This window comes from Paenarthrobacter sp. NPDC089714 (assembly GCF_044748905.1).
Taxonomy (GTDB): domain Bacteria; phylum Actinomycetota; class Actinomycetes; order Actinomycetales; family Micrococcaceae; genus Arthrobacter.
The window spans coordinates 114,664-170,637 of the sequence record NZ_JBIVGX010000008.1 but is presented as its reverse complement, the minus strand read 5'-3'; the positions used below and the strand labels follow the sequence as shown (position 1 = coordinate 170,637).

56 protein-coding genes (1 of these 56 only partly in view) are annotated in these 55,974 nt (G+C 64.1%); 24 read left to right on the top strand and 32 right to left on the bottom strand.

What is annotated here, in order from left to right; translation table 11 throughout:
• Positions 1-6: 6 nt before the first annotated feature.
• The 4 genes from ACIPY3_RS15200 to ACIPY3_RS15185 all read right to left on the bottom strand — a co-directional run bounded on the left by ACIPY3_RS15200 (position 7) and on the right by ACIPY3_RS15185 (position 9,496).
• Complete coding sequence (locus tag ACIPY3_RS15200) at positions 7-849, bottom strand: sulfurtransferase (RefSeq protein ID WP_400335343.1); 843 nt, start codon at positions 847-849, stop codon at positions 7-9.
• A 200-nt stretch (positions 850-1,049) separates the two neighbouring features.
• Entirely contained in the window at positions 1,050-1,475 is a 426-nt protein-coding gene (locus ACIPY3_RS15195; protein ID WP_400335341.1) for a hypothetical protein, read from the bottom strand.
• Between the two features lie 96 nt (positions 1,476-1,571).
• On the bottom strand, positions 1,572-7,664 hold the full coding sequence (locus ACIPY3_RS15190; protein ID WP_400335339.1) for a hypothetical protein: 6,093 nt from the start codon (positions 7,662-7,664) through the stop codon (positions 1,572-1,574).
• A gap of 227 nt (positions 7,665-7,891) precedes the next feature.
• Positions 7,892-9,496: a sigma-70 family RNA polymerase sigma factor gene (locus ACIPY3_RS15185; RefSeq protein ID WP_400335337.1), complete on the bottom strand. Its 1,605-nt coding sequence runs from the start codon at positions 9,494-9,496 to the stop codon at positions 7,892-7,894.
• A 294-nt stretch (positions 9,497-9,790) separates the two neighbouring features.
• Here ACIPY3_RS15185 and ACIPY3_RS15180 point away from each other — a divergent pair, with 294 nt between their 5' ends.
• Positions 9,791-10,273 (top strand): hypothetical protein, encoded by a 483-nt coding sequence (locus tag ACIPY3_RS15180; protein WP_400335335.1) that lies wholly within the window; start codon positions 9,791-9,793, stop codon positions 10,271-10,273.
• Here the strand turns inward: ACIPY3_RS15180 and ACIPY3_RS15175 are convergent.
• Genes ACIPY3_RS15175 through ACIPY3_RS15160 form a run of 4 tightly spaced genes read right to left on the bottom strand, consistent with a single transcriptional unit; the run spans position 10,270 to position 14,643 of the window.
• Positions 10,270-10,623, bottom strand: coding sequence for a GNAT family N-acetyltransferase (locus tag ACIPY3_RS15175; protein WP_400269970.1), 354 nt, complete (start codon positions 10,621-10,623; stop codon positions 10,270-10,272). The genes ACIPY3_RS15180 and ACIPY3_RS15175 overlap by 4 nt on opposite strands.
• Positions 10,620-11,960 (bottom strand): acyltransferase, encoded by a 1,341-nt coding sequence (locus ACIPY3_RS15170; RefSeq protein WP_400335333.1) that lies wholly within the window; start codon positions 11,958-11,960, stop codon positions 10,620-10,622. Before ACIPY3_RS15170 ends, ACIPY3_RS15175 begins: the two co-directional genes overlap by 4 nt.
• Before the next feature lie 59 nt (positions 11,961-12,019).
• The gene (locus ACIPY3_RS15165) at positions 12,020-13,228 is read right to left on the bottom strand and encodes a M20 family metallopeptidase (RefSeq protein WP_400335332.1); all 1,209 of its coding nucleotides are present in this window, start codon (positions 13,226-13,228) and stop codon (positions 12,020-12,022) included.
• On the bottom strand, positions 13,225-14,643 hold the full coding sequence (locus ACIPY3_RS15160) for an MFS transporter (RefSeq protein WP_400335330.1): 1,419 nt from the start codon (positions 14,641-14,643) through the stop codon (positions 13,225-13,227). The genes ACIPY3_RS15165 and ACIPY3_RS15160 overlap by 4 nt, the downstream gene beginning before the upstream one ends.
• Positions 14,644-14,745: 102 nt before the next feature.
• Between ACIPY3_RS15160 and ACIPY3_RS15155 the strand changes: the two genes are divergently transcribed.
• Positions 14,746-15,762 (top strand): Lrp/AsnC family transcriptional regulator, encoded by a 1,017-nt coding sequence (locus ACIPY3_RS15155; protein WP_400335328.1) that lies wholly within the window; start codon positions 14,746-14,748, stop codon positions 15,760-15,762.
• Positions 15,763-15,909: 147 nt separating this feature from the next.
• Positions 15,910-16,329 (top strand): VOC family protein, encoded by a 420-nt coding sequence (locus ACIPY3_RS15150; protein WP_400335326.1) that lies wholly within the window; start codon positions 15,910-15,912, stop codon positions 16,327-16,329.
• 11 nt (positions 16,330-16,340) lie between these two features.
• Here ACIPY3_RS15150 and ACIPY3_RS15145 read toward each other — a convergent pair whose 3' ends face one another.
• From ACIPY3_RS15145 to ACIPY3_RS15125, 5 genes are all read right to left on the bottom strand, one after another.
• On the bottom strand, positions 16,341-16,727 hold the full coding sequence (locus ACIPY3_RS15145) for a DUF1304 domain-containing protein (protein WP_400335324.1): 387 nt from the start codon (positions 16,725-16,727) through the stop codon (positions 16,341-16,343).
• Positions 16,728-16,765: 38 nt separating this feature from the next.
• The gene (locus ACIPY3_RS15140; RefSeq protein WP_400335322.1) at positions 16,766-17,641 is read right to left on the bottom strand and encodes a class II fructose-bisphosphate aldolase; all 876 of its coding nucleotides are present in this window, start codon (positions 17,639-17,641) and stop codon (positions 16,766-16,768) included.
• On the bottom strand, positions 17,641-19,107 hold the full coding sequence (locus ACIPY3_RS15135; protein WP_400335320.1) for a GntP family transporter: 1,467 nt from the start codon (positions 19,105-19,107) through the stop codon (positions 17,641-17,643). The genes ACIPY3_RS15140 and ACIPY3_RS15135 overlap by 1 nt, the downstream gene beginning before the upstream one ends.
• A gap of 134 nt (positions 19,108-19,241) precedes the next feature.
• Positions 19,242-20,144: an NAD(P)-dependent oxidoreductase gene (locus ACIPY3_RS15130; protein WP_400335318.1), complete on the bottom strand. Its 903-nt coding sequence runs from the start codon at positions 20,142-20,144 to the stop codon at positions 19,242-19,244.
• 26 nt (positions 20,145-20,170) lie between these two features.
• Positions 20,171-21,670, bottom strand: a complete 1,500-nt coding sequence (locus ACIPY3_RS15125; RefSeq protein WP_400335315.1) for a four-carbon acid sugar kinase family protein — start codon at positions 21,668-21,670, stop codon at positions 20,171-20,173.
• A gap of 131 nt (positions 21,671-21,801) precedes the next feature.
• On the opposite strand from ACIPY3_RS15125, the gene ACIPY3_RS15120 reads away from it, so the two are divergent.
• Complete coding sequence (locus tag ACIPY3_RS15120; RefSeq protein ID WP_400335312.1) at positions 21,802-22,593, top strand: alpha/beta fold hydrolase; 792 nt, start codon at positions 21,802-21,804, stop codon at positions 22,591-22,593.
• A gap of 74 nt (positions 22,594-22,667) precedes the next feature.
• Entirely contained in the window at positions 22,668-23,369 is a 702-nt protein-coding gene (locus ACIPY3_RS15115) for a FadR/GntR family transcriptional regulator (RefSeq protein WP_400335310.1), read from the top strand.
• A 72-nt stretch (positions 23,370-23,441) separates the two neighbouring features.
• Here ACIPY3_RS15115 and ACIPY3_RS15110 read toward each other — a convergent pair whose 3' ends face one another.
• Positions 23,442-24,419 carry an AraC family transcriptional regulator gene (locus ACIPY3_RS15110; protein WP_400335307.1) on the bottom strand — a complete coding sequence of 326 codons (978 nt, stop codon included), beginning with the start codon at positions 24,417-24,419 and terminating at the stop codon, positions 23,442-23,444.
• 159 nt (positions 24,420-24,578) lie between these two features.
• Between ACIPY3_RS15110 and ACIPY3_RS15105 the strand changes: the two genes are divergently transcribed.
• The 7 genes from ACIPY3_RS15105 to ACIPY3_RS15075 all read left to right on the top strand — a co-directional run bounded on the left by ACIPY3_RS15105 (position 24,579) and on the right by ACIPY3_RS15075 (position 32,830).
• Positions 24,579-24,734: a hypothetical protein gene (locus tag ACIPY3_RS15105; RefSeq protein ID WP_400335305.1), complete on the top strand. Its 156-nt coding sequence runs from the start codon at positions 24,579-24,581 to the stop codon at positions 24,732-24,734.
• A gap of 144 nt (positions 24,735-24,878) precedes the next feature.
• On the top strand, positions 24,879-25,667 hold the full coding sequence (locus ACIPY3_RS15100) for an SDR family oxidoreductase (protein WP_400335302.1): 789 nt from the start codon (positions 24,879-24,881) through the stop codon (positions 25,665-25,667).
• Between the two features lie 51 nt (positions 25,668-25,718).
• Positions 25,719-26,954 carry a styrene monooxygenase/indole monooxygenase family protein gene (locus ACIPY3_RS15095; protein ID WP_400335300.1) on the top strand — a complete coding sequence of 412 codons (1,236 nt, stop codon included), beginning with the start codon at positions 25,719-25,721 and terminating at the stop codon, positions 26,952-26,954.
• 29 nt (positions 26,955-26,983) lie between these two features.
• Positions 26,984-28,699: a flavin reductase gene (locus ACIPY3_RS15090; RefSeq protein ID WP_400335297.1), complete on the top strand. Its 1,716-nt coding sequence runs from the start codon at positions 26,984-26,986 to the stop codon at positions 28,697-28,699.
• A gap of 13 nt (positions 28,700-28,712) precedes the next feature.
• A complete protein-coding gene (locus ACIPY3_RS15085; RefSeq protein ID WP_400335295.1) occupies positions 28,713-30,308 on the top strand; it encodes a phytoene desaturase family protein in 1,596 nt (531 codons plus the stop codon).
• A 9-nt stretch (positions 30,309-30,317) separates the two neighbouring features.
• Entirely contained in the window at positions 30,318-31,139 is an 822-nt protein-coding gene (locus tag ACIPY3_RS15080) for a cyclase family protein (RefSeq protein WP_400335293.1), read from the top strand.
• A complete protein-coding gene (locus ACIPY3_RS15075) occupies positions 31,136-32,830 on the top strand; it encodes a thiamine pyrophosphate-binding protein (RefSeq protein WP_400335290.1) in 1,695 nt (564 codons plus the stop codon). Before ACIPY3_RS15080 ends, ACIPY3_RS15075 begins: the two co-directional genes overlap by 4 nt.
• A 79-nt stretch (positions 32,831-32,909) precedes the next feature.
• Here ACIPY3_RS15075 and ACIPY3_RS15070 read toward each other — a convergent pair whose 3' ends face one another.
• Entirely contained in the window at positions 32,910-33,341 is a 432-nt protein-coding gene (locus tag ACIPY3_RS15070) for a universal stress protein (RefSeq protein WP_400335288.1), read from the bottom strand.
• A 190-nt stretch (positions 33,342-33,531) separates the two neighbouring features.
• Here ACIPY3_RS15070 and ACIPY3_RS15065 point away from each other — a divergent pair, with 190 nt between their 5' ends.
• Positions 33,532-33,741, top strand: a complete 210-nt coding sequence (locus tag ACIPY3_RS15065) for a dodecin (RefSeq protein ID WP_400335286.1) — start codon at positions 33,532-33,534, stop codon at positions 33,739-33,741.
• A gap of 21 nt (positions 33,742-33,762) precedes the next feature.
• Here ACIPY3_RS15065 and ACIPY3_RS15060 read toward each other — a convergent pair whose 3' ends face one another.
• A complete protein-coding gene (locus ACIPY3_RS15060; RefSeq protein ID WP_400335284.1) occupies positions 33,763-34,650 on the bottom strand; it encodes a helix-turn-helix transcriptional regulator in 888 nt (295 codons plus the stop codon).
• Positions 34,651-34,836: 186 nt separating this feature from the next.
• Between ACIPY3_RS15060 and ACIPY3_RS15055 the strand changes: the two genes are divergently transcribed.
• The 5 genes from ACIPY3_RS15055 to ACIPY3_RS15035 are packed head-to-tail and all read left to right on the top strand — an operon-like array spanning position 34,837 to position 39,615.
• On the top strand, positions 34,837-35,658 hold the full coding sequence (locus tag ACIPY3_RS15055; protein WP_400335283.1) for an aldo/keto reductase: 822 nt from the start codon (positions 34,837-34,839) through the stop codon (positions 35,656-35,658).
• A 19-nt stretch (positions 35,659-35,677) separates the two neighbouring features.
• Entirely contained in the window at positions 35,678-36,649 is a 972-nt protein-coding gene (locus tag ACIPY3_RS15050; RefSeq protein WP_400269946.1) for an aldo/keto reductase, read from the top strand.
• Positions 36,646-37,698 (top strand): NAD-dependent epimerase/dehydratase family protein, encoded by a 1,053-nt coding sequence (locus ACIPY3_RS15045; RefSeq protein WP_400335281.1) that lies wholly within the window; start codon positions 36,646-36,648, stop codon positions 37,696-37,698. Before ACIPY3_RS15050 ends, ACIPY3_RS15045 begins: the two co-directional genes overlap by 4 nt.
• 45 nt (positions 37,699-37,743) lie before the next feature.
• Positions 37,744-38,574, top strand: a complete 831-nt coding sequence (locus ACIPY3_RS15040; protein ID WP_400335279.1) for an aldo/keto reductase — start codon at positions 37,744-37,746, stop codon at positions 38,572-38,574.
• A gap of 9 nt (positions 38,575-38,583) precedes the next feature.
• A complete protein-coding gene (locus ACIPY3_RS15035) occupies positions 38,584-39,615 on the top strand; it encodes a lactonase family protein (protein WP_400335277.1) in 1,032 nt (343 codons plus the stop codon).
• A 68-nt stretch (positions 39,616-39,683) separates the two neighbouring features.
• Here the strand turns inward: ACIPY3_RS15035 and ACIPY3_RS15030 are convergent, their stop codons facing one another.
• The 13 genes from ACIPY3_RS15030 to ACIPY3_RS14970 form a co-directional block, all read right to left on the bottom strand.
• Complete coding sequence (locus ACIPY3_RS15030) at positions 39,684-39,914, bottom strand: hypothetical protein (protein ID WP_400335275.1); 231 nt, start codon at positions 39,912-39,914, stop codon at positions 39,684-39,686.
• The gene (locus tag ACIPY3_RS15025; protein WP_397325095.1) at positions 39,911-40,108 is read right to left on the bottom strand and encodes a hypothetical protein; all 198 of its coding nucleotides are present in this window, start codon (positions 40,106-40,108) and stop codon (positions 39,911-39,913) included. The genes ACIPY3_RS15030 and ACIPY3_RS15025 overlap by 4 nt, the downstream gene beginning before the upstream one ends.
• Positions 40,109-40,313: 205 nt before the next feature.
• Positions 40,314-41,333: a hypothetical protein gene (locus ACIPY3_RS15020; RefSeq protein WP_400335273.1), complete on the bottom strand. Its 1,020-nt coding sequence runs from the start codon at positions 41,331-41,333 to the stop codon at positions 40,314-40,316.
• A 2-nt stretch (positions 41,334-41,335) separates the two neighbouring features.
• Complete coding sequence (locus ACIPY3_RS15015) at positions 41,336-41,845, bottom strand: RNA polymerase sigma factor (RefSeq protein WP_400335271.1); 510 nt, start codon at positions 41,843-41,845, stop codon at positions 41,336-41,338.
• Between the two features lie 180 nt (positions 41,846-42,025).
• The gene (locus ACIPY3_RS15010) at positions 42,026-43,069 is read right to left on the bottom strand and encodes a HoxN/HupN/NixA family nickel/cobalt transporter (RefSeq protein WP_400335269.1); all 1,044 of its coding nucleotides are present in this window, start codon (positions 43,067-43,069) and stop codon (positions 42,026-42,028) included.
• Positions 43,069-43,770, bottom strand: coding sequence for an urease accessory protein UreD (locus ACIPY3_RS15005; RefSeq protein ID WP_400335267.1), 702 nt, complete (start codon positions 43,768-43,770; stop codon positions 43,069-43,071). The genes ACIPY3_RS15010 and ACIPY3_RS15005 overlap by 1 nt, the downstream gene beginning before the upstream one ends.
• 239 nt (positions 43,771-44,009) lie before the next feature.
• Positions 44,010-44,627, bottom strand: coding sequence for an urease accessory protein UreG (gene ureG, locus ACIPY3_RS15000; RefSeq protein ID WP_400335265.1), 618 nt, complete (start codon positions 44,625-44,627; stop codon positions 44,010-44,012).
• 13 nt (positions 44,628-44,640) lie between these two features.
• On the bottom strand, positions 44,641-45,321 hold the full coding sequence (locus tag ACIPY3_RS14995; protein WP_400335263.1) for an urease accessory protein UreF: 681 nt from the start codon (positions 45,319-45,321) through the stop codon (positions 44,641-44,643).
• On the bottom strand, positions 45,302-45,778 hold the full coding sequence (gene ureE, locus ACIPY3_RS14990; protein ID WP_400335261.1) for an urease accessory protein UreE: 477 nt from the start codon (positions 45,776-45,778) through the stop codon (positions 45,302-45,304). Before ureE ends, ACIPY3_RS14995 begins: the two co-directional genes overlap by 20 nt.
• Before the next feature lie 7 nt (positions 45,779-45,785).
• Entirely contained in the window at positions 45,786-47,516 is a 1,731-nt protein-coding gene (ureC, locus tag ACIPY3_RS14985) for an urease subunit alpha (protein WP_400335258.1), read from the bottom strand.
• On the bottom strand, positions 47,513-47,866 hold the full coding sequence (locus ACIPY3_RS14980) for an urease subunit beta (protein WP_400335256.1): 354 nt from the start codon (positions 47,864-47,866) through the stop codon (positions 47,513-47,515). Before ACIPY3_RS14980 ends, ureC begins: the two co-directional genes overlap by 4 nt.
• Before the next feature lie 8 nt (positions 47,867-47,874).
• Positions 47,875-48,177 carry an urease subunit gamma gene (locus ACIPY3_RS14975; protein WP_284977070.1) on the bottom strand — a complete coding sequence of 101 codons (303 nt, stop codon included), beginning with the start codon at positions 48,175-48,177 and terminating at the stop codon, positions 47,875-47,877.
• Between the two features lie 179 nt (positions 48,178-48,356).
• Entirely contained in the window at positions 48,357-48,986 is a 630-nt protein-coding gene (locus ACIPY3_RS14970; protein WP_400335254.1) for a DedA family protein, read from the bottom strand.
• A 155-nt stretch (positions 48,987-49,141) separates the two neighbouring features.
• Here ACIPY3_RS14970 and ACIPY3_RS14965 point away from each other — a divergent pair, with 155 nt between their 5' ends.
• The 4 genes from ACIPY3_RS14965 to ACIPY3_RS14950 all read left to right on the top strand — a co-directional run bounded on the left by ACIPY3_RS14965 (position 49,142) and on the right by ACIPY3_RS14950 (position 52,512).
• On the top strand, positions 49,142-50,341 hold the full coding sequence (locus tag ACIPY3_RS14965) for a pyridoxal phosphate-dependent aminotransferase (RefSeq protein WP_400335252.1): 1,200 nt from the start codon (positions 49,142-49,144) through the stop codon (positions 50,339-50,341).
• Complete coding sequence (locus ACIPY3_RS14960; RefSeq protein WP_400335250.1) at positions 50,338-51,297, top strand: 2-hydroxyacid dehydrogenase; 960 nt, start codon at positions 50,338-50,340, stop codon at positions 51,295-51,297. Before ACIPY3_RS14965 ends, ACIPY3_RS14960 begins: the two co-directional genes overlap by 4 nt.
• A 131-nt stretch (positions 51,298-51,428) precedes the next feature.
• Complete coding sequence (locus tag ACIPY3_RS14955) at positions 51,429-52,283, top strand: hypothetical protein (RefSeq protein ID WP_400335248.1); 855 nt, start codon at positions 51,429-51,431, stop codon at positions 52,281-52,283.
• A gap of 7 nt (positions 52,284-52,290) precedes the next feature.
• Positions 52,291-52,512, top strand: coding sequence for a hypothetical protein (locus ACIPY3_RS14950; RefSeq protein ID WP_400335246.1), 222 nt, complete (start codon positions 52,291-52,293; stop codon positions 52,510-52,512).
• Here ACIPY3_RS14950 and ACIPY3_RS14945 read toward each other — a convergent pair.
• On the bottom strand, positions 52,509-53,612 hold the full coding sequence (locus tag ACIPY3_RS14945; protein WP_400335244.1) for a D-TA family PLP-dependent enzyme: 1,104 nt from the start codon (positions 53,610-53,612) through the stop codon (positions 52,509-52,511). The two genes, ACIPY3_RS14950 and ACIPY3_RS14945, sit on opposite strands and share 4 nt — an antisense overlap.
• A 16-nt stretch (positions 53,613-53,628) precedes the next feature.
• Positions 53,629-54,627, bottom strand: coding sequence for a LacI family DNA-binding transcriptional regulator (locus tag ACIPY3_RS14940; protein WP_400335242.1), 999 nt, complete (start codon positions 54,625-54,627; stop codon positions 53,629-53,631).
• 158 nt (positions 54,628-54,785) lie between these two features.
• On the opposite strand from ACIPY3_RS14940, the gene ACIPY3_RS14935 reads away from it, so the two are divergent.
• Both ACIPY3_RS14935 and ACIPY3_RS14930 read left to right on the top strand, forming a co-directional pair.
• The gene (locus ACIPY3_RS14935; RefSeq protein ID WP_400335240.1) at positions 54,786-55,070 is read left to right on the top strand and encodes a hypothetical protein; all 285 of its coding nucleotides are present in this window, start codon (positions 54,786-54,788) and stop codon (positions 55,068-55,070) included.
• A 94-nt stretch (positions 55,071-55,164) separates the two neighbouring features.
• The gene (locus ACIPY3_RS14930) at positions 55,165-55,536 is read left to right on the top strand and encodes a hypothetical protein (RefSeq protein WP_400335238.1); all 372 of its coding nucleotides are present in this window, start codon (positions 55,165-55,167) and stop codon (positions 55,534-55,536) included.
• A gap of 7 nt (positions 55,537-55,543) precedes the next feature.
• Here ACIPY3_RS14930 and ACIPY3_RS14925 read toward each other — a convergent pair whose 3' ends face one another.
• On the bottom strand, positions 55,544-55,974 hold the final stretch of the coding sequence (locus ACIPY3_RS14925) for an alpha-N-arabinofuranosidase (protein ID WP_400335235.1). The gene runs 1,093 nt beyond the window's last position; 431 of the gene's 1,524 nt are visible here — the last part of the coding sequence; its start codon lies off the right edge, out of view; the stop codon is at positions 55,544-55,546.

Sequence of the window (55,974 nt, the reverse complement as noted above, 5' to 3'; positions counted from 1 at the left end):
GCTGCTTCAGGCCACCCTTCCGGCCGGCCCGAGTTCGACAGGCAGGTCCGGGGACCGGCTGTACTGGGACCACCCGCCCACAAACAGGCGCCCCTCACCCAGCCCTAGATGCTCCAGCATGAGGAGGTTGTGGCACGCCGTCACCCCGGAGCCGCAGTAACTGATGAACCGATCGGCGGTGTGGATTCCCGCCGCCCGGACGTTACGGCGAAGCTCGTCGTCCGCCAATAGCCTTCCGGTGGCATCAAGGTTCTCCCGGCAGGGAAGGTTGCCGGCCCCCGGGATGTGTCCCGGGCGGGGATCGACCGGGTCCTGCAGCCCCTCGAATCGATCCCGGTTCCGGGCATCAGCCACCGAAGAGTCGCCACGCAGCACGTCCTCGATGGTGGCCAAACGCTCGTTCGGCCACGGGCGGACGCTGAAGTCCGCGACCTCCCTTGCTGCAGGCGCCGACTCCAGCGGTCCGCGATAGGAGGCCATCCCGCCGTCGAGAATTGCTGCCTGGCGACCGGTAGCCCGAAGCATCCAGACCAACCGTGCGGCAATGACCCCACCGGCATCGTCATAGGCCACCACAACGTCTGAGTCGCCAATCCCCAGGGAGGACATGCCCGCCGAAAAGACTTCCGGATCAGGGAGCGGATTCCGCCCGACCGCGTCGCCTGAATCACCGGAAAGCCAGGCGTCAAGGTCCACGAAGACGGCACCCGGCAGGTGGCCTTGATCGTAGGCCCGGCGCCCGGAACTGCCATCGAGGTACCAGCGGGTATCTGCAAGGACGAGATCCGGCCGATGGTCTTCGCACCAATCAAGGGAGACAAAGGGTGGGATCACAGAAGGGTTCTTCATGCAGAGAGAGTACCGAGTCGTCTCACATTAAGAGATTGCTATCTCATTATTCGAGATGAAGAGCCTACCGCATTGGGCCAGCTCTTCCGACAGCAGCCCAATGGCAAAAGAAACGGCCGGCCGGGTTATGGTGAACCCGATCGGCCGCTTCCGTTAGTGCGCTCCGACCCGACGGCTTGAGTCGGCGCTGTTAGCCGCTGCTAGAGAACGGTTGCTCCCAGCACGCACTTGACCTCGGTCCCCTTCTGGGGAACCTCGGCGTTGATGGCCCACTCAAGGGCTTTGCCCGCCTGTGCGTCCTTGAACGACTGCTCGCCTCGGGCAAGCACCGACGACGACTTCGGATCCACCCAGCTCACGGAGATCTTCACGGTTCCCTTGGTGCCCTCGGGTGGAGTCACGGTCCCCTTGGCCGCTACCTTGCCGGCGGCGGTATCGCAGGAGGCCATGGTGGTGGCCTCGATGATGCCCGTGCCCGGGTTTGCCGGCTTGGCCTCACCAGTAGTGGGTGCCTGGGTTGTAGTGGACGACGGCGGTTGGCCGGCTTGGTTGCTGGGCGAGGAACAACCAGCGAGCGCGGCTGCTGAGACCAGCACGCCCACCATGCACACGACTGACTTCTTCATGGAGTAACTACCTGATTCCTTTTTTGCTGATTCGTGGAAGCCATGGAAAGTGCGCGGCAACCGAAATGGGGAGACCGGTTGCCGCGCACTCCTTCCCTATGCCTCGGAACGCTTACGGCGTCCAATGAGGAACAGGAACAGTCCCGCACCAACTACCAGGAGGCTGATGGGCAACACGGTGAGAACAACACCCGTGGAGGCCAGCGACTCACCTGGCTGGTTCGGAACAACCGGCGGGAAAGTCACAACAGCACTTGCAGGTGGCGTAGTAACTTGCGGTCCCGTCGGAGGCAGGCCGGTGGCAGTCGCATTGTTCACGACCTTGCCGGCATTGATATCGGCCTGGGTTACCGCGTACGTTGCCGTCGCAGTCACCGTCTGGCCAGGCTGCAGCTCACCAGGAGTGCCCGGCCAGTTATAGCGCAGTGCGGACAAGCCTGGCAGGACATCGTGGATGGCCACACCCGTCAACATGACGTTGCCAGTGTTCTTCGCCGTGAAGGTGTAGGTGACGATGTCACCCACCTTCGCGGGATCCCCTACTGCGGAAGCATCCGCGGTCTTGGAGAACTCCAGTGCTGCATCAGGCGACAGCGGGGTGTCCGTGCCGGCCGGAGGCGGGGTGACCGCCGGGCCGGTGGGAGGAGTGCCCGTGGTGGTCGCCAGGTTGGCGACGTGACCGGCGTCGATATCCGCCTGGGTGACGTGGTACGTCGCCTGGGCAGTGACCGTCTCTCCGGGGAGCAACTCACCCGGGGTGCCGGGCCAGGTGTAGCTCAGAGCCGACAGGCCGGCCATCGGGTCGTCGATGGACACCTTGGTCAGCTTCACGTTGCCGGTGTTCTTGGCTGTGAACTGGTAGACGATCTCATCGCCCACGTGCGACGGGCCGGCGACGAGCGAGACCAAGGCCTGCTTGCTGAACTCCATCGCAGGAGCCGGGACCAACGGGGTGTCCGTACCTACCGGCGGCGTGCCAACCGACGGGCCAGACGGAGGAGTACCCGTGGTGGTCGCCAGGTTGGCGACGTGACCTGCATCGATATCGGCCTGGGTGATCGCGTACGTTGCCGTAGCGGTCACCGTCTCGCCCGGCTGCAGTTCACCCGGAGTTCCGGGCCAGCTGTAGACCAAGGCCGACAATCCAGCCAAGGGATCGTTGATCGACACGTTTGTCAGCTTTACGTTGCCGGTGTTTTTCGCCGACAGCGTGTAGGTGATCAGGTCTCCGACCTCGGAGGTCCCTCCTGCAGCCGGCGCGGAAGCCGACTTGGTCAACTCCATCGCCGGTGCCGGGGTCAACGGGGTGTCCGTTGTGGCCGGAGGCGGCGTCAGGGCAGTGCCCGTCGGCGGAGTGCCGGTGGCGGTTGCCACGTTGGCCACGTGACCGGCGTCGATATCCGCCTGCTTGATCGCGTACGTTGCCGTAGCAGTCACCGTCTGACCCGGGTGCAGCTCACCGGGGGTGCCCGGCCAGTTGTAGCTCAGTGCGGACAGGCCCGCCAGGGGGTCGTTGATGGCAACATTCTTCAACGTCACGTTTCCGGTGTTCCCTGCCGTGAACGTGTAGGTGATGACATCGCCGATCTTGGTCGGGTCATGAACTGCGGACGAGTCAGCAGTCTTGGTGAACACCATCCCGGGCGCCGGAACCAATGGGGTGTCCGTCGTTCCCGGAGGAGGCGTCAGGGGCGTCCCTGTGGGCGGAACACCAGTGGTCGTGGCGCTGTTGGCGACATGACCGGCGTCGATATCCGCCTGGGTGAGGGCGTACTTCGCAGTGGCCGTCACGGTCTGGCCGGGCAGCAACTCACCGGGAGTACCCGGCCAGGTGTAGCTCAGTGCAGACAGGCCAGCCAGCGGGTCGTCGATCACAACACCCGTGAGCTTCACGTTTCCGCTGTTCTTCGCCGTGAAGTTGTAGGTGATCACGTCACCTACAACGGCCGGGCTCTGAACAGCCGAAGCGTCAGCCGACTTGGTGAACTGCAGTGCCGGAGACGGGGTCAACGGGGTGTCCGTCTTACCCGGCGGTGGAGTGACGGCAGGGCCGGACGGCGGGGTACCCGTAGAGGTTGCCTCGTTGACCACATGACCCGCATCGATGTCGGCCTGGGTGATCGCGTACGTTGCCGTAGCAGTTACCGTTTCGCCCGGCAGCAACTCACCGGAGGTTCCCGGCCAGGTGTAGCTCAGCGCGGACAGACCCGCGAGCGGATCGTTGATGGTGACACCGCTCAGCTTCACGTTCCCCGTGTTCTTGGCCGTGAAGGTGTAGGTGATCAGGTCGCCCACAACAGCCGGGTCCTGGATCGCGGAAGCGTCAGCGGACTTGGTGAACTCCATGGCCGGAGCCGGGGTCAACGGAGTATCCGTGGTTCCCGGAGCAGGCGTGACCGGGGTGCCGGTCGGAGGAACACCAGTGGTGGTGGCGCTGTTGGCAACGTGACCCGCATCGATATCCGCCTGGGTGATCGCGTAGCTTGCCGTCGCAGTCACCGTCTGGCCGGGAAGCAGGATCCCCTGCACGCCGGGCCACGAGTAGACCAGCGGAGACAGGCCCGCCAACGGATCATTGATGGCCACGTCCGTGAGGGTGACATTGCCCGTGTTCTTCGCCGTGAACGTGTAGTTGATGCGATCGCCTACAACACTCGGGGTCTGGACACCGGACGAGTCCGCCGTCTTCGTGAACTCCATTGCGGGGCCGGGTGTCAACGGGGTATCCGTTCCTGACCGCGGCGGGGAGATCGCCGGGCCGGTGGGCGGATTACCGGTGCTGGTCGCCCAGTTCACAACATGGCCGGCATCGATGTCAGCCTGCGTGATCGCGTAGCTTGCCTTCGCAGTCACGGACTGGCCAGGCTGCAACTCACCGGGAGTGCCGGGCCAGGTGTAGCTCAGCGGAGACAAGCCAGCCAGCGGATCGTTAATCACCACGCCAGTCAGTTTCACGTTGCCCGTGTTCTTCGCCTCGAACGAGTACGTGATGACATCCCCAACCTGGGACGGGTTCTGGACACCGGAAGCATCCGCCGTCTTGGTCAAGGTCATGTCCGGACCAGGAGTCAACGGAGTGTCCGTGCTTGCCGGCGGCGGGGTTACCGCGGGGCCGGTGGGCGGATTGCCGGTGCTGGTTGCCGTGTTCGCCACGTGGCCTGCGTCGATATCGGCCTGCGTCATACCGTACGTTGCCGTTGCAGTCACAGACTGGCCCGGCTGCAGCTCGCCCGGCGTACCGGGCCAGGAGTACACGAGCGCGGAAAGGCCGGCCAGGGGGTCGTTGATGGTGACGCCCGTGAGCTTCACGTTGCCGGTGTTCTTCGCCTCGAACGTGTAGGTGATCTTGTCACCAACGACAGTGGGGCTCTGGATTGCTGCGGAATCAGCCGACTTGGTGAACTCCATCGCCGGAGCCGGAGTCAGCGGGGTATCCGTGCCGGCGGGCGGAGGAGTAACGGACGGTCCGTTGGGCGGAGTGCCCGTGGTGGTCGCCGAGTTCACAACATGGCCGGCATCGATATCAGCCTGCGTTATGGAGTACGTTGCAGTGGCGGTCACGGACTGGCCGGGCAGCAGCTCACCGGCGGCACCGGGCCAGCTGTATGTCAAGGCAGACAGGCCAGCCAAAGGATCGTTGATCGCAACGCCCGTCAGCTTCACGTTGCCCGTGTTCTTCGCCTCGAAGGAGTACGTGATGACGTCACCAACGCGCGAAGGCTTCTGTACAGCGGAAGCGTCCGCCGACTTGGTCAGTGCCATGTTTGCCGAAGGAGTGACCGGGGTGTCCGTTCCAGCCGGAGGCGGAGTTACGGCGGGACCAGTGGGCGGGTTGCCCGTGGTGGTCGCCGAGTTCACAACATGGCCGGCATCGATATCAGCCTGCGTGATCGCATACGTTGCTTTGGCAGTCACTGACTGGCCGGGCAGCAGCTCACCGGCGGCACCGGGCCAGCTGTACGTCAAGGCAGACAGGCCAGCCAAAGGATCGTTGATCGCAACGCCCGTCAGCTTCACGTTGCCCGTGTTCTTGGCCTCGAACGTATAGGTAATCACGTCCCCAACCTTGGACGGGTTCTGGATCGCCGAAGCGTCAGCCGACTTTGTCAGGCTCATCTCCGGTCCCGGGGTCAGCGGAGTATCCGTGGTTCCGGGCGGAGGAGTGACCGGAGGACCGGTGGGAGGGTTGCCCGAGGTGGTGGCCGAGTTGGCTACGTGTCCGGCATCGACGTCCGCCTGGGTGACGGCATAGGTTGCCATGGCCGTCACAGTCTCGCCTGGAAGCAGAGTGCCCGGTGTTCCCGGCCACGTGTAGCTCAGGTTGGACAGGCCGGCCAGGGGGTCGTTGATGACGACGCCGGTCAGTGCGGTGTTTCCGGTGTTCTTCGCCGTGAACGTGTACGTGATCACGTCGCCCACGTGCGCCGGCGACTGTACATCCGATGCATCAGCGGACTTGGAGAACTCCATCTTCGGAGCAGGTTGCGCAGTGTTGGTCAGCACGCAATTGATGTCTGCGCCCTCCACCGGAGTCAACGCCAAGGAGCCGGAGAAGGCAGCACCAGTCGGCAGCCCTTGCTGGAGGCCATTCGCGTCAGTGCAGGAGATGGTTTGGGCGTAGCCAGCCAGACTCGAACCAGACTCAGTGAGGTAGTAGGTGCTCCCGGCAGTAGCAGCGTACTTGCCAGTGGTGCCGGTGCCTGAGGCAACCGTCGAGCCCGTACCCGCCGTAGTGGAGTTGGCCGTAGTGTTGACCACTGCACCGGTTGCCGAACCCGAACGGATCTCCATGGTGAACTGATCGGAATCAGTCAGGCGGGGAGCATCCAGGGCCTTGTTCAGCGTGATGCGCGGAGCCTTGACCACCAAGGTGGCGTCGGCCGGCGGATTCAGGTTGGTCTGGATGTTGGCAGCACCGTTGACGTAAGTGCCCTCGGTATCCGAGGTGACATCCACGGTGATGGTGCACGATTCCTGGCCGGCGGCCAAGTCGCCGCCGGTAACAGAGACGACCCCGCTGCCTGCCGTCGCCGTGGTGGCCATGGGGGCGCCGGCCGACTGAACGCACGTGCCGCCAATGTTGGGGGCACCTGCAACAACCAGCCCCGCGGGAAGAGTGTCCGTGATGGACCAGTCATCCTTGGCGTTGAGCTCGCTGGTGTTGGTCACGGTCAACGTCAGGGTGGACGTTCCACCGGTACTGATCAGGGACGGCGAGAAGGCCTTGTCCAGCTGCGGAGTAACGTCCACGAGCCGCACGTTGTCGAAGGCACCATCGTTGCCATTGGTGGCTCCCTTGTTGTTCCACATTTCCAGGCCCAGGGATGAACCCGTGGCCTGGAAGGCCTGGTTGGTGGTCATCGAGTTGATGTTGACCGTCTTGGTGACCGTGCCGAAAACGCCGCCAATGTCACTCGTGACTTGTTGCTTGTAGGCCCGCACATTCGGGTCCGACGATGTCTGGCAGCCGTTAAGGGGATCCCCGATAGGAGTCACGGTCCCATTGGCATCAATTTTTGCGAACTGGTAGGACGGATCCGCAGACGGGTCCGCGCAGTTGATGTAAGCGGTGTCCACACCAAACGTGTAGTAGTGGCCTGCGTTTGTCGCCACTGGAGTGACCGTCTTGAACATGACGCCGAACTTGGGGCCAGCCGGGATGAGCGCACAGAAACCTGTGGTTGTGGGGGTCGAAGGGCACTCCGTGAAGGAACTCGTCACATGCTCGGTGTCCGGCGATCCGGGAGTGAACTGCTGCCCCATGCCTTTGGCGAGCATGCGCAACTGCTGGTAACTGCGGCGCGTTCCGTTCTCGGCACAGCGGTCCTCCGTTCCGGAACCAGCAGTACCCGATACTGCCCACGGAGGCGTATCGGTGTTGCCGTAGCTCAGGATGACGCCATTGCAGCGTGCGCCATCAATCCAGGTGGGTGAGCCCGTGTACGTCTGCCCGGCGGCACCCACGTACGTCGTGGAGCCGGGCGCGGAGTAGGACTGGGCTCCGAGCGGCGTATTGTCGATGCCGTTCTCGAAGTCTTCATTGAAGACCACGGTGCCGGGCTGGGTGACGCCTGGCGTCCCCGGAACTGTGGCGGTGGCCGGTGGCGCCAACGCGCCACCTACCCCTAACGAAATGATCGCCGTAGCGAGGATGCCCGCTAACAGCTTTCGTGGACGTGTATGTGTCATGGATTCTCTTGGTTTCTCTAGGTCGCGCAAGGGCCGGGGCCACCTAAGACCCTGGCTCTGGCTCGGCTGTTCGCCATTGATCCAGTACGCGCAACCAATGATTCGTGTCGTCGAAAGCCGGACAACCTCCAACGCGGCCGACATGGGGCGACCTAGTGCTCCTGTGGAGGCAACCCGAGAAACGTGACGCGAGAATTCAGAAAAAGTTCAAAAAGTTTGGGAACGTCCTAGTGGAAGGTGTCGGTGAACGTCTTGGTCACGATGTTCTGCCCGCCGAAACGGTAGTCCAGCGTCCCCAGGGACGCTGACTGGGGAAGGGAAACTCCCACCACGAAGCGAAGACTCGAAGGATCCAGCTGGCTGGAAGTGCACCGGATCTCGCGTGCGCCGGAAGCCACACAATCCCAGCCGGCGGGCACGGTGGTCCTGCCGGAGATAAACGTCGCGTCATCCGGGAGTGTGAAGACTGCCTCACCCGATGTCGGCGTGCCGGCGCCGGACAGGGAGAAGTCCACCGTGAGGTCGCGCTCAACGGCGTTTGAGCCGGGAACGGAGGCAAATGTTGCCTCAACCGTTTGGAAGACCGTGCCCGGGGTTGCGGGAGGCGAGGCCACCGGCGTCGACGTCACCACTGCGGAGTCGATGACGCTTGCCTTCCGCTGGAGCACGGGAAGGTCGGGAACGACGACGGCGGGTTCCCGCGGCGTGGCGACCGGCGGGACCGCCGGAGGTGCTTCCAACGCAGGCGGAGCCGGCGCGGGGGCAGCAGTGCTGGGCGCTGCAGGAAGGGTGGGTGCATCCGGAACCGCAGGCTGCACCGGAGGAGCACTGCGGGCCGCGGCCACCGTCGAGTCGGAGACCGGTTGAAGGAGCCAGGCAGCGACTCCCGCCACGGCCACTGCTGCGACGGCTGCCGCAACCACCACCTTGGACAGAGCACCGGAGCCCTTGCCCCCGCCCGAGGTGGGCAGGGCCGCCGTCGAACCGCCGGCAACGGAACCCACGGATCCTGAGGCCAATGCCGCCGCCGCGCCAGGGGTGAACGCGATGCCTGCGACCAGGGGGAAAAGGAGGGCGCGCATCCGGCCTTCCACGTCACTAAGTTCCACCAGGAGGGCTGTGCACTGTGGGCAGGACTCCAAGTGGGAACTGACCTTTTCCTGCGAGGAGCGCTTCAACGCGTTGCGCGCATATTTCCCCAACTGGCTGGCATATTCGTCGCAGGCTTCATCCACTGTCTGGCTGATGTGGTGCTGCAGGTAGGCCTGGCGCAGGCCTTCCCTGGCACGGATGGCAAGGGACGAGACGCCGTTGGGGCTCAGGCCCACAAAGGGTGCGGCTGCCGCGGGCTTCAACCCTTCGATGTCCAGATGCCAGAGGACCGCCTGCCAGCGTTCGGGCAGCGATTTGAAGGCCTTGGCCATGGTGCTCGACTCGAACTCGATCAGCACGGTGTCCGCGTCATGGACCGCCGAATCGAGGATGCTGTCGTCGGTGGCCATGGGCGTCCGCCTGGCCTTTTTGTTCCGTTCGTAGGCAGTGCGCCGCACGACGGTCAGGAGGTAGGACCGGAAGAACTCCTTGGGCCCTTTTCCGTCCTTCAATGACTGGAAGATCGACGCGAAAGATTCAGCAACCACGTCATCGGCGTCGCTGGGGTTGTCGGTTTGCTGCCGGGCAACGTAGTGGGCAATCGCGAGGTGCCGGTTGTAGAGGGTGTCGAACGCTTCCGTCGCTCCCTGGCGCACCAGATCCAGGAGCTGGGGGTCGCTGTCCACACCCGCAGTCAGGGACGACCCCCCACGTGTTCCCATCTCTAATGCTTGGTCCATAAGCAGTAGTGTGACATCAGATTGTCCGCTGACTTGAATCGAAGGTTACTTACGACTATAAGGGGGGTCAAAATTTCTCCCGGAACGGCAACACGAAGCTCACCCCGACGCCACTAAGTCTTCATGAGGCCCCTCATCACTGCATCAAGATCCGTCCGCCATGGCGCGTACCGCGGCCCCTCTGTGGCCAAAGTTGCCGGATCCGCGCGGAAACCCGGGCAATCGGGGGTCCGTCTGGGCTCTCCGCCAGGGAGCCGTACCGGGACGATTTCACGGAAGCTCCGGGTGCGCCACGTGAAGCTCGTTTACGGCGCGGACAAAACCACAGCCGTTCCTGGAGACACTGTCATCTTCACGGCGTGGATCAGCAACGGCTCCAAAAGTCATCTTCGTAACATTTGTCTTATTCCGCGATCGTTCACCAACGAGGCCATGGAACCGCTGACTTACGCGTCCAGCCCGGCCCGCGAGGACCTGGCAATTCCGTCGTTGGCACCGGGCGAAGGGGTTATGCGGAGTTTCTCCTACCGGGTCACCGCGGTGGACCATTCCCATGGGGGCAGCCTGGTCAGCGCCATGCAGGTCCGGGCCTCGTGCTTGGGCCGGCTGGTCACGGACGAACACGATGCGATCGTTTCCCTGACCGGCGCCCGGACTCCCTGGCCGGTGCGGTCCACCCGTCCGGGCCTGGGGCATTGGAGTTCCACGCCGGTCACGTCCGTCAAGCCCCGGCGCCGGCCGCGTCGGCTGGCCAACGCCGGGATGCTGAAGCGCTAGTCGTTGTCCGGTTCACCCACAGGCTTCTCGGCGGGCCAGTCGACGTCCTGCTCATAGCCCTCATGCTTTTGCAGATAGGAAGCGATGTAAGGGCAATGGGGAATGATGCGCTTGCCGGAGGCCACCACGTCGTCCAGGGCGAAGTGGGCCAGGACCTTCGCCAGCCCTTGGCCCTTGAACTGCGGCTTGGTCTCGGTGTGGGTGAAATCGATGTGACCCGGCCTGTCGATGAACTGGGAGATGACGGCCAGCTCCCCATCGACGTGGAGTTCGTAGCGGTGGAATTTGTCGTTGCGGACTGTGGTAACGCCAGCGCGGAACGAGTCGGCCAAGGAGTCGGTGTCGGTCATGATTCGAGATTGGCACGTAAACCTCGCGCTGGCAACGTGGGCTCCCCCAGCAGCTTCCGGGGCGGCAGCACCGGCGTCGGAACCCTCCCCAAGAGCAGGACGGCGAGCGCGAAGCACGCCGCTCCCCCACCCAGCAGCGCCAGCGTCAGGCCATTAAGGGCGGCATCCAACACCGGCAGGAAAACCACGACGCCGGCAGTCACCACCGCGGTCCGGGAGGGACCACGGGCGTGGCTGGCCGCCGTCGGACGGTTTTCCAGCCGGCCGAAGACAAGGATGACGGGTACCAGCAAGGCGACCACGGCGAAGAAGACCGGGATCCGGCCCCACCACCATTCCGCCAATTCCGGCGACGGTTTGGGAAAGTCAGTGAGCAGGAGCAGCGCCGACATACCCACCAAGAGCGGCAAATGCCACAGGTAGACCGTCATGGCCCGCCGTCCCGCAACGGCGATCAGCGCCTGTATCCAGCTGACTGAGCCCAGCCAACGGATGCCGTTGTGGAGCAGTTGCAAGGTAGCCGCTTGGGAGATACCGAGAAGCAGCAGGCAAAAGTTGGGCGGGTTGATGTTCTCCACCATGTTGCCGGGATAGATGGCCACGCCGGTCACCACGCCGAGCACCAGGTTGCTTGAGGCTATGGCACCGAGCAGCCACGGGCGGCTGCGGTCCTGGAAGAAGCCGTCGGCCATGAGGAAACCCAATTGCTGGACCGCGCACCAGACGAAGACCATGTTGACGAAAGCCAGCACCGGGACGGCTCCGCGCAGCGAATCCGCCGTAATGATGAGGGCCGCCAGGATGCCGAAGGTCAGCCGGGGTGCGCGGTGGTGGAAACGGGCCATCAGGGGAATGCTCACCTGGGCTGTGAGGTAAGCGGCCAGGAACCATAGCGGCATCGCTGCACCCGTTGCCATCAATTGGATCACCTGCGGATGGACGCCCAGCAAAAGGGCTGTCCACAATCCCGCCCACATGACCGCAAGCAAGGCCATGGCGGGGCGCACCAGCCGCAGGAGGCGCACTTGGGCGAACTGGAAACCCGTTCCGCCCCGGGCCTGCAGGCGGCGCCAGGATTGCAGTCCCGTCACCCCGCCCATCACGAAGAACAGCGGAACGATCATGAGCACCCACACCACGGGCGTGAACCAGCCTTGGTCCATCAAGGTGTTGGCTGTGGTCACCGTTCCGTCCCTGTGGAGGACCGGGCTAACCATCATGCAGTGGGCGGCCACCACCAGGAGCAGGCAGGTGAAACGGACAAGGTCGATCGCTGGGTCCCGCCGCACGGCCATGGCCTGTCCGGCGGGAGTTTCCAGATGCCGTGGATCCTCCATGGCCCTCCCAACCTCGTGCTGCCTCCATTCTCCGCCCGGCACGCACAGGGGGCCAGCGATCAACCCGCCGTGCGCCGGACCAGTCGTTCCCTTTCCACCGGATCCACAGCGGCCGCGCAGGCCGCGGCAGCCAGCCCGAAGGACGCGTCGAGGACAGCCAGGTCTGCGCTGGCGGAGGCCCCGAAGGCCGCGAATCCGGCAGTGTGGTGGGCGGCGCCGCGCACCTCGTAGCCGACCATGGGGTGGATGCTCGGCACGGCCCGGGAAACGTTGCCCATGTCCGTGGAGGCCACGGGGGCTGTGTCGACGGAGACCCTCCTTCCCCTGTCTTCCATGGCTGAGCGGTAGGCGGCGGAAAGGAACGCGTCCTGGTTGAGCTCCGCGTAGTCATTGCCGTGCTGGGTAACCTGGAGCGTGCAGCCGCTTGCCAAAGCACCGGCTTCCAGGCATCGCCTGGTCTTGTCCTGGATGATCCTGAGTTGATCGATGCTGGGTGCCCGCATTTCGATGCTGGCGCGGGCACGGTCCGGGATCACATTCACTGCGCTCCCCCCTTCGGTAACAATCAGCGACACGATTGAACCCGGGGGCAGTTGCTGCCTGGCGTACGCGACAGCCGTTTGGGCGATCATCAATGCATCGAGGGCGTTGACGCCATCCCACGGGGAGGCGGCGGCGTGGGCGGGCAAACCTTCGAACAGCACGTCCCACATGCCCATCGCCAGCGAGGTCCCGCCCACGACGTCGCTGGCCGCAGCGTGCGCCATCATGGCCAGCGATACGTCATCGAAGAAGCCTTCCTCAAGGAGGTCCACCTTTCCGCCGGTGGTTTCTTCGGCGGGAGTTCCCAGGACTTTGACCGTCATGCCTGCCCGGTCCGCGACGGCCGCCAAGGCCAATGCTGCGCCCACGGCACTGGCGGCGTTCACGTTGTGTCCGCAGGCGTGCCCGATCGCGGGAAGGGCGTCGTACTCGACGCATAGTGCCACCACCACGTCCCCGGTTCCGTAGCGGGCGCTGAAGGCCGTCGGCTGTCCCGGCTGAACGGCGTCGAAGGTGAATCCGGCCTTCCGCAGCACCTTCCGCACGCGCTTCGCCGCACGGACCTCCTGCCCGCCCAGTTCCGGATCGGCGTGGATGGCGTGGCTGAGGTCAAGGAGGTCCGCCTTCCAGCGTTCCACCGCTTCGCCCAGTTCCGCTCGCACGTCACATTGGGTTGCTTGCACGACGGCGGTACCCGGCTCGTTGCTGCCAACGACGGTACTCACGCGGTCACCTCCTCGACGGCACGCCTGGGGTACCGCGCACTGGCCACTGCTGCGATCAGGGCAGCGGCAGCAAGCGCTCCCCAGATGCAGAACAGCCCTGTTTGGGAGATATGCCCGGACTCCACGAAGGCCGACGAGATCAGCTTCACTACCGCCGCCCCCACGGCGATTCCCACGGACAACCCCAGCTCGTTGAGCCCGGCCGCCGTCGAGGTTTCCTCCAGTGGAACGCCTTCCACGGAAAGGGCCCGCGTGCCCGCCTGGTACATTCCCAGGCTCACGTTGAATAGTGCGAAGCCCACGCAGTATCCGGCGAAGGAAGTGTGCGCGAAGGCCATGACCAGGAAACCACCGGCCAACAGGAGGCCGGCCGCCACGAGGGTGGCGCGCTCCCCGAACTTTCGCATGGCCTTGGCCGTCAACAGTGAGGACACGAGGGACAGCACCGAGGCCAGCGCCAGGACAATGGCGATCATGAGCGGGCTCAGTGCAAAGCCGTAGCCGGACTTTTCGGGAGATGAATGCAGGAAGATTCCGTTGGTGCCGAAATAGCTGATGGAAGCGAATCCGAAGAAGAAGGTGGCGAGCGAAATGGTCCGGATGCGCGGGTTGGCCAGCATCCTCAGGTCCATGAACCGCCGGCCCGATCCGGCCCTGAAGTCGCGCCGGGCCCAGTAACCCAGAAGCAGCAGGCCCGCGAGGCCGGCGCCAACAGTGCGGATATCCAGCCAGCCCCATTCCGGTGCCATCGAGAGCGCCACAACAAAGCCGATAAGGCCCAGCGAGCAAGCCAGCAACGGCGCAAGGGCGATTCCCTCACGAGTCGGGACCCCGGCGTCGGGCAGGACGAACGAACTGACCAGTGCGAGCAACGCGAACGGGACGGCGACCCAGAACCCAAGGGTCGGATCGGCGACTCCGACGATTCCCGCGAGCAGCCCACCCGCTCCCACCATGATCATCAGCATGCCGATCATGACGCTGACCCCCGTGCGGGTGTGGCTTGGACTGCTGACCCGGAGAATGCCCATCATGAGCGGGATGAAACCCACCACGCAGGTCAGCATCACAACGCCAAGGGTCACGGTCCAGAGCGACGGCCACAGCGCCATCATCAGCACCCCGGCCGTCACGATCGCGGTAGACCAACGCAATACCAGCCTGTATCCGTAGCTGTCGCCGAGCCGGGAAATGATCGGCGTGAGGACTGCGAAACTCACGTTGGAGATCAGGAAGATGCCGTTGATGGTGGGATCGTCGATCTCGAATACCGGTCCCAGCGCGGGAAGGATCGGATTCAGGTATCCCTGGGTGACGCCGCTGAGAGATTCGATCAGCGCCATGGCCAGGATCATCCCGGCGATGGTCCTGCGCGCTGTGGTCTCTGTAGCCGGAGGAGCTGTGTTGCTTGCCATGTAGGTCCTAGTGTCGTGAGGTGGTGATGCGAGTCACAACACTAGGTTCAGCGACTACACTTGCCATGAAATTGTTTGGATTGCTTGTTTTCTGGAGTATCAATGCACGAATCAGCCATGATCGGCGAGCTGGATCTCGAAATCGTGAATGCCCTCCAGATCAACCCCAGGGCCGAATGGAGCAGGATCGCGGACGCTTTGGGACTCTCCGCGCCAACCGTGGCACGCCGATGGAGTGCCCTCGCGGAACAGGGCCAGGCATGGATCACCCCTGCGCCCGGTCCCCGTTATCTGAACGCAGGCTGGTCCGCGTTCATTCACCTTTCCTCTGCACCCGGCGACAGCCAGGCCCTCATCGAACGGGTCTGCGCTGAGCCGGCGTTCGGCACTGTCTCCCTGGTCACGGGTTCGCACGACCTCTTTGTGGACTGCTTCGCCTCAAGCCACGAGGAACTCATGGACATCGTCACGGGGTCCTTCCCCGAACTGCCCGGGCTGACGCATCGCGAAGTTGTTTTCGTCACCAAGCTGTACAGGCAGGCCTCGGAGTGGCGAAGCGGAACCTTGGAACCGGCACGAGCCAGGCTGGTCTCCGCAGTGCCGCCGGCCGAGCAGCCAGGGTATTCGCCGGACCACCTGGACGCCGCGTTGCTCGTGGAACTGGCCAAGGACGGACGGGCGAGCTGGGCGGAACTGGGCGCGGCCTGCGGCGTTTCGCCTCAAACGGCGCGGCGCCGGGTGGAGCGTTTCCTGGCAACCGGCTACATCACGCTGCGCTGTGACGCATCAACGGCAGCGCAGCAGGGACTGCGCGAGGTCACCCTGGTGCTCAACGTTCCAGCGCAGTACGTCGACGACGTCGGCCGCTACTTCGCCGGGCTGGGCAACTGCCGACTCAGCGCACAGGTCCTGGGCTCGCAGAACCTGCTGGTCACCCTCTGGGTGCGGGACTACCTGGAAGCCCAGGCCTACGAACGCGAGTTGGCTCAACGCGCACCCGGAAGCCTGGTCATCTCGCGTCAGGCAGTAGTGCGGACCTACAAGCGGCTCGGGCACCTGCTGGACGCGTCCGGCCGAAGCACCAGCGTGGTACCGCTGCCACTGTGGACGGCACACTGATTCACAGGAAGTGCGCGGCTGAAAGCGGCGAATAAAACGATAGCCTGATGCCAGTGGGCCTGGTGGCGACGACCGGCCTCCGCCTACTGGAAGAACCTCGGTGGGTCGCTCTGGACGGTTTGGCGAATCACCGGCAGGATCAGTGCCATGACTACCTCCATTTTCGTGAACCTGCCTGTCAGCGACCTCGATGCGTCCAAGGCGTTCTACACCGCCCTTGGGTACACCATCAACCCGAACTTCACCGACGAGACCGCGGCCTGCGTGGTCTTCAGCGACACGATCTACGCCATGTTGCTCACGCACGCGAAGTTCAGCGAGTTCACCAAACAGCCCATCGCCGATACGAAGAATTCGACGGCGGCCATCGTCGCCCTTTCGGCGGACAGCCGCGAAGCCGTGGACGAACTGGCCAACAAGGCACTCGAAGCGGGCGGCTCGGAAACCTACGACGCCCAGGACCTCGGCTTCATGTACAGCCGCGCGTTCCGCGACCTCGACGGCCACCACTGGGAAGTCCTGTGGATGGACGAAGCTGCAGCGCAGGCCGGTCCCCCGGAGCACTAAGAAACAACGCTTTAGAGGAGGGCCAGGACTCCCAGTACGACGGCGATCAGCGGCGTGATGCCCTGCGTGGTGGCGGCGCGGAGGTACTTCCGCCCGCTGGCCGCGAGGACCAGGGCCGCGAGCAGCATGGATCCGCACGAGCTGAAAACGAGGGTCCAGCCCACCTGCGGCGCACCGGCCCACACTGCGACGATACCCACCAACGCACCGATGGCCAGGAACAGGTTGTAGAAACCCTGGTTGTAGGCCAGTGACCTGGTGGTTTCGGCGTCGGCTTGCGAGGTGAGGCTGAACCGCTTCCAGGTGGCGGGCTTGGTCCAGGTGATGGACTCCATGGTGAAGATGTACACGTGCAGCAGGGCCGCAATCAGGGCAAAAATCAGGGAGGCCAGAGTCATGTGATGATCCTAGCCTCCCTGATTTGTGCCAACCGGACTTAGGCGCTGAGTAGCTCCAGCGTGGCTTCCGCGAATCCCGCTGCCGAAGAGTTCCATCGAGTCAGCAAGCCCTGCAGGTTCTCGCCGTCCGCGCGGTGGGCCGTGGTTTCGGACTCCAGCGTGGCGAGGATGCCCGTGCGGAGTTCCGTGTTGAAGTTCACCTTGCCCACACGCAGGGAAGGAGCCTTGGCCAGCTCATCGGCGGGGATCCCGGAAGCACCGTGAAGCACCAGCGGGACGTCCGTCCGGGACGCTACGTCCTGCAACACATCCCAGCGGATGTTGGGCTCGCCCTTGTACTTCCCATGCACGTTCCCCACCGCGACGGCGAGCAGTTGCGCGCCGGTACGTGCAACGAAGTCCGCCACCTGCGAAGGGTCAGTCAACCCCGCGACTGACGTGCCGGCGTCGTGCGTTTCCACCGAGGCGCCGAACGCTTTGTCCTCGTCGCCCGCGAGGCCGCCGAGTTCCGCTTCAAGCACGACGTCGGTGCGACCGGAAGTGTCCAGCATGGCACGGACTTCGCGAACCAAGGCGATGTTGTCCTCGTAGGCCAGCGACGAACCGTCGGCAAGTACGGCGTCAGCACCGGCGGCCACGGAATCCCGGATCACGGCAAGGTCCGAGGCATGGTCCAACTGGACCGAGACGGGGACGCTGGCTGAATCCGCCAAGCCGCGCAGGGCCGCGATGAGCCGCAGACCGTTCTGGGTGGACGCGGTCTTCGGAGCCACCAGCAGGATGACGCCAAGCCGGGCCTCCTCCGCCGCAGAGACGACGGCCAGCGCAGTGGTGAAGTCGTAGCAGGTGAAGGCAGGAACAGCCGAGCCGGAGGAAAGGGCAGAGCCGACCAGCTTGTCCAGGGAGGCACGCATCAGTGGGCCAGGCCTCCCACCAGGATCCATGCAACGTAGGTCAGGACGAAGCCGGCCAGGCCAAGGATGGTGGTCAGGACGGTCCAGGTCTTGAGGCCGTCGGAGACTGTGAGGCCGTAATAGCGGATCACGGTCCAGAAGCCGGCGTCGGTCACGTGGGACAGGCCAAGGGCACCGAAGCCAATGGCGATCACGATCACGGCGATCTGGGCGGGCGAGTAGCCACCCTCCATGACGGCTGAGGTGAGCAGGCCCGTCGTCGTCACGATGGCTACGGTGGCCGAACCCTGGGCGGCGCGGAGGGCGAGGGAGATGATGAAGCCGAGCACGATCACCGGGAGTCCGAGGCTGTCCAGGGTGTGGGACAGCGCAGCGCCGATGCCGGAGGTGCGGAGGACTTCACCGAACACGCCACCGGCTGCGACCACCATGAGGATGGAGGCGATGGGAGGCAGCGCGCCTTCAAAGATTTCGCCGGTTTCCTTGAGGGACCAATGGCGGCGGACAGCCAGCAGGAAGAAGGAAAGAGCCACGGCTACGAGCAGTGCGAAGAACGGGTTGCCGATGAACGAGGCGACGCCGTACCAGTAGTTGTCCTTGGCGATGGTCAGCGTACCGACGGTGCCGAGGAGGATCTGGACGATTGGAGCGGCGATCAGGAACATGATCAGGCCGGGACGCGGCGGAGCGATGGCACGGGCGCCGGGGCCGTCGTGGCCTACGTGGACCAGGGAGTCGGAACCGAACTCGTCAACCTGCTGCTTGACGCCGGGAAGGAGCTCGTAGTCCTTGCGGTTCATGATGCTGGCAACCCCGTAGGACAGGAAGCCCAGCGGGACGCAGATGATGAGCGAGATCAGGGTGATGAGTCCAATGTCGGCACCGAAAACGCCGGCGCCTGCAACGATGCCCGGGTGCGGCGGAACGGCCACATGGATGGACAGCATGATGCCGGCCATGGGCAGGCCGAACTTGATGGGGTGGACGTTGGCGATCTTCGCGAACGCATACACGATCGGGACCAGGACGATGACGCCGACTTCGAAGAAGACGGGAATCGCGACGAGGAAGCCGACGGCGGTGAGGGCAATGGCGACGCGCTTGGCCCCGAGCTTCTCGGTGAAGTGCGTAGCCAGCGACTGGACGCCGCCCGAAACCTCGATCATGCGGCCGAGGATAGCGCCGAGGGCAATGAGCAGGGCGACCTTGCCCATGGTGCTGCCCACGCCGTTGGTCACCACGGTGAAGATGTCCTTGAGCGGGATCTGAGCGGCAACGCCAACCAGGATGCTCACGGCAAGGAGGGCCACGAAAGCCTGGATCTTGAAGCGGATGATCAGCACCAGCAGCAAGGCGATGCCTGCGGCGGCGATGGTCAGCAGCAGCGGAGTACCCAGCTCCACTGCGGGCTTGATGGCGGGCGCGTCGGCCGCACGGACCATCAACGAGTTGATGAGGGGATTCATTTGGGGAGTGTCTCCTTTGACATACCAGTCTAGAGAAGACCGGCAAAGGTGGCGACGACGGCGAAGGGGGGACCGCCGTCGTCGCGGGTTTTACTGGGGGTGCTTAACGCTGGGGTGCTGGAAAGCGGGAGTGCTTAGGCCGTGCGCTTGGCGGGCGCGACGACCTTGATGACGGCGGAGTCGTCGGCGGCGGCGAGGCCCTGGGCCTGGCCGAGGAGGTAGAGCTGTTCCGCAGCTGCGGCCACAGGTGCGGCGAGGCCGGCGGCGCGGGTTGCCTTGCCCACGATGCCCATGTCCTTCACGAAGATGTCCAGGCGGCTAAGGACCTCGGCACCGTCTTCGGTGTAGGCCTCCAGGATGCGGGGGCCGCGGTTGGAGAGCATGAACGAGCCTGCGGCGCCTGCTTCGAGGGCGGCCAGGGTCTTGGCCTGGTCCAGGCCGAGGGCGTCGGCGAGGGCCATGGCTTCGGCGGCGGCGGCGATGTGCACGCCGCACAGGAGTTGGTTGACGGTCTTGAGGGCCTGGCCGTCGCCGGGCTTGTCGCCAACGATGCTCAGGGTGGAGGCCAGGAGCTCCAGCGCGGGGCGGGCCTTTTCGAGTGCTTCGGGCTCTGCGCCGACCACGATCAGGAGGTCGCCTTCACCGGCACGCTTCGGGCCGCCGGACAGCGGGGCGTCCACGAGTGCCACACCGTATTCGGCCAGCTTGGCGACCGTGGCCGGGATGGCTTCCGTGCCAACAGTGCTGCCCAGGATCACGACCGCGCCCGGCTTCAGGACCGAAGCCACGCCGTTCTCACCGAAGAGGACATCGTTGAGCTGCTCGCCATTACGGACAGCAAGGAGCAGCGCGTCAGCGTCCTGCGAGGCTTCGCGGGCGGAAGCGAAGGTCTTGATGCCGGCTTCCGCTGCGAGGTCCAACCGGGGTTGCGCGATATCGAAGCCGTGCACGGTCAGCTCGGACGCGAGGCGGGTAGCCATGGGCAGGCCCATGGCGCCGAGGCCCAGGACGGTGATGGTGTAGTTGCTGCTGGTCATGAGGTTCTCCGTTGAATTTCTTGCTGTTAGAACGAGGTGCTGAGTTTGCGGGTGACCTGGGCGAGGGACTGGTCGTCGCCCACGTTGCCCGCGAAAACGATGTAAGGGATGCCCTTCGCCGGACCGTCCACAGGCTCCCAGAGGGAAACGATGCCCGGGAGCATGGGGCCGCGGACAATTCCGTGGCGGATTTCCAGGCCGTGCGCGGCAACGTCCGAGGACGTGATGCCGCCCTTGGCGATGACGAACCGCGGCGGGAACGTCTTCAGGGTCCGGTTCACCACGGCCACGACGGCGGCCGAGACCGTGCGGGCGATCTTAAGGCTCGCTGCGGCGTCGTCGGTCTTGATGAGCAGGCGGCTGGTGTGGACGATGACGTCGCCTTCGCGGAGGGCGTTGACGACGTCGGACACGACGGTGCCGATGAAGGCATCGGCGGCCGCTTCGGTTTCGGCGGCGAGGAGCTTCTCGACGTCGATCTCGATGATCCGGGCGCTGCTGTGCTCCTTGGTAAGGACGTTCAGCTGTCGGGTGGTCAGGCCCACGTGGGAGCCCACAACAATGAGCCCGCCGGCCGTAGAGGGGGTGTTGCCCGCGTAGGCCTCTTCGCCGGTGAGGGCTTCGCGGATGTCCTGGCCGATGCGGCCGCGGACGAACGGCGGGCCCACACGGTAGAGGAGCTTCTTGCCGCGGCGTTCTGCTTCTTCCAGGCCCAGGGCGAGGGCGCGGAAGTCGTTCTCGGTGACGATGTCGGCCACGATCGGGGTGGAATCGGTGGCGGACTCGATGGCGTCGGCGATGGCCTTGGCCGAAATGGACGGATCCTGCGCCGAGGCACCCGCACGGATGATGTTCAGGTCCAGGACGATGACGTTCCTTGCGGAGAATCGACCTTGCGACTTCTCCTCCACATACTTGGCCATCTCGGAGTTGCTGAAGCCGAAGGACGCGTCCTTGGCGAATTCGGTCTCGGCCACCGGGGTGAGGGCACCGGCGTCTTCTCCGGAGGCCCGCATGTAGTGCACACCGCCGATGGTGACGCGACCGGCGTCGGGGAATGCAGGCACAATCACCACACCGTCGGTGCTTTCACCGGTCTCGGCGGTCACGGTGGCGGCGATGACGTCCGGCTCCAACGGGTAGTGGCCGCGGAGGGTGGAGTCGCTGCGGCTCACGAAGCCGAGCTTCACGGTCCCGGCGGCAGCAGCGAGGGCGTTGCGGACGATCTCCTCGTTACGGGCGGCTGCCTCTGCCGGGTCAAGGCTTCGGGTGTTGGTCAGCACATACACGGCAGGCCTGGTCTGCTGTTCGCGGATGTGGGTGAAGGCCCACGCGAAGTCCTCAACGTCCCAACGGGTCAGGACCGCGAGATCGGCGACGGACTGCGTGCCGGTGGGGTCGTCATCCAGGACAACCAGGATTTTTGGTGTTTCGGCAGAGGACGCTGCAACGGCGTCGGCCACGAGCTGCGCGGGGATCTGGACTTCCGCCGGGAAAGCTGCCAGAACATCGGCTTCAAGGATCACGGGACACTCCATCGTGGGAAATCTGTGTGGCAATTTTGTGAATGTAAGATGTCAGACATCTAACATTTGAATGCTAGTGTGACACACGGCTACTGACTGCGCAAGGTGCCACGCGTCACTACGCTGGAACCATGGCTGCATCCTCGTTTGTGGACGTGCGGACGCCGGAGAATCCCGCCCCGGACCACACGCCTGTGGTGCTGATCCACGGCTGGGCCTCCGGTTCGGTCTACTGGGAACCGCTGGCGTCGTTACTGCTCGACGCCGGGCAGCCCGTTTGGATCGTGGACCTCCCCGGGTATTACTCGGGCGCGGAGCTTCCAGGCGGAGTTGCGTGGACGTTGGACTTGGCCGCTGCCTCCGTCGCGGCTGCGATCGAGGCTGGGGAAGCCGGGCGCGTGCACTTGGTGGGCCACTCGATGGGCGGGAGTGTCTCTTTGACGCTGGCGGCGGCCAGGCCGGAACTCGTTGCCACGGTGACATTGGTGGGCATGGTTCCGGCGCCCCAAAGCGAGGGTTTCCGGCAGCTTCTCGAGTCCCAACTGGAACAGGGCTTTTTTGACGAAAGAACCCGGGCCAAGCTCATGGACGCCTGGTATGGGGACCTCGCCGCGGAGGACAGGGAGCTGCTCGGCAGAGGATTCGACATTCCCTTCCCGGTGCTGGCCGCGAGCGCGAAGGCGGCCATGACCGGCGTCGAACCTTCAGTACCCGGGCGGGTGCGGGCGCCACTGCTGGTCATTGCCGGAACCGGTGACCGCGTGCGGTCCATGGCGCAGATGGAGGCCTTCGTCGCAGCGGGGCCCAAACGGCGACTGAAGCCGGTTCCGGGGGCGGGCCACAACGTTCACTGGGAGCAGCCGGGTGTGTGCGCAACGACTTTGAATGAATTTTGGAGAACAAGCTGGCCACCGCCAGCGTAATATGTCTGACAACCATTCCGCCGGGAAGGAAGATCCTTCGGGCGGACGGTCTGGAGTACAGAAATGGGGACTACATGGCGCGCAAGTCGCTGGTCGGCGTCGTAGCCGATGAGCTGCTGGACCGGATCGTTGCGGGCGAATTTCCGCCGGGGACATTGGTCCCGGGCGAGCTTGAGCTCAGCGCCAAGCATGAGGTGAGCCGTATGACTGTGCGCGAGGCCATGAAGACCTTGGAAGCGCAGCGGATCCTCAGCGTCGAACGGGGCCGCGGAACGTTCGTGAACCCACTCAACCAGTGGGCCTCCCTGGAGGCCGTGCTCCGCGCAGCGTCCGAAGGGACCAAGGACGCGGAAGCAGCAGTCCAGCTCATCGAGCTCCGCCGCATGCTCGAAACCGGCGCGTGCGAACTTGCCGCCGAGCGCATCTCCGACCAAGACCTGGCCATCCTCGAAGAACACGTGGAGAAGATGCAGGCCGCGCACGAAGTCAACGACGTCGCCGGCTTCGTGGAGGCCGACCTTGCGTTCCACGACACCATCCTGCACGCCTCCGGGAATGTCTTTGTCGCCGTGTTGTTCGAACCCCTGCACCGCGTCCTCGAAGCCCGCCGAACTGAAACGTCCGCTGTTCCGGAGATCCAGGAACATGCGATCGGCCACCACCGGAAAATCGCGGCGGCCCTTGGCTCCCGGAACCCGCATGACGCCCGCCTTGCCATGGACGCCCACATGCAGCAGACCCTGGATGACCTGAAGACGTACGTGCTGGAGGCGTAGCCCCCTCCCAACTAAGTCGCAGTTGTGCGCGTTTTGAAGGCTCATAACGCGCTTAACTGCGACTTAGTTGGGTCAGCGGCGCAGGCTTTCCGACGGCAGCTCGCCGAATGTCTGCAGGTACAGCGCCGAGAACCGGCCCTGATGCGTGAAGCCGCACAGCTCAGCAATTGCCGTGACCGTCTGCTCCCGCGGATCGGATTCCAGGAGCATGTCGCGGGCACGGTCCAACCGGATTGAGCGCAGCAGTTCCGACGGCGAAGCCCCCGTTTCCGCGCGCAGGGCAGTCTGCAGCGTACGAACGGAGACACCCAGGCACTCGGCGATGTCCGGCACCGTCAGCTCCTCGAAAGCGTGCCTTTCCAGGAGCTCGCGGCACTCCCTGACGAGTCGGCTTTCAGACTCACCATCCCTTGCCACCGGGTCAGCGGGCGGCTCCATTGCCATCAGCAACCGCGACATCATGCTGTCCGCCAGCAAACCCTGCACAAACACGGGCGCCGCGGCCTGCGGCTTACTGACCAGGTCATCGTGAAGTTCGACGACGGACCGCAGGAAGGCCCTGCCGGCTGCGGTGGTGAGGTCCATGCCGTAGCCGAGCCCGCCTTTGGGCTCGGAGCCGCCATTGAGTGAGATCGCTACCCGCTCCAGAGCAGTCCTGCGCACATAGACAATGAGATGCGGGCTGCCGCTGTCCCAGGCCATGGAGAAGGGCCGGTCGATGGGCGGAACCGAGGCTACACGCGGACTCGAGTCCACGTTGATGTCCCCAACCTGCATGGATGCATGACCTGCCAACGGGATCTGCACCAGATGGAAATCCTGGAGGCCCTCGGGCTCTATGCGCACATCCGCCCCGTAGTCCAGGAACTCGATCCCCACGTCCCCGCGATGCAGCGAACGCAGCTTCATGTCCACTACGGTCTTGCTGGTCCGCGGCGCGAGTTCATGGCTGCAGAACAGTTCGGCGATCTTTTCGTGCGCCTCGTCAACGTCCCTGGTGGCCGTCGTTGGGCGCCCGCGCAGGACGTCGCGGGGAAGGATCCTCACCATGTGGCACCTACTTACGGGGTCTTTTCGCAGCTTTTCGCTTTCCGGATGATCTCCACGCCAAGTGGATATTCCGTTGTCCGGCCGCTGCCTAAAGTCGCTCTTAGGACAAGTATGACGTACGTCATATTTCCGCAACAGCACCGGAGGGAGGTGAGACCCGTGAAGAACATCAAACTGGTACATGATCGCCGCCAGGAGTGGGAACGACACTTCGAGGAGTGGGAACGCCAGCTCCACCTGCCGGACACGCGACTGACGGCGGCCCCGTGGGTGGGATGGGTTGAAGAGACCGACGAACAGTATCCGGGCGACTGATTCCACGAACTGCGCATTCCGGATGATCCCCGCGCTTCGTGGATATTCGCGGACCGCATCGGCTCCCTAGAGTCTCTTTCAGGGCGGATATGACCCACGTCATAGTCCCGCATCAGCACAATCCACAAAGGAGAGGGTTTGGCCATGTCAGGACTCGAAGGCAGGACGGCGATCGTCACCGGCGGAGCAACCAAGGTGGGCCAAGGCGTGGTTACCTCGCTCCGGGACGCAGGAGCCACCGTGGTGGTTGCCGACATAGACCCCGACGGCGGCACGCTCACCAAAGAGTTGGGCGACCGCATTCACTATTCCCACACAGACATCACCGACGACGCCGCCATCCAGGAACTCATCGAAGAGACCGTGGCGACGCACGGAAGCCTGGACGTCCTGGTGAACCTCGCCTGCACGTACAAAGACGACGGTGCAGGCTCCGGCCGGGCAGACTGGCTCGAGGCCCTCAACGTCAACCTGGTCAGCGCGGTGATGGCCGGCAACGCTGCCAGGCCGCACCTCAAGAAGTCCGGCCACGGCGTGATCATCAACTTCACATCCATCTCCAGCTCCGTCGCCCAAACCGGCCGCTGGCTTTACCCGGCCAGCAAAGCCGCGCTGGTCCAGGTCACGCGCAGCATGGCCGTGGATTTCGCAGCCGACAATATCCGCGTCAACTCGGTAAGCCCGGGCTGGGTATGGAGCAACATCATGGATTCCCTCAGCAACGGAAACCTCGAAAAGACGGACTCCGTCGCGGCCCCGTTCCATGCCCTCAAGCGGGTTGGCAGGCCGCATGAGGTGGGTGACGTCGTCGCCTTCCTCGCGGGCGACCAAGCCAGCTTCGTGACCGGAGCCGATTGGGCGGTTGACGGCGGTTACTCCGCCCTGGGCCCCGAACGTGCCGAGGAAACCATCCCGCTCCTCGCTGCCAACTGAACACACTCGATAGCTTCGAAGAACGTCCCACTACACAGAAGGACAAGAACCATGACGCAACGCCATATCACCATCGTCGGTGCCGGCCAGTCCGGTCTTCAACTCGGCATCGGCCTGCTGGACGCCGGGTTCCAGGTAACCACCATTTCCAACCGCACCCCGGACGAGATCCGGGACGGCAAAGTGGCCTCCAGCCAGTGCATCTTCCACAATGCCCTGGAACACGAGAGAGCCCTCGGGCTGGATTTCTGGCCGGACGCCCCCACAGTGGACGGCATCTCCTTCACCATCCCGCACCCCGAACTTCCGGGTGAAAAGGCCATCAACTGGGCCTCAAGGCTGGACAACCACGCCAAATCCATCGACCAGCGCGTCAAGTTCCCCAAGTTCATGGAGGAGTTCGTCAATCGCGGCGGTGAACTGGTGTTTGAGGATGCCGGCGTTGAGGACCTGGAACGCTACGCACTGAATTCCGAGCTGGTCATCGTCGCCGCGGGCAAGGGAGAGATCGCCCAGCTCTTCACCCGGGACGCAGAACGCAGTACTTACGATGCCCCGCAGCGCGCGCTTGCCCTCACCTACGTCACAGGACTGAAGCCCCGCGAGAAGTACTCCGCCGTTTCCTTCAACCTCATCCCCGGCGTGGGCGAATACTTCGTGTTCCCGGCCCTCACCACCACCGGACCGTGCGAAATCATGGTGTTCGAAGGCGTACCCGGCGGCCCCATGGACTCCTGGAAGGGGCTCACGCCGGAGGAGCATTTGGCGAACTCCAAGAACATCCTGAAGACCTTCCTCCCGTGGGAAGCGGAACGCGCCACGGACGTGGAGTTGACCGACCCCAACGGCGTCCTGCAGGGCCGGTTTGCCCCCACCGTCCGCCACCCGATTGCCACGCTCCCCAGCGGCAGGCAGGTACTGGGCCTGGCCGACGTCGTGGTTTTGAACGATCCCATTACTGGCCAGGGGTCCAACAACGCGAGCAAGTGCGCAGCGTCGTATCTGGACAGCATCGTCAAGCACGCGGGCGCCTACGATGCCGCGTTCATGCAGGCCACGTTCGAGCGGTACTGGGATTATGCGCAGCACGTTGCCCAGTGGACCAATGCGTTGCTGGCTCCTCCCCCGCCGCACGTCCTGGAACTCCTGGGCGCAGCCAACCAAGCCCCGGAAATCGCCCACCGCTTCGCCAACGGCTTCAACCACCCGCCGGAGTTCCAGGAGTGGTTCATGTACCCGGACAAGGCCGCGGACTACCTCGCAAGCCTGCAAGCGGCCAAAGTTTAATAGCACACCCCTGCTAACAAGGACTCACCATGCGCACTATTGCAATCATCGGGGCCGGCGAATCCGGCGCCCAGCTGGCCTTGGGCCTGCAGCGGGAAGGCTATTCGGTCACGCTGTATTCGGACCGTTCGGCGGCCCAGATCCGCACGGGAAAGGTCATGTCCAGCCAGTGCATGTTCTCCACCGCACTCGACGCCGAGGCGCAGATGGGCACGGCGGTGCAGGGCTCCGGAGCGCCGGAGATCGGCTCCATCCGCTTCCGGGTGGAAGGCGGCGACTCCGTCGAGTGGGAGGCCCCGCTGGATGGCCCGGCTCGCTCCATTGACCAGCGCATCAAGAGCGCGCACTGGATCGAACGGTTCGTGTCCAATGGAGGGGACTTCCGGATCGAGAAGGTCACGCCCCGCATGCTCGAGGAGCTGTCCCGGGAGTATGAGCTGGTAGTCGTCAGCACCGGAAAGGGTGAGATCGGCCAGATCTTCCCGCGGGACAAGGCGAAGTCGCCTTTCGATCGTCCGCAGCGGGTCCTCGCGCTGAACTACGTCACCGCTGAGGGAACGGACGACGGCGGTGCTGCCGCCATCCGGATGTCCATGGCGCCGGGAGTGGGTGAGTTCTTCACCTTCCCGGGCCTCACAGTGTCCGGCCCCTGCCGCATGATGGTGTTCGAGGGCGTGGTGGGCGGCCCCATGGACTGCTGGACCGGCGTCGTCAGTCCTGAAGAACAGCTTGAGCGTTCCCTGCAGATCCTGCGCGACCATTTCCCGCATGAGGCCGCCGCGTTCGAGGACGCCAGGCTGACCGACGACGGTGCCACGCTTCTGGGCCGCATCACGCCTACGGTGCGTTCCGCCGTCGGGGAGTTGCCGAACGGCAGCCTGGTCTTCGGACTGGGCGACGCCGTCGTCCTCAACGACCCGCTGACGGGGCAGGGCTCCAACAACGCAACCCTGGCGGCCAAGTACTACCTCGATTCAATCCTTCGCCGCGGCCCGCAGGCGTTTGATCGCGAATGGATGGAGCGGACGTTTGACGAGTTCTGGCGGGGGTGGGGCCAATGGTCGGTGGCCTGGACCAACGATCTCCTCAAACCACGGCGGGACCACCAAGTGACCCTCCTGCGGGAGGCCGCGGAGCATCCGGCCCTGGCGGCCAGCATTGTGGCCGGCTTCGACGATCCGCGGACGTCGTACCCATGGTGGTTCGATCCGACGGCTGCCGCCGACTTCATGCAGGCGCGGAAGGAGGAAGACTCGGCCGTTTTCGATGTCCGTGACTTCCGCAGCGCACTGGGCCAGTTCGCCACCGGCGTCACCGTGGTCACCACTGTGTCCCCTGACGGCCGCAAAGTGGGCATGACAGCCAACTCGTTCACCTCCGTTTCCATGGAACCGCCGCTGGTCCTGTGGTGCCCCAGCAAGCGGGCTCCCAGCCTCACAGACTTCGAGGAAGCCTCGCACTTCGCCATCAACATCCTGGCCAGCGACCAGCACGTCCTCTCGCGGCAGTTCGCCACACCTGCCACGGACAAGTTCGAGGGCGCCGACACAACCGAGGGCATCGCCGGGGTTCCGCTTTTGGATGGCGCCGTGGCCACATTCCAGTGCCGCACGGTGTCGCGCCACGATGCCGGCGACCATGTGATCTACGTTGGCGAAGTAGAGAGGTACAACAACGACGGCGGCGCTCCCCTCGTGTTCCACAGCGGCAAGTACCACGCCACCGCCAGCCACCCCGATTTCTGAGAGGCGTTGATCCATGAACGACGTTGCCATCATCGGCTCCGGCATCAATTCCCTGGTGGCCGCAGCGGAACTGGCACTGGACGGCAAGAAGGTTTGCCTGATCGAACAGGCCGACCGCCTGGGTGGCTTCATCCACTCGGGCGAACGGACCGTTCCCGGCTTCATCCACGATTCCTTTTCCTCGTGGCATCCGTTGTTCGTCTCCGGCGGGGCGTACGCCGCTTTGGGCGCTGAGCTGCACAAGCGCGGCTTGGAATACTGCAACACCGATGGCGCAGTGACGGCTTCCGTAGCCACGGATCCTGCCACCGGCGAGCACCGGGTGGTCGTCGCCCACCGGGATCCTGCTGAAACAGCGAAAGCATTCAAGGAACCGCAGGACCAAGCGGCGTACTTGGCAATGTTGGATGACCTGGGCCTGCATGCGGGGACTGTCTTCGGGGCTTTCGGCGCAGAACTTCGCTCCCTCAAAGACGTGGTGAAGCTGGGCTTCGGAGCCCTGCGGACCGGGCGGCTCAAGGCGAACGAGGCGTTCATCCGGGACTCTGTGATGAGCGGCCGGAACTACGTGCGGAGCCGCTTCGACGGGTGGGAGACCGACCAACTCTGGTCCCCGTGGCTCCTGCACGCAGGGCTCGGCCCGGATCAGGCCACGGGAGGTGTCATGCTGCCCGTGATGGCGATGAGCATGCACGGCTTCGGGTTGCCCGTGGTGAAGGGTGGCGCCTCGCGGTTCGTTGCGGCGTTCGAATCGCTGCTGCGGGACTACGGTGTGCGGATCATGCTGGGTGCTGAGGCGCAGGAGATCCTCTCGGCGTCCGGCTCGGTGACAGGCGTGCGGACCTCGCAAGGAATCGTTCCCGCCTCGACTGTGCTGGCCAACGTGTCACCCCAGGCCCTCTACACGCGACTCCTGCCCAACGCCCCCGAAGACCTCGCCGCCGCTGCCCGCAAGTACCAGAACGGCCGCGGCGCCATGCAGATCCACCTTGCCTTGGACAAGCCAGTGTCATGGCTGGACCCGCGGTTGAATGAGGTTCCGCTGGTCCATGTGAGCACCGGCTCGGACAGTACTGGCATTGCGTGTGCACAGGCGGAAGCAGGGTTGCTGCCGTCCGAGCCCACGATCGTGGTCGGCCAGCAATACGTACTGGATCCGTCGAGGGCCCCCGCAGGCAAGGCAACCCTGTGGCTGCAGCTCCAGGAGGTTCCGTACTCGCCGATCGGTGATGCGGCCGGGGAGCTGTCCGTGGCAGGGGGCTGGACTCCGGAACTCAAGGCCGGCTACCTCCGCCGCGTCCTGGAACGCTTGGACGAGTTCGCCCCGGGTCTCAGTGCCACGGTCCTGGCCTCCGACGTCATCGCGCCGACCGACCTCGCAGCAGCCAATCCGAATGCGGTCAACGGGGATCCCTACGGCGGCTCGGCGGAGCTCTTTCAAAACCTGCTCTGGCGCCCGTTCCCACGGGCAGCGGGGCACCATACCCACGTCAAAGGACTCTGGCACATCGGGGCTTCGACGCATCCCGGCCCCGGCTTGTCCGGCGGTTCGGGGCATCTGGTTGCCCAACGCCTCACGTCCAAATCGTCCAAGAACACCACGCGATAGGAGAGAACAATGTCTGTTCTGGCCGGGCTTACTGCAGCCCTTTCCCAGGGTTCGGTGGAAATCATCGACCTCACCACCCCGCTCAGCTCCGAAACACCCATCTTGAACCTGCCGCAGCCGTTCGCGAACACGGTTGGCCTGTCGGTTTCTCCGGTGAGTAATTTCGACGACGCCGGCCCGGCTTGGGCGTGGAACGACGTCACGGTGGGCGAGCACGCCGGGACGCACCTGGATGCCCCGGTCCACTGGATCACGGGCAAGGACGGAAAGTCCGTGGATCAGATCGAACCGCACCGCCTGGTGGGGCCGCTGGTGGTGATTGATAAGACGTCCGAGGCTGCCGCTGATCCGGACTTCCTCCTGGAACCTGAGCATTTTGAGCAGTGGCAGGCCGAGCATGGGCTCTTTCCGGAGAACTGCTGGGTGATTTTCCGGACCGGTTGGGCGGCCCGGGGTTCCGACGCTGCGGCTTTCGTCAACGCGGACGACGCCGGTCCCCACACTCCGGGGGTCTCCGCGGCGGGTGCCAAGTGGCTTGCAGGCAACGCTTCGATCAGCGGTTTCGGGGTTGAAACTGTGGGCATCGACGCGGGCCAGGCAGGTTCCTTGGACCCGATGTTCCCCGTCCATTCGTTCCTCCTGGGCGCGGACAAGTACGGTGTGACCTCGCTCCGGAACGTGGACCGCTTGCCGGTCACCGGCGCCACGCTCGTTGTTGCACCGTTGCCGATCGTGGGTGGCACGGGCAGCCCGAGCCGGGTGTACGCGCTGGTGGAAAAGGGCACAGCGAAAAAGGGCACAGCGGAAAAGGGCGCGGTGGAGCGCGCATGAGCGGCGAGCCGGGGTTGAAGGGGCAGGTCAGGGTTTCCACGCTCGTCGCCCGGACGCTGGCGAAGCTCGGCGTCGGGCATGTCTTCGGGGTAGTGGGCTCCGGCAACTTCGATGTGACCGGCACCCTCATGGCCGAGGGCGTCCCGTTCACGGCGGCCCGGCACGAAGGCGGTGCCGCGACCATGGCCGACGCCTATGGGCGAATGTCCAGGAAGGTTGGTGTGGTCACCACGCACCAGGGCTGCGGACTGACCAACGCCATCACGGGAGTTGGCGAAGCCGCGAAGAGCCGCACGCCCATGATCGTGCTCACCGCGGACACCCAAGCCGCAGCCACAAGGTCCAATTTCAAGATCGACCAGGACGCACTCGCCCGGAGCGTCGGCGCGGTGGCCGAACGAATCCACTCCCCGGCCACGGCTGTTGCCGATACGGTCAGGGCGTTCCGGACCGCGGTCAATGAGCGGCGCACGGTGGTCCTCAGCCTGCCGCTGGATGTCCAAAGTGCCACCGCCGCGGACGAGGTGGGTGCCGTCGTCGTGCCTCAACCGCTGAAGGTGCGCCCCGACGCTGCCGCTGTCCAGGAACTGGTGGAATTGATCGCCGCGGCCGAGAGGCCCGTGTTCGTGGCCGGCCGCGGCGGGCGGGGTGCCCGGGAGGAGATCCTGGCACTGGCACGCCATGCCGGTGCGCTGGTGGCGACGTCCGCCGTGGCGAGCGGGCTGTTCAACGGCGACTCGCACAACCTCGGGATTTCCGGCGGGTTCTCCTCGCCCTTGACGGCTGAGCTGATCAGCGGCGCGGACCTGATTGTCGGCTGGGGGTGCACGCTGAATATGTGGACCATGCGGCACGGGAGGCTGATCTCGCCGGGCACCAAGGTGGTCCAGGTCGACGTCGAGGATGCCTCGCTGGGCGCCAATCGTCCCATCACGCTGGGTGTACTGGGTGATTCGGCGCTGACCGCGGCCGATGCGCTGGCGGTCTTGCAATCCGTCCAGGCGGAGCCGGTTGGGAAGTACCGCAGCGAGGAGAACGCCCTGGCCGTCAAGGAAGGCTCACGGTGGCGGGACGTGGAGACCCCGGACCTGTCCACTCCCACGAGGATTGACCCGAGGGTGCTGAGCCGGGAGTTGGATTCGTTGCTGCCTGCAGAGCGGATCGTGTCCGTGGATTCGGGCAACTTCATGGGCTATCCCAGCCAGTACCTTGCCGTGCCGGACGAGTTCGGGTTCTGCTTCACGCAGGCCTTCCAGGCGATCGGACTGGGCCTCTACACGGCAATCGGCGCGGCCGTGGCACAGCCGGACCGGCTGCCTGTGCTCGGCGCGGGTGATGGCGGGTTCCTCATGGGCATCAGCGAACTTGAAACCGCCGTGCGGATGAAGCTGCCGCTGGTGTGCATCGTCTACAACGACGCCGCGTACGGGGCCGAAGTGCATCACTTCGCACCCCAAGCGCCGGAAGAAAGCCTGGCCAGCGTGGTCTTCCCCGAGACCGACATCGCCGCTATCGCCCGTGGTTTCGGAGCAGACGGGGTGACCGTCCAAACTGAAAGTGACCTGGCCGCCGTCGAGCCCTGGCTGGCCGCCTACCGCGCCGGGACGCAAACCAAACCGCTCGTCATCGACGCCAAGATCGCGTCCGACGGCGGATCCTGGTGGCTGGCCGAGGCCTTCCAAGGCCACTAACCCCCCGGCCACCCAACTGAGTAGCAGTAGAGCGCGTTTTGACGGTTCAAAACGCGCTCTACTGCGACCTACTTGGGTACTAAGCGTCGACTTCCGTGTTCACGATGTACACGTCGCACGGAGCGCCGTGGGCAACGCTGTTCGCGATGCTGCCCAGGACGCGGCCGAGGCCCTTCATGCGCTTGTTGCCCACCACAATCAGGGTTGCCTTGTTCGCCTCGGCGTAGTTGATCAGCGCGCTGGCCGGGTTGCCACGGGCAGCGAAGTACTTGACCTTGCCTTCCGGAACATCGAGCTCCTCGGAGACTTTGCGGGCAACGTACTCGGCGGAGTCTGCCGAGGAAACGGTGATCCGGTCGCTGCCGCTGCCGAATTCCTCGATGCGGTCATCGGAGAACCCGCTGACCACATGCAGCTCGCCTCCGAGTGCGGTGGCCATCTTCGCTGCGGCAATGGCCGCCCGCTTGGCCGTTTCGCTGTTGTCAACGCCGACAACGATCACTTCTGACATGAGTGCTCCTCATAGATCGATTGGGTGGTGCTGCAAGAAAATCTACACGTCATCACCGGCAGGGACGAGCAATGACCAAGCCGGATAAAGATCTCTGGCCGCACGAAGATCCGTGGGCTAGTCTGCATGAACGGCCTGCCTGGCGGGTCCGATTTTCCGAAGGATTCGTATGACGATGATGAGGAGCACCATGTCCGGCCACACTTACAGCGTTTCCGAAATTGTAGGAACTTCCTCCGAGGGCGTTGACGACGCCATCAAGAACGGCATTGCCACCGCCTCCCAGACCCTGCGGAACCTGGATTGGTTCGAAGTGAAGGAAATCCGCGGCCACCTCGAGGACGGTGCCGTGGCTGACTGGCAGGTCACCATCAAGCTTGGCTTCCGTCTGGAACGCTAGGCCCCCGCTTCGAGCCGCTGGTTAATGCCGGTGTTCCTCGGGAACATCGGCATTAACTGTCACCTCGGAGGAACCCGCCTCGCCAAAGCTGCCCAGCAGCGTCAAAGCGTCCGACGACGGCGAACCGGCCTTCGCGGAATACACCCTCAGGTGCTGGTCGGCGTCGTCCGGGAGACCCAGGGTTTCAAAGTTCAGTTCGAGGTCGCCCACCAAAGGATGGTGCAACCGGACGGTGCCTGCCGAGCGCGTGGCAACCCGGTGACCTGCCCACCATTGGCGGAAATGTTCGCTGTGGACGGCGAGTTCACCCACGAGCTGGTTGGTCTGGGGATCGTTGGGGTGGCGTCCCACATCCATCCGCAACGAACCCACAGCCTCGGCAGCCACGGTTTTCCAATCACGGAACAACGTTCCTGCCCGCGTGTCGAGGATCAGCCAACGCGTCAGGTTGCGCTCGGCGGAAGGCAAGGAGGTGAAATCCGTAAACAGCAGGCTTGCCATGCGGTTGGCAGCCAGTACGTCCGTCCTGCGGCCCAGGACCATGGCCGGGACATCGCCCACGGCATCAAGCAATTGCCGGATCGCCGGACGTACCTTCTGCACCGGGCCCGGGCCAGCTGCAGAATTGGCACAGTGGGCCAACAGGTCCATCATGTGCGCCTGCTCCCCTGCATCCAGGCGGAGGGCACGGGCCACGGAATCAAGGACCGCCTTGGACGGATGGATGTTCCGGCCCTGTTCCAGCCGCGTGTAGTAGTCGGTGCTGACACCGGACAACCTGGCAACTTCCTCGCGGCGAAGGCCCGGAACCCTGCGGGAGCCGGTGGAACCCAAGGCGCCGGCGTCCTCCGGTGAGAGGCGCGCACGCATGACTTTGAGGAATTTTCCGAACTCGGCGCTTTGACCCATCCCTCCATTCTGCCCGCGCCCTCGCCCGCGAGGCCACCACTTTGGGTAGGACTGCCAGACCTAGGAAAAACAGGATCACGCAGCGGGGCTGACTCACGGATGAAATCTGCATAGGCTCAGTACAGAGCCCATTGAAAACGCTTTCTGGAATCGCGGCTTTACCTGAATCATTCGAAGGAGACTTTCATGCCAGAGCTGACCTTGAACAACGGCGTCACCATCCCGCAGCTCGGATTCGGCGTCTTCCAGGTTCCTCCCGGAGAGACGCAGAAGGTGGTGGAAGACGCGCTTGAGGCCGGGTACCGCCACATCGATACCGCCGCCGCCTACCGCAATGAGGCCGGCGTTGGCGCAGCCATCGCGGCCTCGGGCCTTTCCCGCGAAGAACTCTTCATCACCACCAAGCTCCGTAACGGCGAGCAGGGCGAGGCCTACGACGCCTTCCAGCGAAGCCGCGAGGCATTGGGCCTGGAAGTCGTGGACCTGTACCTCATCCACTGGCCGGTCCCGTCGCAGGGGCTGTACACCCAGGCCTGGAAGGAGATGGAGAAGCTCCACCAGGACAAGCAGATCCGCGCCATCGGTATCTCCAACTTCCTTTCGGACCATGTGGACACCCTGCTCAAGGAAGCCGATGTGGTTCCCGCAGTGAACCAGATCGAACTCCACCCGACGTTCCAGCAGGCGGACCTGGCCACGAAGTGCCGCGGCTTGGGCATCGCCGTCGAGGCCTACAGCCCGCTGGGCCAGGGCAAGGACCTGAACGCCGAGCAAGTGGCCCTGGTTGCGGCCGCCCACGAGACCACCCCGGCACAGGTCATCCTGGCGTGGCACCTCGCCCAAGGCACCATCGTGATCCCCAAGTCGGCCGACTCGGCACGCATGCGCGAGAACCTCGGCGCAGCAGACCTGAGCCTCACGGAATCCGAACTTGCCGCCGTCACCGCACTGGAGGCGGGCGCCCGCATCGGTTCCGACCCCGCCGTCGCCGCTTTCACACAGTTCTAGAGAGAAGGACGTAACTGACATGCAGTACACGCACCTGGGCCGCTCCGGCCTCAAAGTTTCCCGGCTGTGCCTCGGCACCATGAACTTCGGCCCCAAGACCGAAGAAGCGGCCTCCCATTCGATCATGGATTCCGCCCTGGATTCCGGCATCAACTTTTTCGATACCGCCAACGTCTACGGTGGCACCGAACACCGCGGCTGGACCGAGGAGATCATCGGACGCTGGTTCGCGAAGGGCGGCGAGCGCCGCGAACGGACCGTCCTCGCCACCAAGCTCTACGGCACCATGACGGACCGGCCGAATGAATCGAAGCTGTCCGCACTCAATATCCGGCGGGCCCTCGATGCCAGCCTGAAGCGCCTCCAGACGGACTACATCGATATCTACCAGTTCCACCACATCGACCGCGATACTCCGTGGGACGAGATCTGGCAGGCCATTGAGGTAGCCGTCCAGCAGGGCAAGATCCTGTACTCCGGCAGCAGCAACTTTGCCGGTTGGCACATCGCGCAGGCCCAGGAAGCCGCGCGCCGCCGCAACTACACCGGCCTGGTCAGCGAGCAGTCCATCTACAACCTGTTCCGCCGGGAACTTGAGCTCGAAGTCATCCCCGCAGCCCAGCAGTACGGGCTGGGCCTCATTCCCTGGTCTCCCTTGCAGGGTGGCCTTCTGGGCGGTGTGCTGAAGCAGCAGGAACAGGGCGTCCGCCGCTCCGAGGGACGGGCCCTGGAGACCCTCAAAAAGCACGAGGACCAGATCCGGCAGTACGAAGACTTCGCCGATGAACTGGGACACGCGCCCGGCGATGTCGCTTTGGCCTGGCTGCTCCACCAGCCGGCCGTGACTGCACCGATCGTGGGCCCACGCACGCAGGAGCAGCTGGACTCCGCCATCCGCGCGCTGGATGTCACCCTCAACGACGATGCCCTCAAGCGGCTGGATGACATCTTCCCGGGCCACCGCCCCGCACCCGAGGACTACGCCTGGTGAGCAGCGTCCTCCCCGAAACGGGCACCGTCCCGCCCCGGAACATCCTGTTCATTGGCGGGACCGGCGTCATCAGTGCGGCGGCGGCTGAACGCGCCGTTGCATTGGGCCACCGGCTGACCATCCTCAACCGCGGACGGTCAGCCGGGCGGCCGGTTCCTGAGGGCGCCGAGGTTCTCCATGCGGATGTGCGCGACCCCGCGGCCGTGCGGGAGGTGCTTGGCGGACGGGAGTTCGACGCCGTTGCGGACTTCATCTCCTACGCTCCCGATCAGGCGCGGGCCGGCTTGGACTTGTTCCGCGGGCGGACAGGACAGTACGTGTTCATCAGTTCCGCTTCCGCCTACCAGAAGCCGCCAACTACCCTGCCGATCCGGGAGTCCACGCCCCTGAAGAACCCTTTTTGGCAGTACTCAAGGGACAAGATTGCCTGCGAGGAGATCTTCTTCGAGGCTTATCGGGAGCAGGATTTCCCGGTGACGGTGGTACGTCCTTCGCACACTTATGACCGCACCAAGATTGCGATGGTGGGCGGCTGGACAGACATTCACCGGATGCGCGCCGGACTGCCGGTCATGGTGCATGGGGATGGAACGTCGCTCTGGACGCTGACCCACAGCCGTGACTTCGCGAAGGCCTTTGTTGGGCTCCTTGGCCGGCCGCAGGCAATCGGCGAAAGCTACACCATCACCTCGGACGAGTTCCTTCCCTGGAACCAGGTGTACCGTTTGTTTGCGCGGGCCGCGGGGGTTCCCGAACCGGAGTTGTTCCACGTTTCCTCGGAGACAATTGCTGCCCACAGCCCTGAACTCGGGCCGAACCTGCTGGGCGACCGGTCCCATTCCGTGGTGTTCGACAACTCAAAGATCAAGGCATTGGTTCCGGATTACGCGGCGACCATTCCCTTCGCCGACGGTGCCAGGGAGATCGTGGACTGGCATGACAGGCACCCTGAACTGCAAGTGGTGAACCAGGAGTTCATGGAGTTGGCTGACAGGCTCCATGACTGGTCGCGCCGCAGCTTGTTGCCAACAACTGCCTCACCAGCGTAGAAAACAAGTAACCTTTCTTTCGTTTCAGCAAAGGAGATCGCGCCCATGGCCGCTGCCCCGCTCATCGAACTCAACGATGGCTTCAAGATCCCCCAGTTGGGCCTAGGCACGTGGCCGCTGAACGATGCCCAGGTTGCGGAGGCCGTGGTGGAGGCCGTCTCCCATGGCTACCGGCACATCGATACCGCGGTGAAATACGGGAACGAGAGCGGCGTTGGCGATGGAATTCGGAGGAGCGGCGTCAATCGGGACGAACTGTTCATCACCACCAAGCTCGACGGTGAATTCCAGGGCTCCGGCAAGGCCGTTGCGGGCCTGGACGGCTCCCTCAAGCGGCTGGGCCTGGACTTCGTGGACCTGCTGTTGATCCACTGGCCGCTGCCGCGCCGCGACGAGTTCGTCTCCACGTGGAAGACGTTCGAGGAATTGCAGGCTTCGGGCAAGGTCCGCTCCATTGGGGTTTCCAACTTCAAGCCTGCACATTTGGACCGGCTCTTCGCAGAGACGGACATCATCCCGGCGGTCAACCAGATCCAGGTGAGCCCGTCGATCCCCCGTGCCTTGGCCCGCGAATTCAACCAGAGCCACGGCATCGTCACGGAGTCCTACAGCCCACTGGGTGCCAGCAGCGAACTGCTCAATGCCCCGGTGCTGGCCAAGATCGGCGAAAAGCACGGCAAGTCGCCCGGCCAGGTGGTTCTCCGCTGGCATGTTCAGCAAGGCTTGGTGGCGATACCGAAGACCGCCAATCCGCAGCGCATGCAGGAGAACCTGGACGTTTTCGGCTTCGAGCTGGACCAGGACGATCTTGCTGGCCTGCAAACCCTCGACGGCGGCCCGGACGCGGGCGTCGACTCCGATGTCCAGGGACACTGAGCGCCGCTGATGACCACTGTGCTTTGGACCGGTTGCTACACCGCCGACCGCGACGGCAACGGCGAAGGAATCGGCGCGCTGACCGCCGATGACAAGGGCGGACTCACTCACCTGGGCCTGGCCGTTACCGCCAATTCGCCGTCTTTCCTGGCCGTGCATCCCAGCCGACCCGTGGTCTACGCGGTTGCCGAGGAGGGCAAGATGGTGCGGGCCTTCCGGCGGACCGGGGTGGCTGAACTGGAGCCGTTCGGCGAACCTTGGCCTGCCGGGGAGGCGGCGTGCCACGTTGCCGTGGATCCCCAGGGCCGCTTCATCGTCGTCACCTGCTGGGGTGACGGGCAAGTGATCCTTTACGAACTGGACGACGACGGCGCCATCACCTCGCGCGCCAGTGCGGAGGCCGCCGTCGACCCCCACCGCACCGATGGGGACGAGCCGCGGCCCAGCCGCGCACATTCGTCACTGATGCTTCCCGACGGCCGGATCCTCACAACCGATCTGGGGCATGACCTGGTCCGCGTCTGGACATACCGAGCCAGCGAGGGGCTCAGTTCCGACCACCACGTTGTGTTGCCCAAGGGCTCCGGCCCACGGCACATGGCCAGGCACTCGAGCGGCACGGTTTTCGTGGACACCGAATACTCCGTCGAGGTGGCCGCGATCCGGCCGGGGCCCCAGGGAATCCTTGAGCTCGCCGAGGTGATTCCCGCCAGCGTGAACAAGGCGTACGACGGCGACTCGGCGGCTGAGATTGCCCTCTCACCGGACGGCCGCTTCGCCTACGTTGGAGTGCGCGGCTCCAACCGGATCTGCGTCCTGCAGGTCGGCAGCGACGGCGGCCTGGCACCGATGGCCGATGTACCCAGCGGCGGTGACCGGCCACGGCATCACCTGCTCCGCGACGGCTGGCTGTACGTGGCGCACGAAGGCTCCAACGACGTCGTAAGTTTCAGCCTGGACCCGAACACCGGACTGCCGGACGGCCCTGTCAGCCGCGTGGAGACCGGCTCGCCAAGTGCGCTGATCCCAGCCGTCCCTTAAACGCCGAGCTGGCATTGAGTGCCAATGCTCCGCTCAAACATTGGCACCAAATGCCAGCTCGGTGATTCCTAGGCGGCCCACACCTCAACATCGTCGGTGCCGCAGAGGAGTTTGCGGCCACCCGGCTCCAGGACAACCCACAGGAGTTCCTGGTGCTGGGAAATGTCGTCTACCCGTCCTGTTCCCGCGCCCCAGGCTACGTCGTAGATCCACACCGGGTCTCCGGACTTCAGCCCGGTCCATTCGGTGGCGGGAACGTGCCGGTAGTCCTCCGGCCTGCTGAGGATGCTCCTGCTCATGCCGAAATATCGGCGGCTGAACGGCGCCGCCACACCGTGGCAACCCCGTTGTGCGCCGGCAGGACGTGCCCCTCCGGGAAAACCTGGACGGCATCCGGCTCGGAATCCGGGCTCCACAAGCCCGACGCCGGGCAGTGGGAACCGGTGGGCATGACGCGGGTGGCTCGTTCGCGCAGGAGGGCGATGCTCTTCATCGTTGAATCTCATCCTTGGTAGCTGGGTATGGTGCAGTGTGAAGCAGATCTCCTCAACCCTATGAAACTTGGACGCCCTTTGTTATGGGCAAATGCATAAGGTTTGTGCACAGTGCCGTGCACTTGACCAGCACAATCGAGCGCTTGATACGCCAAAAGGCCCGCAGGTCCCCACATCGGGGTCCTGCGGGCCTTCTTTTTGCGTCTACTTGTAGCTCAGGCTGAGCAGCATCGCCTTGAGCTGCGCGTACTGCTGCGTGCCCATCCAGGCCTTCGCTGCGGCGGGGGTGGCGAAGGTGGGCTGCTTTTCGAAGTCGAAGTACACGTAGGCGTTCATCATGCCGTTCCCCAGCGGAACCTGGTTGGTGCCGGATGTTGTGAGCCCGGGTTCCAGCATGGAGGCAACCCGCACGTCCATCGCGTAGTACGGAGGCCCGTCAACAGGTCCAGTGCGCGGCGAAGGCATTCCCTCATAGGCCGGGCCGTCGTAAGGGACGTATTGCGACTGGTTCGAGAAGAATCCAAACTCCACTCGCTCCCCTGTGGTTGCTTTTACACCGGAAACCACGGCACGGTCGTACACCGTTCGGTCCACATTGCCTGCCGTGCCATCTCCGTACATGCCGCTGTTGATGATCGCCACCTTGGCGCCCGACTCGTCGAAGATGGTCGCTCCAACGGACGCAGCCTTGGCCTCCTCCGAAAGGTATGGCCCCTGCTCCGTCGTTACAGTCCAACCAGCCGGATAGGTGAAGGACAGATGCCCGTCAGGGAAGGTGAACGTTTTGAGTGTTGGAGCCTGCACCGGCGGGACGACCGGAGCCGTGGCCACAGCGGATGTGGTGGGCGTCGGCACTTGGGTGCTTGCCGCCGTCGGGGTTTCCGAAGGCGTCGCGGACGGTCTGGGGGTGGCCGATGCCGTAGCCGAAGCGGTGGGAGTGGGCTTATCCACGGTCACTGCCGGCGCAGGCATGGAGCTGGCCGGGCCGAAGTTCGAGGCCACCAACACACCGGCCGTGACTGCGGCCGCCCCCAACAGCAGGCCGCCGGCAATCCGCGCTTTGCGGAGTCGGCGTTCCTCCAGCGACGGGACGCTCTTCAGCGGGTTCGTGTCGCTGTAAACCGTGGAGCCGGAGAGCATCTTGTGCAGGGCTTCTTCGCCGTTTGGCTCCGTGGCGGGATCGAACGGGTCGATTGCGGCAATCTGGTTCTTGATCGGATCCATTGTCAGACCCCCAACTTTTCTGTAGTCGTCTCGGAACCTGCAGGCAGTTGTTTCCGGAAAGCGGTCCGGGCTCGGTGCAGCCGGACCTTTGCAGCCGATTCGCTGCACTGGAGGACCTGGGCGATTTCGGCGCACCCCAAACCGTCCCAGTAAGCCAATTGAAGGATGTCGCGGTCCTTCTCACGCAGCCGTGCCATCGCGTCCTGGACCGCCACGTTGCCGGAGTCATCCCCGAACCGCTGCACCGCCGTCGTACGCAACTTTTCCTGGAGTGCGTGCTGGCGGTCGCGGCTGCGGTAGGCATTACCTACCAGGTTGCGGGCAATGCTCAACAAATAGGGAAGCTCTGGCCGGCTGTCATCGGACCATTTCTGCCACACCACCCGGAAGACGTCGGCGGCGATTTCCTCTGCCACCTCTACCGACTCGACGCGTCGGCCAACAAACCTGAAGACGGCTGGGTAGCTGTCTTTATGAATGGCGATAAACGCCAATTCGCGCTCGGAAAGCACGATTTCCCCCTGATATTTAGTGCCCGGAACTGCAGGATACCCCTATAGTTTCCGGCCGCCGCCCCCGGGTTACAGTCTGCGCGAAGATTCTGCTGGATCATTCGCAACCGCACCCGAAGGAGGCCCGGATTTGCGCGGCTTACTGGGGGAGCCAGGCGAATGATCCAGCAAAAAAACGTTCTAGCCGCGCAAGGTGGCTCGCCCACGCCACGCGGAGACAGCCCACACCAGCAATAGCAAGGCCACCAGGATCAAGCCGGCGTCCCCGAGGTCGATCTCCCCGAGCCACGTGGTCAGGGGATCTTCGAGGTCAAAGGCGGCGTTCACGAACCCGCCCAGCGTGATCACTGAGATGAACAGGGCCGAAACTGCAGAGATGCCCGTGATCACGGCGTTGAAGCCCAGTTTGCGCTGCGGGTTGTGGATGGCCGATGTGTACATCCTCATCATGGCCACGCCGTTCGCGGAGTCGCACAGGGTCATGGCCGCAGTGAATGCCAACGGGAGGGCCATCAACGCGAGGGGCGAGACTCCGGCGAGCGACGCCGTCGTGGTGATGACCAGCAGCCCGATGGTGGTGGCGGTATCGAATCCCAAGCCGAACAGGAAACCGATCACGTAGATGTTCCGCGGCCGCTGCACCTTGGACAGCGGCTTGGCGAGGAGCCGGGCCACGAAGCCTTTCGCTTCGAGATCCTCCGGGCGGACCTCACCCCCGGACTGGACGTTGCGGTAGACCTGCGTTGCGCGAATAAATGCCGAGCCGTTGAACAACCCCATGACCAGCAGGAACAGGCCGGACACACCACTGCCGATCAGCCCCAGGACCTTGTTGCCGGTGGTGCCGTCCTCCATGAACTGCCCGATCATTGTGGCACCCGCCACCACCAGCAAACCGGCCAGGACCACCACGGAACTGTGGCCCAGGCTGAAAGCGAAACCGACGCTCACCGGGTCCTTGCGTTGCGCTACGAACTTCCGGGTGGAGTTGTCGATCGCGGCGATGTGGTCCCAGTCGTAGCTGTGCTTGATGCCGGCCACGTACGCGGTGACCACCAGGCCAAGAGCCAGCGGTTGCGCGCTGCCGGCCGAGCCCACCAGCAGAAGCACGACGGCGGCAGCATGCAAAGCGGCTACGGCACCGAACGTGAAAAGCAGCCGGGTTCGCAAGGATAGCGTGTCCCGCTCCCGGTACATGGCGGCGAACTCAGTCAGTGTTGTCATTAATACTTCCTTAGGTTGAAGGGCTCCTGCCCAAACCAGCGCTTCCGCAGAAGGCCTGTGCAGGCGCCCAGCAATTCGTTGAGTTCCTGGGTGCTGTTCGACAACGATCGCAATATCAGGCCGGTGGTCCCGCCAACGCTGATGGTCAATGAAACACCCGAATGTGCGTTGTAGTCACGGATTATCCGGTCCAGTTGGTCGGCCAACTCCTGGTCCACCCGCGGGTCCACCACAATGAGCGAGCCAAGATGGCTGAAGCCCTCCATGAACCCCATGCCCGTCACGTCACTTAGTGGAGGACGGACCAGGAGGTTGTCGAGGGCAAGCAGCTTGGCGCCGTCCGGGGTTTCGACCCGGATCTCGTTCCGGAGCCGCAATTCCTCGTACTTGAAGTCGGCGCCGTCGGGCGACCAGCCCGGCGTGATGACTTCGGCCATGACAAGGCTCGACGTCGGGTGGAGGCTGATGTGCGAAACCTGCCTGTAGCTGGCCTCCCGGTACGCAATGAGCTGGTCCGGAACCAGCTCCAGCCGCGCACCCTCCCCCAGCCGCAAGCCCATGCGCTGCTCGGCAAACGACCCTGGTGTCCGATAGATCTTGGTAGCCGACTGCGTAGTGAGAAGCAGGTCAGCCCCGGCCTCCACCTCCACATCGATCAGGAACAGATCCGCCCCCAAATAGGCCCCGCCAGGATTGACCATGACATAGCAAACCTGCCCACTCTGGTCCAAGTAGTGCGGCCGCAAAACCCGCAAAGCCCCCTCATGGAACTGATGCACTGCGACCGACCGGCCGGCTCGCTCGGCGATGCGCAACTGGAGTTGGCCCATAGGCGACCTGACCTCCGAGGCGGCTGAGCCGGATTTTTGGGCCGCGGCGTGGCGGGCATCGCGAAGCGGGCACGGCCCAAAATCCGGCGAAGCCGCCGTCCCCAGCACCCTCACTGTGCCAAGTCGAGCATGAGGACGTCCCGCTTGATCCAGCCCAGGACCTCCTCCAGCCCCTCATCCGTCTTCAGGTTCGTAAAGCAGAACGGCTTATTGCCGCGGAATTCCTTGGAGTCCCGTTCCATGATGGACAGGTCCGCTCCAACATGCGGGGCCAGGTCTGTCTTGTTGATGATGAACAGATCGGACTTGATCATCCCCTGCCCGGCCTTGCGGGGAATTTTCTCGCCCTGCGCTACGTCAATGATGTAGATCGAGAAGTCCACCAGTTCGGGGCTGAACGTGGCGGAGAGGTTGTCGCCGCCGGATTCGACGAAGATCACCTGCAGGTCCGGATGCCGCTGTTTGAGCTGCTCGATCGCGGCAGTGTTCATGGACGTGTCTTCACGGATGGCGGTGTGCGGGCACCCGCCGGTTTCGACGCCGATGATCCGGTCCTCGGGCAGAATTCCATTCGCAGCGAGGATTTTGGCGTCCTCGATCGTGTAGATGTCGTTGGTGATGGCGGCCATGGAGATGTCGCCGCTCATGTGGCGGGTAATGCGCTCCACGAGCTGGGTCTTTCCTGCTCCGACGGGTCCGCCGATGCCGATGATGATGGGCTCAGTCATGTGTCCTCCTTGGTTAGCTCATGAACATGCGGGCGCGTTGCCGCTCGTGCCGCATTTGTGAAATTTCCAGTCCGGGGCTCACTACCCCGAAGTCGTCCCAGCTGAGGTGCGGGACAACCTCGACGGCGGCAGCAACGGCGTCGTGCGCGTTCCGCAGCACCCGCTGCCCGGCGTTCTGGCCGAGCGGGATGGCGCGTACCGCGTTTTGCGTGAGTGAGGTGACGGTCGCGAAGAAGTACGCGGCCAATGCCTCGCCGAGCGGCACCCCGAGCGAACGCGCGACGACGGCGAACGCCAGCGGCTGATGACCGGCGGCACGGCCTCCACTCACCAAGGTGCGGTAGGTGTCGAGTTCGGGAGAGGGGAACACCTCGCGCCCGATCTCGAGCAAACGGCCACCCATTTTGCAGGAGGCCTCGCGGACCTCGCGCGCCAGGAGGGTTCCGCTCAGGATCTGGTCCAGCTCCGCCAGGTCAACGCCCTCATAGTGGAACCTGATCGCCAGGCCTTCCGAATACGTCAGCTGTTGTGCCACGAAAGCACCCAGCCAACGTCCGAAGGACGCCTCGTCCGCCACGAGTTCGCGATCGATGTACGTTTCGAATCCGAGGGAATGGGCAAAAGCACCTGTGGGCAACGCGGAGTCGGTCAGTTGCTGAAGCGCCAGCTGGTAATCAGTGCGTGTGTTCTGCATGGCGGAAGGGCACCGGCATCACCCGCTCCTGCCTCTCATAGGGCACGCCAACATGCTTGAGATAGTCCTCGACGGTGTGGTCGTACTGGCACACCATGACTTCGGCGCCGTATTCGGAGGACGCGTCGAAGAACTGTGCCTGCAAGTGCCGGTTGCCCAGGGAGTGTGCCACGACGCCCATTTCGTGGATGGTGCGGGGCGCGATCACCAGCACGTCGCTGGGCAGCACGGAGATGACAATCAGGTTGGCCTCTTCGATGGCGAGGATGTCTCCGTCGCGAAGGTCGCCGGTTCCGGAAGGGAGGCGGATGCCGAGTTCCTTGCCGTGGTCCGTGGTAACGCGTTGGATGCGCTTGACCAGCAGCGCGCTGGGGAGCACCACTTTTTCCTTGTGGTGTCCCGCGTAGGTGTTGTGGGGCAGCTCGTGGAGGTTGCCCAGGATTTTTTCGATGATCATGGTTGTCCTAGAAGAGGAAGTAGCGCTGCGCCATGGGCAGCACATCGGAGGGTTCGCAGGTCGCTTCGACGCCGTCCACGGTGACCTTGTAGGTTTCGGGATCCACCACGATGTCCGGGGTTTCGCCGTTGTGCTTCAAATCCGCTTTGCGTACGCCGCGGATTCCGCTGACAGGACGGATGACCCGTTCCAGGCCAAGTTCCCCGGGGACCCCGGCCTCAATGGCAGCCTTGGACAGGAACGTGATGGACGATTGCTGGAGGGCCTTGCCGTACGTGGCGAACATGGGCCGCATAGTGCGTGGCTGGGGTGTAGGGATGGAACCGTTGGAATCGCCCATGAGGGCATAGGCGATCTGGCCGCCCTTGATCACCACTTCCGGTTTCACACCGAAGAACGCCGGATCCCACAGCACCAGGTCCGCGAACTTTCCGGGTTCCACTGAGCCGATACTGTCCGCCATGCCCTGCGCGATGGCCGGGTTGATGGTGTATTTGGCCACGTAGCGCTTGAGTCGGAAGTTGTCGCTGTCCGGCGAGCCGTGCACGGCACCGGAAGGATCCTGCAGAACTCCGCGTTGGCGCTTCATCGCGTCGGCCACTTGCCAAGTCCGCGTGACCACTTCGCCCACGCGGCCCATGGCCTGGGAGTCGGAGGAGGTGATCGCGAAGACGCCAAGATCGTGGAGCACGTCTTCGGCGGCGATGGTTTCGGCCCGGATGCGGGAGTCCGCGAACGCCACGTCCTCGGGAATGTCCGGGTTGAGGTGGTGGCAGACCATGAGCATGTCCAGGTGCTCTTCGATGGTGTTCTTCGTGTACGGCAGCGTGGGATTGGTGGAAGCCGGAAGGACGTTGGGCAGCCCGGCGATCTTGATGATGTCCGGGGCGTGGCCGCCGCCGGCGCCTTCGGTGTGGAAGGTGTGGATGACCCGTCCGTCAATCGCAGCAATGGTGTCTTCCACGAAACCGCACTCGTTCAGGGTGTCGGTGTGGATGGCCACCTGGATGTCGTATTCGTCGGCCACGCGCAGGGACATGTCGATGGACGAGGTGGTGGCACCCCAGTCCTCATGGACTTTGAGGCCGACGGCACCTGCGCGGATCTGCTCTGCGAGGGGCTCGACGGCGGATGCGTGGCCCTTCCCGAAGATGCCGATGTTGATGGGCAGTCCTTCAACAGCCTGCAGCATCCGGGAGATGTGCCAAGGGCCGGGGGTGATGGTGGTGGCCTTGCTGCCCTCGGCAGGTCCGGTTCCACCACCGACCATGGTGGTCACGCCGTTGCAGAGCGCGGTGGGGACCTGCTCCGGGGAGATGTAGTGGATGTGGGTATCGATGCCGCCGGCGGTGAGGATCTTCCGCTCCCCCGCGATGATCTCGGTACTGGCACCGATCACGATGTCCACACCATCGGTGATCTGCGGGTTGCCGGCCTTGCCGATCTTGAAGATGTGGCCAGCCTTGAGGGCAACATCGGCCTTGTAGATACCGGTGTAGTCCAACACGATCACGTTGGTGATGACGGTATCCGGAATGTCCTCCGCGCGGGTCAACTGCCCGTTCTGGCCCATGCCGTCGCGGATCACCTTGCCGCCGCCGAACACCACTTCCTCGCCGTACGCTGTGTAATCCTTCTCGATCTCGAGGAACAGCTCCGTGTCCGCCAAGCGGATGGCATCGCCGGTGGTGGGGCCGTAAAGCTCGGAGTATTGCTTGCGTGAAATCTCGAAGCTCATTCAGCGTCTCCTTCGGTGACGGGCGCACCCGGGCGCGTGCCGCCGTCGAGCTTTCCATTAATTGCGTTACGCAGCCCGAAGACTTCGCGTGTACCCGCCAAATTGATCAAGTGGACGGTCTTGGTGTCGCCGGGTTCGAAGCGTGCTGCGGTGCCGGCAGGGATGTCGAGGCGGCGGCCATAGGCGGCCTCGCGGTCGAATTCGAGGGCGCCGTTCGCTTCGGCAAAGTGGTAGTGCGAACCGATCTGGACGGGACGGTCGCCGCGGTTCACTACCTCGACGGCGATCGCGTCACGGCCGCTGTTGCAGACGATGGCTCCGGTTTGGAGCCGGTACTCTCCGGGGATCATGCGGGCTCCTAGCGGATGGGGTCGTGGACGGTCACGAGCTTGGTGCCGTCGGGGAAAGTGGCTTCGATCTGGACGTCGTGGATCATCTCGGGGACGCCTTCCATCACGTCCTCGCGGCGGAGCAATGTGGTTCCGTAACTCATGAGCTCGGCCACGGTCTTGCCATCGCGGGCACCCTCAATGAGCTCGTAACTGATGATCGCGACTGCCTCGGGGTAGTTCAGCTTCAACCCGCGGGCCTGCCTGCGCCGGGCGAGATCAGCCGCCACCACGATCATGAGTTTTTCCTGCTCACGCGGCAAAAGATGCATAGGTTCTCCTTCAAACTTCCTGGTGCTGCGCAGACGGACGTCTGATCACTCGAGGCTGGAACAGCCGAGGACGTCGGGCGCTACTTCTCTTATAGCCCCAAACGTCTGACATATCTACTTGAGATCCCCGCCAACGAATTGCGACCAGCGTATGACTTGCAAAGTTTCGTCCGCGTTTCCTAGTCCTGCAGCCCGGCCTTCGATTTCCCCTCGGCCCGGTGCTTCCGCACCTGCCAGATCAAGAGAAGTACGACGGCGATGCCCGCGACTACCAGCGCGGCGCCGCGGCCGAAGGTGCGGGCAACTTCCTCGTAGGAACTCCCCGCAAGGAAGCCGATGGTGACGAACAGGCTGCCCCAAACAATGCCGCCGGTAAAGTTCCACGTGGCGAAACGCCGGTAGGGCATTTGGCTCAAGCCGGCGAGAGCGGGCATGACGGCACGGAAAAACGCCGTGAAGCGTCCAAGGAAGACGGCCAGGCCACCCCGCCGGGCGAGGAAGTCCTCTGCTTCTTGCAGTCGGGCACGTCGCTTGTCCAGGATCTTCATCCGCATGATCCGCGGGCCCAGGTGTTTCCCGATTTCGTATCCCACGGTGTCACCGAGGATGGCGGCAGATACCACCACCAGGATCATGACCCACAGCGGCAGGTCACCTTGGCTGGCGAAGACTCCGCCGATGACCGCGGCGGTTTCCCCGGGGATGACGAAGCCGATGAAGAGCGCGTCCTCGGCGAAGACCAATGCGAAAACGATGCAGGCCACCACCAGGGTACTGGCGTGGAGGAGCCCCTCAAGCAGCGACTGCATGGCTCTGAGTGTGTCAGAAAACCGTTCGCGCAGGGAGGGCGGAAGGCAGCACTAAATTCTCCGGCAACCCATAGACAGCCTGATACATCACTAATATACTAGTTGCGTACTTCACGCTACAAGCGTGACCAGCTCGATGAGGAGTTATACCGCACATGCAGAAACTCGCACACCGGCTTGAACGCCTGGGCACCGAAACTGCTTTCAGCGTCGCGCAGGCCGCCGCTGCCTGGAAGGCGAAGGGCAACCTTGTCTACCCCTTCCACCTTGGCGACATCAACATCCCGACGGCCCCGCACATCATTGAAGCGATGAACAAGGCCATCGCCGATGGGTACACCGGTTACTGCCCGGGCCCGGGCATCCCCCAGTTGCGCGAAGCCCTGGCCGAGGACATCGGATCCCGCCGCGGCATCGAGTTCTCCCCCGAGAACGTGGTGGTCATGACCGGCGGCAAGCCCGTGATCACCAAATTCCTGCAGGCCGTGATGAACCCCGGCGAGGAAGTCCTCTACCCCAACCCCGGCTTCCCGATCTACGAATCCCAGATCGAATACCTCGGCGGCACGGCCGTTCCCTACCGCTACGTGCCCACTTCCCAGGGCTTCGCGATCGACCTGGACCAGGTCAGCGCCTCGATCACCCCGAACACCACCGCGATCATCTACAACGACCTGCAGAACCCGATCTCGGCCGAATCCACCGCCGCCGAGCGTGAAGCGATCGCCCAGATCGCGATCGAGCACGACCTCTGGGTCCTCTCCGACGAGGCCTACTTCGAAACCCGCTACGAGGGTGTCTCCTCCTCCATCACCTCCATCCCGGGCATGGCCGAGCGCACCGTGATCCTGTACACGTTCTCCAAGAAGTTCGCGATGACCGGCTCCCGGCTGGGCTGCGCCGTGGCCCCCAAGGAGATCGCCCAGGTCCTGTCCACGTTGAACACCAACGACGAGTCCTGCACCACCCACTACGTCCAGTGGGCAGGCATCGAAGCGCTCCGCGGACCCCAGGAACCGGTCCAGGACATGCTGGACATCCTCAAGGGCCGCCGCGACGCTGCCTGCGAGATCGTCAACACCATCCCCGGCATGAGCGTGGCCGTTCCGCAGTCCACCTTTTACCTGTTCCCGGACGTCACCGACGCCATGGCCCGCCTGGGCTACACGGCCGTCGGCGATTTTGCCTCCGACGCCCTCTACAAGACCGGCGTGTCCTTCTGCACCCGCGAGCACTTCGGCCGGCGCCTGCCCGGCGAAGACCGCCAATACATCCGCCTGGCCTACTCCGGTATTGAAGTCCCCGCCATCCAAGAGGGCCTGGGCCGCCTGCGTGAATGGATCGCAAGCGCATGAGCCGCGTCGTCGTCACGGGACGCATCCCCGAAGCCGCCCTCGAAAACCTCCGCGCCAACCACGACGTCCTCGCCTGGGAAGGTGAAGGGTCCATCAGCCGCGAAGAACTCCTCCGCCGCGTCGCCGGAGCCGACGCCATCGTCAGCCTCCTCACCGAACGCGTCGACGCCGAACTGCTCGACGCCGCCGGCCCGCAACTGAAGGTCGTCTCCAACGTCGCCGTGGGCTACGACAACATCGACGTCCCGGCCTGCACCGAACGCGGGATCACCGCCACCAACACCCCCGGCGTGCTCACCGAAGCCACCGCCGACATCGCGTTCGGGCTCATCCTCATGGCCACCCGCCGGCTCGGCGAAGGCGAACGCCTCATCCGCGCCGGACAACCCTGGAAATGGGGCATGTTCTTCCTGCTCGGCTCCAGCCTGCAAGGCAAAACCCTCGGCGTCGTAGGCATGGGCGGCATCGGCATCGCCACCGCACGCCGCGCCAAGGCCTTCGGCATGGACATCGTCTACCAATCCCGCAGCGAAATCGACCCCACCATCGCCGCCGAACTCGGTGCCCGCCGCGTCGAACTCGATGAACTCCTGGCGATCTCCGACGTCGTCTCCCTGCACTGCCCGTACGGACCGAACACCCACCACCTCATCGGCGCCGAACAACTCGAAACCATGAAGGACACCGCGTACCTGGTCAACACCGCACGCGGACCCATCATCGACGAAGCAGCCCTCGCCCTCGCCCTGCGCGAAGGCCAGATCGCCGGTGCAGGCCTGGACGTCTTCGAACAAGAACCCAAAGTCCACCCCTGGCTCCTGGAACTCGAAAACGTAGCCCTCGTCCCGCACCTGGGCTCCGCCACCGTCGAAACCCGCACCGCCATGGCAGTCCTCGCCGCTACCAACACCCTCGCCGTCCTGGGCGGCGAACAACCACCAACACCCATCAACTAACGGGCACACAAGAGCGGCGGGTGGGATTTCCCACCCGCCGCTTTTACGTTTCCTATCGGTGCAGTGTGCATCTATCCACAGGCAACACCGCCGTGCTTAGCCCGGAAAAGTTCCCGACATAGACTTCGGACATGGAAATTCCGCCATGGTCGGCGAAGCAGCTGAGAAAGCTGGGGGAATCGATAAGGGACGGCTTAACTGCAAAGCCCGGACTGCCGTCCTACGACGATGTCATGCTGTATTACAACGACGTCGCCGCCGAAACTCAAGAGCTAATTGCCGGTTTGGACTGGACCACGCTGTTGGACCGTCGGCCATTTGAGGTCACGTCCAGGCCCAAAACAATCGACACTCTTCGGCAGAAATTGGTCAGAGACCGAAACACGCCGCTCTCCAACGTCCAAGACATTGCGGGGGTACGATTCGAGGCTGAAATGAGCCTTGATGAACAGGATGCCGTAGCCACGGCCATATCAGGCCATTTCGGGCACAGCCCGGAACGTTGCATGCACGATCTCAGGACACAGCCGCACAGTGGCTACCGCGCAGTTCACCTTTGGCTGAGGTTGCCTGTGCGGGTTGAGGTTCAAATCAGAACCCACATGCAGAGCTCCTGGGCAAACATGTACGAGTCCGCCGCGGACGTCTTGGGACGGGACATAAGGTACGGAGCGTTTCCTGATGATCCCAGCTTGAAGAAATTTGTCACTGACCTTCAAGAAATTTCTGTCGACGGGATTCGACAGCTTGAGTCTGCCCGCAACGGACTGCTTCCCCTCGAATCGTCGTTGGCGACCACCCGTGGTGTGGTGGCTCAATACGATCCGGGAACACGCGACTACGACTTCCACGATCAGCACGCAGCCAGGCAGGCAATCCAACTCGAAGAACTGCGCAACGTTGTCTTGGCGTCTGAAAAAAGTATCCGTGGGCAAATGGAATCGCTCAAAGCTACCTTTGATACGATCCGAGAGACAGGAAGGTGATGATCAGTTGGCTGGTTTCGTAATCAAATACAACAGACGTACTGGCGATCGGATCGTCAAGGAGTTTCCAGGACGGCTGGGGCACAGGGAAGCCCTCAAGCTCCGTCTGGAGCTCGAGCGGGAGCGCGAAAGCCGCGAGTGGGAGATCGTATCCCTTAACAGCGATTCCTTGGAAACTGTCAAGAAGACGCACTCCCGCTACTTCACGGGTCACCTCATCGGAGCCTAGTTATTCCTGCCCCGGGCCGCGACCTTCCACGTATCCGCAACGGCCCCGGCTTGGACAGCGAACACCTCGTCCACCAGATTCATCGTCAGGCACACGTGGTTGGGGATCACCCGTAGTCGCTGGCCCAGCTCCGGCAGTTGCTCCGAACCAGGCCACACAACAGTCGCGTGGTGCTCGGAAAGAGCCGTGATCCGCGCCTCGGGGAACTCCGGCAGCCGCCCGTACCCCGTTGCCCAATCCGGCCGGTCGCTGCCAAGGATCTTGCTTCCCGCATCCACAACGACCCGGCGCACGTTTCCGCCGCTTGCCTCGTGCCGGCTCACCACGGTGGCCGCCACGGTGAGGGCAATGTCCTCCCACGAACACCGTTCCAGTTCCAATTGCTGGGCGTCGCCGAAAACGTAGACGCCCGGCCGCAGCTCCGTCGCGACGGTTTCCGAGTCGATGAGGGCGGTCGGAGTGGATCCCCCGCTGATGATCCGCACCTCGAAGCCGGCTTCAGCCAGGGCCGTCGCAGCCGCGCCAAGCGCTTCGTTTTCGTTGCTGGCCGCGCCCGTGGGCATACCCGGCTTGTAGCTGTGTCCCGGGAAAGTGAACACACCAGCCACAGTCAGTCCGGCCGCGGCGGCAGCCTTCGCCACCTCCACCACTTCGCCGGGCAGGACGCCACTGCGGTGATGGCCACTGTCCACCTCGATCAGGACGTTGATGTCCGGGGCATCCGCCCCCAACTGGGTGCCAAGTTGCGACGCGCTCTCCGCCGAATCCACGCCCACAGCAAGGGAGCATTTCGACGCGAGCTTCCGCAACCGCTCTGCATGAGAAGCCTCCACCCACAGTGGGTAGGCAATGAAGATGTCCGATGCGCCGCCGTCGGCGAACACCTCGGCCTCGCCAATCGTCGCCACCGTGAGGCCCACCGCTCCGGCAGCGAGCTGCTTGGCGGCGATCTCCAGGGTTTTGTGTGTCTTGACGTGCGGCCTGAGCCGCAGCCCGCGTTTGAGCGTGCTTGCCGCCAGGCGTTCGATGTTCCGATCGAGGATATCGACGTCGATCATGACGGCGGGCGTGACAACTTCAGCAGGGACAAACTGGTTCATCCCTCGACAGTAACGCCTACGGCGCGGACTGCCGGACGCGCAGGGAGAACGCCGCTTCGGGCTGCTCCACGGCGCTGCCCTTGCCCTCGATCCGCTGAATCAAGAGGTCGACGGCGCGCTCCGCGATTTCCGTACGGCCCGGCGCCACGGTGGTGAGGGACGGCGAGGAGAAGCGGGCCTCGTCGATGTCATCGAAGCCGGCAACCGCAATCTCTTCCGGAACCTTCATGCCCCGCACCAACAACGCGTGCAGCGCGCCCAAGGCAACGGCGTCGTTCAATCCGAAGACGGCATCGAAGTCCACGCCGCTGTCCAGCAAGCGTCCGATCGCCTCCGCGCCGCCGTCCCGCCGCCAATCGCAGGGCACCACCAGGGCGGGGTCATATTCCACACCGGCGGCAGCGAGCGCAGCCTTGTACCCGGTGAGGCGGAGGCCTCCAGTACCGGTGGTATCGCCGTCGTGCGCTCCCAAAACGGCAAGACGACGGCGGCCGGCCGAGAGCAAGTGCGTGGTGACCGCCGCTGCCGCGTCGAGGTTTCGGATGAGCACCATATCCAGCCGGGGATCCTGGACGAACTCGCCGAGGAGGACCAAGGGCTTCTTGCCCGCGGCCTCGATGATCTGGTCCGCGTCCAAGGCCAGCGGGATAAACAGCAGCCCGTCGGTGAGGCTGCGGAACTGCCCTTGGAGTGCTGCCCGCTCGTGGCTCGCCTCGTTGCCGGACTGTTCCACCAGCACCCGGTACCCGCGCTGCCATGCGGCCTTCATGACGTCGCTGGCCAGCTCGGCGTAATAGGGAATGTTGAGGTCGGCCAGGACCAAGCCCAGCATGCTCGTCTTGCCGGAACGGAGGCTGCGGGCAGTCAGGTTGGTCTCGTAGCCGAGCTCATCGATGGCGTCCAGGACGCGTTGCTTGGTGGCGGGACGGATGAACTCGTAGTTGTTGATGACGTTGGAGACCGTCTTCAGGGACACGCCGGCGGCCCGCGCGACGTCGTTCATGGTGACGGCCAAAGCCACTCCTTCGGTTCGGGTTCGAACGTTGCAGATGCACGGAATCGTTGGGATACATCCTAGGAAACTGTGCCTACCCGCGCGTAACGGTTTAGGCTGTAAGAAATGCTCGGCTGTCTAGCGATTGCCGGGCGCCGGCGATCGTCAAGGCGCGGGACATGGGCTTCGACAGCAATGAACCTGAGCAGAGCCGGGGGCTCCAAGCAGTGCTGACAGCCGGAAGCATCAGTACCGAATCCCTATGGCTGCACTACGTCAGTGTCGGCGGGTCCATGGGCGAACTCGAAGTCGAGGCGTACCTGCAAGGCCTTCTCTCCGTACCTGCGTTCCAGCGCGACATCCTCGCCTTCGCGGCCAACGAGCTATGGGGCAGCTCCTTCGGACCGCATGCACCGTACGCTGACGAACTCGGCCCAACGCCGGAAGAGCCCCTGACCCCGTAGCTGTCACACACCGCTCATACCCCTGCAACGAGCCTGCAACATGAATGCGAGAGGCTGAGCCAAGAGCCAAAGAAGCCAGCCGAGGGGAGCAACCATGGGCATCGCAAACACAGACCTTTTCCAGGCGCTGAAGACACAGGCCAGCTTGGCGCAGGCTTTCGGCACATTGCCGGGCAGCGAAGCCGAGCCGCACGCCTTGAACGCAGGGGAACACATCGAGGCCTGGCACAATGGCCGCCTTTTCCACCGGGGCGTGGTGGTGAAAACAGTCGCGGGCACGGGACTGTTCTGGCTGCAGGATGAGGGCGGGAACCGGAGGCTCCTGGACATGGAGTCCGTGGACGTAGTCCCAGCCGGCAGCCCGGCCCCGGTCCCCGTTGAGGAACCGGAGCCAGTCACCGGGGCCACCGTCACGCCCATCTCGATCTTCCCCATCTTTCAGGATGGCTCGCAGGCGATCGCCTAGTGTCTGCCTAGCCCAGCTGCAGGCGGATCATGCTCCAGCTGACCGCCGGCAGTTCAGCGGTGAGTTTGCCGCCGTCGAGCTTTACACTCACGTTCTCCGACGGCAGGACCGAGGTTGAATCGTCTGCCGTCGCCTGCCAGTACGGGTCCTTGTTGGTGTAGGTCACCGCTTCGATGACCTTGCTTGCGCTGAGGCTTCCGACGGCGGCAGCCAAGGTGAGCGAATCCGTCGTCGAGCGGTTGACGGCGAAGACTACGGCTTCGTTGGCCTCGGCGTCGAGCGTCGCCACGGCCGACAGCGCTGGGAAACCGGACGTCTTGTCACTGTCCAGCAGCGGGGACTCGACGGCGAGGTTCAGCACAGTTCCCGAGGCATGCCGGGAGGTGAGCGCAAACGGGTGGAACGTGGTCTGCTTCCAGGAACGGCCACCCGGCTCGG

Coding starts and splice junctions, on each gene's coding strand:
- ACIPY3_RS15200 (WP_400335343.1), bottom strand. CDS start 849: ATGAAGAACCCTTCTGTGATCCCACCCTTTGTCTCCCTTGATTGGTGC.
- ACIPY3_RS15195 (WP_400335341.1), bottom strand. CDS start 1,475: ATGAAGAAGTCAGTCGTGTGCATGGTGGGCGTGCTGGTCTCAGCAGCC.
- ACIPY3_RS15190 (WP_400335339.1), bottom strand. CDS start 7,664: ATGACACATACACGTCCACGAAAGCTGTTAGCGGGCATCCTCGCTACG.
- ACIPY3_RS15185 (WP_400335337.1), bottom strand. CDS start 9,496: ATGGACCAAGCATTAGAGATGGGAACACGTGGGGGGTCGTCCCTGACT.
- ACIPY3_RS15175 (WP_400269970.1), bottom strand. CDS start 10,623: ATGACCGACACCGACTCCTTGGCCGACTCGTTCCGCGCTGGCGTTACC.
- ACIPY3_RS15170 (WP_400335333.1), bottom strand. CDS start 11,960: ATGGAGGATCCACGGCATCTGGAAACTCCCGCCGGACAGGCCATGGCC.
- ACIPY3_RS15160 (WP_400335330.1), bottom strand. CDS start 14,643: ATGGCAAGCAACACAGCTCCTCCGGCTACAGAGACCACAGCGCGCAGG.
- ACIPY3_RS15155 (WP_400335328.1), top strand. CDS start 14,746: ATGCACGAATCAGCCATGATCGGCGAGCTGGATCTCGAAATCGTGAAT.
- ACIPY3_RS15150 (WP_400335326.1), top strand. CDS start 15,910: ATGACTACCTCCATTTTCGTGAACCTGCCTGTCAGCGACCTCGATGCG.
- ACIPY3_RS15145 (WP_400335324.1), bottom strand. CDS start 16,727: ATGACTCTGGCCTCCCTGATTTTTGCCCTGATTGCGGCCCTGCTGCAC.
- ACIPY3_RS15140 (WP_400335322.1), bottom strand. CDS start 17,641: ATGCGTGCCTCCCTGGACAAGCTGGTCGGCTCTGCCCTTTCCTCCGGC.
- ACIPY3_RS15135 (WP_400335320.1), bottom strand. CDS start 19,107: ATGAATCCCCTCATCAACTCGTTGATGGTCCGTGCGGCCGACGCGCCC.
- ACIPY3_RS15130 (WP_400335318.1), bottom strand. CDS start 20,144: ATGACCAGCAGCAACTACACCATCACCGTCCTGGGCCTCGGCGCCATG.
- ACIPY3_RS15120 (WP_400335312.1), top strand. CDS start 21,802: ATGGCTGCATCCTCGTTTGTGGACGTGCGGACGCCGGAGAATCCCGCC.
- ACIPY3_RS15115 (WP_400335310.1), top strand. CDS start 22,668: ATGGCGCGCAAGTCGCTGGTCGGCGTCGTAGCCGATGAGCTGCTGGAC.
- ACIPY3_RS15110 (WP_400335307.1), bottom strand. CDS start 24,419: ATGGTGAGGATCCTTCCCCGCGACGTCCTGCGCGGGCGCCCAACGACG.
- ACIPY3_RS15100 (WP_400335302.1), top strand. CDS start 24,879: ATGTCAGGACTCGAAGGCAGGACGGCGATCGTCACCGGCGGAGCAACC.
- ACIPY3_RS15095 (WP_400335300.1), top strand. CDS start 25,719: ATGACGCAACGCCATATCACCATCGTCGGTGCCGGCCAGTCCGGTCTT.
- ACIPY3_RS15090 (WP_400335297.1), top strand. CDS start 26,984: ATGCGCACTATTGCAATCATCGGGGCCGGCGAATCCGGCGCCCAGCTG.
- ACIPY3_RS15085 (WP_400335295.1), top strand. CDS start 28,713: ATGAACGACGTTGCCATCATCGGCTCCGGCATCAATTCCCTGGTGGCC.
- ACIPY3_RS15080 (WP_400335293.1), top strand. CDS start 30,318: ATGTCTGTTCTGGCCGGGCTTACTGCAGCCCTTTCCCAGGGTTCGGTG.
- ACIPY3_RS15075 (WP_400335290.1), top strand. CDS start 31,136: ATGAGCGGCGAGCCGGGGTTGAAGGGGCAGGTCAGGGTTTCCACGCTC.
- ACIPY3_RS15070 (WP_400335288.1), bottom strand. CDS start 33,341: ATGTCAGAAGTGATCGTTGTCGGCGTTGACAACAGCGAAACGGCCAAG.
- ACIPY3_RS15065 (WP_400335286.1), top strand. CDS start 33,532: ATGTCCGGCCACACTTACAGCGTTTCCGAAATTGTAGGAACTTCCTCC.
- ACIPY3_RS15060 (WP_400335284.1), bottom strand. CDS start 34,650: ATGGGTCAAAGCGCCGAGTTCGGAAAATTCCTCAAAGTCATGCGTGCG.
- ACIPY3_RS15055 (WP_400335283.1), top strand. CDS start 34,837: ATGCCAGAGCTGACCTTGAACAACGGCGTCACCATCCCGCAGCTCGGA.
- ACIPY3_RS15050 (WP_400269946.1), top strand. CDS start 35,678: ATGCAGTACACGCACCTGGGCCGCTCCGGCCTCAAAGTTTCCCGGCTG.
- ACIPY3_RS15040 (WP_400335279.1), top strand. CDS start 37,744: ATGGCCGCTGCCCCGCTCATCGAACTCAACGATGGCTTCAAGATCCCC.
- ACIPY3_RS15035 (WP_400335277.1), top strand. CDS start 38,584: ATGACCACTGTGCTTTGGACCGGTTGCTACACCGCCGACCGCGACGGC.
- ACIPY3_RS15030 (WP_400335275.1), bottom strand. CDS start 39,914: ATGAGCAGGAGCATCCTCAGCAGGCCGGAGGACTACCGGCACGTTCCC.
- ACIPY3_RS15025 (WP_397325095.1), bottom strand. CDS start 40,108: ATGAAGAGCATCGCCCTCCTGCGCGAACGAGCCACCCGCGTCATGCCC.
- ACIPY3_RS15020 (WP_400335273.1), bottom strand. CDS start 41,333: ATGGATCCGATCAAGAACCAGATTGCCGCAATCGACCCGTTCGATCCC.
- ACIPY3_RS15010 (WP_400335269.1), bottom strand. CDS start 43,069: ATGACAACACTGACTGAGTTCGCCGCCATGTACCGGGAGCGGGACACG.
- ACIPY3_RS15005 (WP_400335267.1), bottom strand. CDS start 43,770: ATGGTCAATCCTGGCGGGGCCTATTTGGGGGCGGATCTGTTCCTGATC.
- ureG (WP_400335265.1), bottom strand. CDS start 44,627: ATGACTGAGCCCATCATCATCGGCATCGGCGGACCCGTCGGAGCAGGA.
- ACIPY3_RS14995 (WP_400335263.1), bottom strand. CDS start 45,321: ATGCAGAACACACGCACTGATTACCAGCTGGCGCTTCAGCAACTGACC.
- ureE (WP_400335261.1), bottom strand. CDS start 45,778: ATGATCATCGAAAAAATCCTGGGCAACCTCCACGAGCTGCCCCACAAC.
- ureC (WP_400335258.1), bottom strand. CDS start 47,516: ATGAGCTTCGAGATTTCACGCAAGCAATACTCCGAGCTTTACGGCCCC.
- ACIPY3_RS14980 (WP_400335256.1), bottom strand. CDS start 47,866: ATGATCCCCGGAGAGTACCGGCTCCAAACCGGAGCCATCGTCTGCAAC.
- ACIPY3_RS14975 (WP_284977070.1), bottom strand. CDS start 48,177: ATGCATCTTTTGCCGCGTGAGCAGGAAAAACTCATGATCGTGGTGGCG.
- ACIPY3_RS14970 (WP_400335254.1), bottom strand. CDS start 48,986: ATGCAGTCGCTGCTTGAGGGGCTCCTCCACGCCAGTACCCTGGTGGTG.
- ACIPY3_RS14965 (WP_400335252.1), top strand. CDS start 49,142: ATGCAGAAACTCGCACACCGGCTTGAACGCCTGGGCACCGAAACTGCT.
- ACIPY3_RS14960 (WP_400335250.1), top strand. CDS start 50,338: ATGAGCCGCGTCGTCGTCACGGGACGCATCCCCGAAGCCGCCCTCGAA.
- ACIPY3_RS14955 (WP_400335248.1), top strand. CDS start 51,429: ATGGAAATTCCGCCATGGTCGGCGAAGCAGCTGAGAAAGCTGGGGGAA.
- ACIPY3_RS14945 (WP_400335244.1), bottom strand. CDS start 53,612: ATGAACCAGTTTGTCCCTGCTGAAGTTGTCACGCCCGCCGTCATGATC.
- ACIPY3_RS14935 (WP_400335240.1), top strand. CDS start 54,786: ATGGGCTTCGACAGCAATGAACCTGAGCAGAGCCGGGGGCTCCAAGCA.
- ACIPY3_RS14930 (WP_400335238.1), top strand. CDS start 55,165: ATGGGCATCGCAAACACAGACCTTTTCCAGGCGCTGAAGACACAGGCC.